General features: G+C 32.1%; 33 protein-coding genes, 17 tRNA genes, 1 rRNA gene and 1 pseudogene. 30 read left to right on the forward strand and 22 right to left on the reverse strand.

Features of this window, described 5'->3' with window-relative positions; translation table 11 throughout:
- Nucleotides 1–16: 16 nt before the first annotated feature.
- The 20 genes from rrf to ACOZIR_RS27350 all read left to right on the forward strand — a co-directional run bounded on the left by rrf (nucleotide 17) and on the right by ACOZIR_RS27350 (nucleotide 3,947).
- Nucleotides 17–132: ribosomal RNA gene (rrf, locus tag ACOZIR_RS27255) — 5S ribosomal RNA — on the forward strand.
- Between the two features lie 116 nt (nucleotides 133–248).
- Nucleotides 249–324 (forward strand) — tRNA-Val (locus ACOZIR_RS27260).
- A 4-nt stretch (nucleotides 325–328) separates the two neighbouring features.
- Nucleotides 329–401, forward strand: a tRNA-Thr gene (locus tag ACOZIR_RS27265).
- Nucleotides 402–412: 11 nt separating this feature from the next.
- Nucleotides 413–496, forward strand: a tRNA-Tyr gene (locus ACOZIR_RS27270).
- 7 nt (nucleotides 497–503) lie between these two features.
- Nucleotides 504–578 (forward strand) — tRNA-Gln (locus ACOZIR_RS27275).
- Nucleotides 579–582: 4 nt separating this feature from the next.
- A tRNA-Lys gene (locus tag ACOZIR_RS27280) sits at nucleotides 583–658 on the forward strand.
- A 13-nt stretch (nucleotides 659–671) separates the two neighbouring features.
- Nucleotides 672–753, forward strand: a tRNA-Leu gene (locus tag ACOZIR_RS27285).
- A gap of 19 nt (nucleotides 754–772) precedes the next feature.
- Nucleotides 773–847, forward strand: a tRNA-Gly gene (locus ACOZIR_RS27290).
- An 8-nt stretch (nucleotides 848–855) separates the two neighbouring features.
- Nucleotides 856–929 (forward strand) — tRNA-Cys (locus ACOZIR_RS27295).
- Between the two features lie 14 nt (nucleotides 930–943).
- A tRNA-Leu gene (locus ACOZIR_RS27300) sits at nucleotides 944–1,032 on the forward strand.
- Nucleotides 1,033–1,041: 9 nt separating this feature from the next.
- Nucleotides 1,042–1,118 (forward strand) — tRNA-Arg (locus ACOZIR_RS27305).
- A 4-nt stretch (nucleotides 1,119–1,122) separates the two neighbouring features.
- Nucleotides 1,123–1,199, forward strand: a tRNA-Pro gene (locus ACOZIR_RS27310).
- A 12-nt stretch (nucleotides 1,200–1,211) separates the two neighbouring features.
- Nucleotides 1,212–1,287, forward strand: a tRNA-Ala gene (locus tag ACOZIR_RS27315).
- Nucleotides 1,288–1,297: 10 nt separating this feature from the next.
- Nucleotides 1,298–1,390, forward strand: a tRNA-Ser gene (locus ACOZIR_RS27320).
- Nucleotides 1,391–1,403: 13 nt separating this feature from the next.
- A tRNA-Asp gene (locus ACOZIR_RS27325) sits at nucleotides 1,404–1,479 on the forward strand.
- 12 nt (nucleotides 1,480–1,491) lie between these two features.
- Nucleotides 1,492–1,565, forward strand: a tRNA-Gly gene (locus tag ACOZIR_RS27330).
- Between the two features lie 6 nt (nucleotides 1,566–1,571).
- Nucleotides 1,572–1,648 (forward strand) — tRNA-Ile (locus ACOZIR_RS27335).
- 39 nt (nucleotides 1,649–1,687) lie between these two features.
- A tRNA-Glu gene (locus ACOZIR_RS27340) sits at nucleotides 1,688–1,759 on the forward strand.
- 608 nt (nucleotides 1,760–2,367) lie between these two features.
- Entirely contained in the window at nucleotides 2,368–3,552 is a 1,185-nt protein-coding gene (locus ACOZIR_RS27345) for a hypothetical protein (RefSeq protein ID WP_421536059.1), read from the forward strand.
- Nucleotides 3,553–3,569: 17 nt separating this feature from the next.
- Complete coding sequence (locus ACOZIR_RS27350) at nucleotides 3,570–3,947, forward strand: hypothetical protein (RefSeq protein ID WP_421536060.1); 378 nt, start codon at nucleotides 3,570–3,572, stop codon at nucleotides 3,945–3,947.
- Between the two features lie 404 nt (nucleotides 3,948–4,351).
- On the opposite strand, the gene ACOZIR_RS27355 is transcribed toward ACOZIR_RS27350, so the two are convergent.
- Together ACOZIR_RS27355 and ACOZIR_RS27360 are read right to left on the reverse strand one after the other, a co-directional pair.
- Nucleotides 4,352–4,552 (reverse strand): cold-shock protein, encoded by a 201-nt coding sequence (locus ACOZIR_RS27355; protein WP_421536061.1) that lies wholly within the window; start codon nucleotides 4,550–4,552, stop codon nucleotides 4,352–4,354.
- Nucleotides 4,553–4,914: 362 nt separating this feature from the next.
- Nucleotides 4,915–5,514, reverse strand: a complete 600-nt coding sequence (locus tag ACOZIR_RS27360) for a nitroreductase family protein (RefSeq protein ID WP_421536062.1) — start codon at nucleotides 5,512–5,514, stop codon at nucleotides 4,915–4,917.
- Between the two features lie 2,241 nt (nucleotides 5,515–7,755).
- Between ACOZIR_RS27360 and ACOZIR_RS27365 the strand changes: the two genes are divergently transcribed.
- From ACOZIR_RS27365 to ACOZIR_RS27375, 3 genes are all read left to right on the forward strand, one after another.
- Nucleotides 7,756–8,118 carry a hypothetical protein gene (locus ACOZIR_RS27365; RefSeq protein WP_421536063.1) on the forward strand — a complete coding sequence of 121 codons (363 nt, stop codon included), beginning with the start codon at nucleotides 7,756–7,758 and terminating at the stop codon, nucleotides 8,116–8,118.
- Between the two features lie 204 nt (nucleotides 8,119–8,322).
- The gene (locus ACOZIR_RS27370) at nucleotides 8,323–8,610 is read left to right on the forward strand and encodes a hypothetical protein (protein ID WP_421536064.1); all 288 of its coding nucleotides are present in this window, start codon (nucleotides 8,323–8,325) and stop codon (nucleotides 8,608–8,610) included.
- Nucleotides 8,611–8,901: 291 nt separating this feature from the next.
- Nucleotides 8,902–9,372 carry a hypothetical protein gene (locus ACOZIR_RS27375; RefSeq protein WP_421536065.1) on the forward strand — a complete coding sequence of 157 codons (471 nt, stop codon included), beginning with the start codon at nucleotides 8,902–8,904 and terminating at the stop codon, nucleotides 9,370–9,372.
- A 670-nt stretch (nucleotides 9,373–10,042) separates the two neighbouring features.
- Here ACOZIR_RS27375 and ACOZIR_RS27380 read toward each other — a convergent pair.
- The 4 genes from ACOZIR_RS27380 to ACOZIR_RS27395 all read right to left on the reverse strand — a co-directional run bounded on the left by ACOZIR_RS27380 (nucleotide 10,043) and on the right by ACOZIR_RS27395 (nucleotide 11,955).
- The gene (locus ACOZIR_RS27380; protein ID WP_421536066.1) at nucleotides 10,043–10,765 is read right to left on the reverse strand and encodes a DUF3967 domain-containing protein; all 723 of its coding nucleotides are present in this window, start codon (nucleotides 10,763–10,765) and stop codon (nucleotides 10,043–10,045) included.
- 452 nt (nucleotides 10,766–11,217) lie between these two features.
- Nucleotides 11,218–11,367 carry an IS3 family transposase gene (locus ACOZIR_RS27385; protein ID WP_421536067.1) on the reverse strand — a complete coding sequence of 50 codons (150 nt, stop codon included), beginning with the start codon at nucleotides 11,365–11,367 and terminating at the stop codon, nucleotides 11,218–11,220.
- Between the two features lie 131 nt (nucleotides 11,368–11,498).
- Nucleotides 11,499–11,792: a transposase gene (locus tag ACOZIR_RS27390; protein WP_421536068.1), complete on the reverse strand. Its 294-nt coding sequence runs from the start codon at nucleotides 11,790–11,792 to the stop codon at nucleotides 11,499–11,501.
- On the reverse strand, nucleotides 11,785–11,955 hold the full coding sequence (locus ACOZIR_RS27395; RefSeq protein WP_421536069.1) for a hypothetical protein: 171 nt from the start codon (nucleotides 11,953–11,955) through the stop codon (nucleotides 11,785–11,787). The genes ACOZIR_RS27390 and ACOZIR_RS27395 overlap by 8 nt, the downstream gene beginning before the upstream one ends.
- 2,935 nt (nucleotides 11,956–14,890) lie before the next feature.
- Between ACOZIR_RS27395 and ACOZIR_RS27400 the strand changes: the two genes are divergently transcribed.
- Together ACOZIR_RS27400 and ACOZIR_RS27405 are read left to right on the forward strand one after the other, a co-directional pair.
- Nucleotides 14,891–15,631, forward strand: a complete 741-nt coding sequence (locus ACOZIR_RS27400) for a hypothetical protein (RefSeq protein ID WP_421536070.1) — start codon at nucleotides 14,891–14,893, stop codon at nucleotides 15,629–15,631.
- A 1,143-nt stretch (nucleotides 15,632–16,774) separates the two neighbouring features.
- On the forward strand, nucleotides 16,775–18,058 hold the full coding sequence (locus ACOZIR_RS27405) for a glycosyltransferase family 2 protein (RefSeq protein ID WP_421536071.1): 1,284 nt from the start codon (nucleotides 16,775–16,777) through the stop codon (nucleotides 18,056–18,058).
- Here the strand turns inward: ACOZIR_RS27405 and ACOZIR_RS27410 are convergent, their stop codons facing one another.
- From ACOZIR_RS27410 to ACOZIR_RS27430, 5 genes are all read right to left on the reverse strand, one after another.
- Nucleotides 18,059–18,268: a hypothetical protein gene (locus ACOZIR_RS27410; RefSeq protein ID WP_421536072.1), complete on the reverse strand. Its 210-nt coding sequence runs from the start codon at nucleotides 18,266–18,268 to the stop codon at nucleotides 18,059–18,061.
- 15 nt (nucleotides 18,269–18,283) lie between these two features.
- Nucleotides 18,284–18,526, reverse strand: coding sequence for a DUF2642 domain-containing protein (locus ACOZIR_RS27415; RefSeq protein ID WP_421536073.1), 243 nt, complete (start codon nucleotides 18,524–18,526; stop codon nucleotides 18,284–18,286).
- A 147-nt stretch (nucleotides 18,527–18,673) separates the two neighbouring features.
- Nucleotides 18,674–19,783 carry a DegT/DnrJ/EryC1/StrS family aminotransferase gene (locus ACOZIR_RS27420; protein ID WP_421536074.1) on the reverse strand — a complete coding sequence of 370 codons (1,110 nt, stop codon included), beginning with the start codon at nucleotides 19,781–19,783 and terminating at the stop codon, nucleotides 18,674–18,676.
- Nucleotides 19,784–19,817: 34 nt separating this feature from the next.
- Nucleotides 19,818–21,116, reverse strand: a complete 1,299-nt coding sequence (locus ACOZIR_RS27425) for a nucleotide sugar dehydrogenase (protein ID WP_421536075.1) — start codon at nucleotides 21,114–21,116, stop codon at nucleotides 19,818–19,820.
- A gap of 158 nt (nucleotides 21,117–21,274) precedes the next feature.
- On the reverse strand, nucleotides 21,275–22,480 hold the full coding sequence (locus ACOZIR_RS27430; RefSeq protein ID WP_421536076.1) for a glycosyltransferase: 1,206 nt from the start codon (nucleotides 22,478–22,480) through the stop codon (nucleotides 21,275–21,277).
- Between the two features lie 204 nt (nucleotides 22,481–22,684).
- Between ACOZIR_RS27430 and wecB the strand changes: the two genes are divergently transcribed.
- Nucleotides 22,685–23,764: a non-hydrolyzing UDP-N-acetylglucosamine 2-epimerase gene (gene wecB / locus ACOZIR_RS27435; protein ID WP_421536077.1), complete on the forward strand. Its 1,080-nt coding sequence runs from the start codon at nucleotides 22,685–22,687 to the stop codon at nucleotides 23,762–23,764.
- A gap of 78 nt (nucleotides 23,765–23,842) precedes the next feature.
- On the opposite strand, the gene ACOZIR_RS27440 is transcribed toward wecB, so the two are convergent.
- From ACOZIR_RS27440 to ACOZIR_RS27455, 4 genes are all read right to left on the reverse strand, one after another.
- Nucleotides 23,843–25,093, reverse strand: a complete 1,251-nt coding sequence (locus ACOZIR_RS27440; protein WP_421536078.1) for a glycosyltransferase — start codon at nucleotides 25,091–25,093, stop codon at nucleotides 23,843–23,845.
- 69 nt (nucleotides 25,094–25,162) lie between these two features.
- Nucleotides 25,163–26,461, reverse strand: a complete 1,299-nt coding sequence (locus tag ACOZIR_RS27445) for a D-glucuronyl C5-epimerase family protein (protein WP_421536079.1) — start codon at nucleotides 26,459–26,461, stop codon at nucleotides 25,163–25,165.
- A gap of 225 nt (nucleotides 26,462–26,686) precedes the next feature.
- Nucleotides 26,687–27,364 (reverse strand): DapH/DapD/GlmU-related protein, encoded by a 678-nt coding sequence (locus ACOZIR_RS27450; RefSeq protein ID WP_421536080.1) that lies wholly within the window; start codon nucleotides 27,362–27,364, stop codon nucleotides 26,687–26,689.
- A gap of 20 nt (nucleotides 27,365–27,384) precedes the next feature.
- Entirely contained in the window at nucleotides 27,385–28,305 is a 921-nt protein-coding gene (locus tag ACOZIR_RS27455; RefSeq protein ID WP_421536081.1) for a glycosyltransferase, read from the reverse strand.
- A gap of 157 nt (nucleotides 28,306–28,462) precedes the next feature.
- On the opposite strand from ACOZIR_RS27455, the gene ACOZIR_RS27460 reads away from it, so the two are divergent.
- On the forward strand, nucleotides 28,463–29,431 hold the full coding sequence (locus ACOZIR_RS27460) for a Gfo/Idh/MocA family protein (RefSeq protein WP_421536082.1): 969 nt from the start codon (nucleotides 28,463–28,465) through the stop codon (nucleotides 29,429–29,431).
- Between the two features lie 306 nt (nucleotides 29,432–29,737).
- Here the strand turns inward: ACOZIR_RS27460 and ACOZIR_RS27465 are convergent, their stop codons facing one another.
- The 3 genes from ACOZIR_RS27465 to ACOZIR_RS27475 all read right to left on the reverse strand — a co-directional run bounded on the left by ACOZIR_RS27465 (nucleotide 29,738) and on the right by ACOZIR_RS27475 (nucleotide 33,997).
- Nucleotides 29,738–30,313 carry a MerR family transcriptional regulator gene (locus ACOZIR_RS27465; protein WP_421536083.1) on the reverse strand — a complete coding sequence of 192 codons (576 nt, stop codon included), beginning with the start codon at nucleotides 30,311–30,313 and terminating at the stop codon, nucleotides 29,738–29,740.
- Between the two features lie 1,178 nt (nucleotides 30,314–31,491).
- Nucleotides 31,492–32,484 (reverse strand): tyrosine-type recombinase/integrase, encoded by a 993-nt coding sequence (locus tag ACOZIR_RS27470; protein ID WP_421536084.1) that lies wholly within the window; start codon nucleotides 32,482–32,484, stop codon nucleotides 31,492–31,494.
- 118 nt (nucleotides 32,485–32,602) lie between these two features.
- Nucleotides 32,603–33,997 carry a replication initiation protein gene (locus tag ACOZIR_RS27475; RefSeq protein ID WP_421536085.1) on the reverse strand — a complete coding sequence of 465 codons (1,395 nt, stop codon included), beginning with the start codon at nucleotides 33,995–33,997 and terminating at the stop codon, nucleotides 32,603–32,605.
- Between the two features lie 974 nt (nucleotides 33,998–34,971).
- On the opposite strand from ACOZIR_RS27475, the gene ACOZIR_RS27480 reads away from it, so the two are divergent.
- Together ACOZIR_RS27480 and ACOZIR_RS27485 are read left to right on the forward strand one after the other, a co-directional pair.
- A complete protein-coding gene (locus ACOZIR_RS27480) occupies nucleotides 34,972–35,871 on the forward strand; it encodes a transcriptional regulator (RefSeq protein ID WP_421536086.1) in 900 nt (299 codons plus the stop codon).
- Between the two features lie 310 nt (nucleotides 35,872–36,181).
- A pseudogene (locus ACOZIR_RS27485) lies at nucleotides 36,182–36,885 on the forward strand (IS6 family transposase).
- A gap of 62 nt (nucleotides 36,886–36,947) precedes the next feature.
- Here the strand turns inward: ACOZIR_RS27485 and ACOZIR_RS27490 are convergent.
- The 3 genes from ACOZIR_RS27490 to ACOZIR_RS27500 all read right to left on the reverse strand — a co-directional run bounded on the left by ACOZIR_RS27490 (nucleotide 36,948) and on the right by ACOZIR_RS27500 (nucleotide 37,962).
- A complete protein-coding gene (locus tag ACOZIR_RS27490) occupies nucleotides 36,948–37,232 on the reverse strand; it encodes a hypothetical protein (protein ID WP_421536087.1) in 285 nt (94 codons plus the stop codon).
- Between the two features lie 50 nt (nucleotides 37,233–37,282).
- Nucleotides 37,283–37,603, reverse strand: a complete 321-nt coding sequence (locus tag ACOZIR_RS27495) for a hypothetical protein (RefSeq protein ID WP_421536088.1) — start codon at nucleotides 37,601–37,603, stop codon at nucleotides 37,283–37,285.
- Between the two features lie 101 nt (nucleotides 37,604–37,704).
- Nucleotides 37,705–37,962, reverse strand: a complete 258-nt coding sequence (locus ACOZIR_RS27500; protein WP_074898697.1) for a hypothetical protein — start codon at nucleotides 37,960–37,962, stop codon at nucleotides 37,705–37,707.
- Nucleotides 37,963–39,941: 1,979 nt separating this feature from the next.
- Between ACOZIR_RS27500 and ACOZIR_RS27505 the strand changes: the two genes are divergently transcribed.
- Complete coding sequence (locus tag ACOZIR_RS27505) at nucleotides 39,942–40,142, forward strand: cold-shock protein (protein ID WP_074684490.1); 201 nt, start codon at nucleotides 39,942–39,944, stop codon at nucleotides 40,140–40,142.
- 174 nt (nucleotides 40,143–40,316) lie between these two features.
- Here ACOZIR_RS27505 and ACOZIR_RS27510 read toward each other — a convergent pair whose 3' ends face one another.
- Nucleotides 40,317–40,517: a cold-inducible protein YdjO-related protein gene (locus ACOZIR_RS27510; RefSeq protein WP_421536089.1), complete on the reverse strand. Its 201-nt coding sequence runs from the start codon at nucleotides 40,515–40,517 to the stop codon at nucleotides 40,317–40,319.
- Between the last annotated feature and the right edge of the window lie 411 nt (nucleotides 40,518–40,928).

Consider the following 40,928-nt stretch of genomic DNA (forward strand, 5'->3'; position numbering starts at 1 on the left):
AGAGAACAATCTCTTGTCTGGTGGCGATAGCGAAGAGGTCACACCCGTTCCCATACCGAACACGGAAGTTAAGCTCTTTAGCGCCAATGGTAGTTGGGACTTTGTCCCTGTGAGAGTCGGACGTTGCCAGGCAATAAATAAGACCCCTTATGAGTCTCTTGTAAAAGAGCATAGGGGTTTTTTATTTGAAATATTCTATCATAAATAATGAAAATAACGCTTATTAACAATCTTATATAGATTTTTTTGGAGGATTAGCTCAGCTGGGAGAGCACCTGCCTTACAAGCAGGGGGTCGGCGGTTCGATCCCGTCATCCTCCACCACCGTGCCGGTGTAGCTCAACTGGTAGAGCAACTGACTTGTAATCAGTAGGTTGGGGGTTCAAGTCCTCTTGCCGGCATCATTTGTATCGGAGGGGTAGCGAAGTGGCTAAACGCGGCGGACTGTAAATCCGCTCCTTCGGGTTCGGCAGTTCGACTCTGCCCCCCTCCACCATTTTTATTGGGCTATCGCCAAGCGGTAAGGCAACGGATTTTGATTCCGTCATGCGTTGGTTCGAATCCAGCTAGCCCAGCCATAGAGAGCCATTAGCTCAGTTGGTAGAGCATCTGACTTTTAATCAGAGGGTCGAAGGTTCGAGTCCTTCATGGCTCACCAGTTATATTCACACGCGGGTGTGGCGGAATTGGCAGACGCGCTAGACTTAGGATCTAGTGTCTTATGACGTGGGGGTTCAAGTCCCTTCACCCGCATCTTAAATTAAATAAATGTGCGGAAGTAGTTCAGTGGTAGAACACCACCTTGCCAAGGTGGGGGTCGCGAGTTCGAACCTCGTCTTCCGCTCCATATATATTGGCGGCATAGCCAAGTGGTAAGGCCAAGGTCTGCAAAACCTTTATCACCGGTTCAAATCCGGTTGCCGCCTCCACGTATAAAAGTCCTGCCGGGGTGGTGGAATTGGCAGACACACAGGACTTAAAATCCTGCGGTAGGTGACTACCGTGCCGGTTCAAGTCCGGCCCTCGGTACCATTTTAATAAGCGCCCGTAGCTCAATTGGATAGAGCGTTTGACTACGGATCAAAAGGTTAGGGGTTCGACTCCTCTCGGGCGCGCCATGAACGGGAAGTAGCTCAGCTTGGTAGAGCACTTGGTTTGGGACCAAGGGGTCGCAGGTTCGAATCCTGTCTTCCCGACCAGAGAAGTATCATGGGGCCTTAGCTCAGCTGGGAGAGCGCCTGCCTTGCACGCAGGAGGTCAGCGGTTCGATCCCGCTAGGCTCCACCATACAATATACGGAGGAATACCCAAGTCCGGCTGAAGGGATCGGTCTTGAAAACCGACAGGGGTGTTAAAGCTCGCGGGGGTTCGAATCCCTCTTCCTCCGCCATTATTTATATGCTGGTCCCGTGGTGTAGCGGTTAACATGCCTGCCTGTCACGCAGGAGATCGCGGGTTCGATTCCCGTCGGGACCGCCATTTTTAAAATAAGCGGGTGTAGTTTAATGGTAAAACCTCAGCCTTCCAAGCTGATGTCGTGAGTTCGATTCTCATCACCCGCTCCAAATAATGGGTCTATAGCTCAGCTGGTTAGAGCGCACGCCTGATAAGCGTGAGGTCGGTGGTTCGAGTCCACTTAGGCCCACCAGTATAACAAACAGTTAAGTTAAACTTAAAAAACAATCAAGGCCCGTTGGTCAAGCGGTTAAGACACCGCCCTTTCACGGCGGTAACACGGGTTCGAATCCCGTACGGGTCATCCAAAGAGCAGTTTGCATTTGCAAACTGCTCTTTTATTTATGATGGATAAATGAAGGGTTTTATAGAAGAGACAATTTTTAAAGAGACTAATAAGCTAAATCAAAAAAGACGTTTTAATCCATACATATGTGGTAAACAGATAGTACAGAGCCCAAATAAGATTTTTAGAGGCTACTGTGAAAGGTTAAATACTTAGATGAAGGGACTGATTCGATTTTTAAAGACGTAACAGCGACTTCAGCAAATGTATTACCCCAATTGACAAGTAGGTATTGTGATTTAATGAATGGTACTCTCGTTATGAACCGTTATACGTAACGAAAGGGCCTCACAAGGGCAAATGAACAAGAGAATTATTTTTAGTAAGAGAGGGGAGCCTACATCAAAAATGATGCAGGCTCTTCTTATGTTGATGATATAACTAAGATACATAAGGTGTTAAATTTCAATATTATTTGTGGGTTCATGTTCTACTTAGTGTGAATAATTGTTGATATATGTAAGGTTTTGTAGATGAATAAGTTGGCTAGAGATATTGAATTATCACCTCGTATAGAGTACAATGAGTTGAATATAAGTTCAACTTAAAAGATGAGGTGTTTACAAATGAAAATTTCACGTTTTAATAAAGATTGCGGTAACTCCGTTGATATGAACATTATGGATGGATATCTATTCGATTTTCCAACGAATGTAGTTGAACTTCAAAAAGAAGCTGCAGACTCGTTTTTCACAGATGCTGTTACAGCTCCAGAAGAATTTAAGAAGCGTATTTTACTTTCTACAACCATTCATGGGGAAGAGAAAGAGCGTTATTTCTTAGTAGGAGATATTGCTGCAAGTCAATTACTCGCCAACAATCACATTAATAAATTACATAATAAAATTACAAGTCATATTCCATATATCACCTTTTTAGCTGCTATTGCTTATTACCATGCGTTACATGCGAAAGATAAAAAAAACAAAAACATCGAAATTGGTTATTTTTCTACCATGCTACCAATCTGGCTCCTTAAGAAAGAGAGCACATTTGGGGCAGCTCAAAAAGCCATGGCAAATCGTTTCTTAGGCGACCATTCGTTTACTGTGCATACACCTGGCTTTGAAAATACGTTAAAAGTAGTAGTAGAAGAAAGTGCGTGCTTAAAAGAGGGAGAAAGTGCACGTTTTGCCTTGAAAAAAGACTTAACGCTTGAAGATCGTGAAGATGCGAATGAGTATGTGGAATGTGAAACAGTTATGGTGGACATTGGTGGTGGTTCCATTGATGTGGTTATTTTACCGGAAGGTTTGAAAGCTGCCAATAGCCGCGAATCGTTCCAGAGCATCGAAGGAATTCCGTATTTAGCCCATATTGATAAATTGCGCAAAGAAAAATTCCTAGAATTATTTACAGACTTACGTGCCTTTGATCAATTTATTCTTGATAAATACAGTAAGCAAAAGTTTGTATTAAAAAACGAAAATACAGGCGAATCCATTGATTTAACAAGTACAATCAAGTCTTCTCTTCGAGAATATGTAGAGATTTTATTGGCTAAATTAAATGATGTTGCACCACCACCAGCAAATAAAGTACGTAAATATGTGTACTGTGGTGGGGTAGCTCCTACTTTAGAAGTTGCTATCATGAATAGCATGCGTGACAAAATTGGAGAAGAACGTACTGAGAAGTATCATAAGGTTCCCCAAGATAGCCGCCATTTGAATTTATTTGGCTTAGAGATTCGTAGTATTGGTTACGTTCAAAAGAAGCAAGCAGCAGAGAAGAAAGCCGTTAAATCCTAACAACGTAGGTGATGGGGATGTCAGAGCGTCAAAATGCGTTTACGATTAAGACAAATCGTTTGAGTGATGAAGTGTATAATAAACTAGCTTCATATGCTAAATCGCGTAAGTTAGGGGATTATATTTCATCTTTAATTCTACGTGATTTAGATGGTTCATCTACTGAAAGAAAAGCAATTGAAGACACAAAAACCTATGAAATGCTTGAACATATAAAGAATGAATTAGCTGATTTAAAAACATTAGCAAAAACAACAGGTTTTGTAGGAAGTGTCCCTTTCAAAGAAGAAGAGCCTTTAAAGGTTCCCCAACTGAAAGAAGGAAAGATTGCAGATTTAGAAAATATATCTGGCTCATTAGACGATGACGACTTAGAAGAATATAGCGATTTTTAAACAGTAAAACCACTAGAAATACACTAGTGGTTTTTTCTGTTTTTATTAAAGAGACGGGTAAGAACAATATTCTTATTAAATAAGTTGGCGTTCTCGATGAGAACCAATAAAAGCAAGGAAACGAGTATTTATCTAAAGTACTGAAATTTGCATCGAATGGGCAATCATACGCAAAACCAAAGTTAATTTCGTCAGAGAGCGTTTCACTGGATATTAAAAGCGTCGCTTAACTAGGTTTTTATTTATAAATGATTGTGATGAAAAAGCATCTTTCTCATTGGAAGGTGCTTTTTTCGTTTCCTATAAAAATATAAAAAGTTACATTATGTGGAGTAGATCAGGGGAAAACAGAAAGACCTACTGATAGGGAATACAATACATCAGTAGGTCTTCACTATAGATTCTTACACTTTATTTACGTTTGTCGCCTGTGGACCACGTTGTCCTTGTTCAATATCGAAACTCACTTCTTGCCCCTCATCCAGGGACTTAAAGCCTTCCCCTTGGATAGCTGAGAAGTGAACAAACACATCTTCTCCATTTTCACGTTCGATAAACCCGAAACCTTTTTCAGCATTAAACCATTTCACTTTACCATGTTCCATTTTTACTTCCTCCTACGATATAGAAAATAAACTAGATGATGAATTAAATCTAGCTTATTTATTATATTATCTGAATAAAGATATTTTAAACTTGAATTATTACATTGATTAATTCTACAAAATTATTCTTTCTATTATACGGCTAAAGGATAGCGATGTTGATTCCTTGCTTCACCTTGTTCTCTATTAATTGACAATCGAACGTACGTTTGATAAAATGTAAGCAATCACTTGTATCAGACTATCTTTCGCTTTCATCATTTATATGTTGAAAGCTATTTTTTTGTTTCGTTTAATTAAAAAGAAAAACCTAGAGGTTTAATAGTTGCAACTAGGGTCTTCAAAAGTTCTTTGTTTCAATTTCAGTTGTAGAATTTTACACGATTTTCAATAGGCTGAAATTCTTTCTCACCTGGCTGTAAAGTTGGATTACCAAAGGGCATTTGGGCAATTAACTTCCAGTTAGAAGGAATATTCCACTCCTTTTTAACTTCCTCATCAATAAGTGGGTTATAGTGTTGTAGCGATGCCCCCAAACCTTCTGATTCTAATGCAGCCCATATTACTAATTGATGCATTCCAGATGCTTGGTTTGACCAGATTGGAAAGTTATCCGCGTATGAAGGAAACTGTTTTTGAAGACTTTTTACTCCTGCCTCATCTTCGAAAAATAATACAGTCCCGTAACCACTCTTAAATGAATCCATTTTTTGTTGAGTTCCAGTAAAATCTCTATCCCCCATTACTTTTCGCAAGGTATCCGTAGTAATATTCCATAACTCATCATGTGATTTACCTGTCAATACGACAAGACGTGCCGTTTGTGAGTTAAATGCAGATGGAGTGTATTTTACAGCAAACTCCACAATTTCCTTAATTTTTTCATCAGATACTTGTACATCCTTATTGATCCCATAATAAGAGCGTCTTTCTTTTAAAACGGAATAAAAATCTTTTGACATTATGATAATTCCCCCTGTAACGTAGTATGCCGGAATTAAAATTTTTAAGGAAACCTATACATTACTTCCTTGTAAAATTCCGTTCTTTCCCTACTTTTCATACTCTTTTATTACCTTCAAGTGATTCGCCGATATAATATGTAAAAATAACAATTTTTCAATCTGAATATCCCTAGATTGAAGTTCTTAGAAAGATCGGTTGATTGTACTTTTTTCTCATGATTTATAAAAGACGAATGCTCGGCTATTAATTCTACATATTGAGGAAAGATTCCTTTAAAAAAATGTAGTCTTTATTAGTTAGAGCTATTATTAAAAATCAACGTTCTTTTATACTAATTTGTCCTTTTCTATAAAGTGCTTTATGTTACCAAAAGTTATATAACCTAACATATCCAAAAAGCAGAAGAAACTACTGACCATGTTCCAGTAGTTTCTTCTGCGAATAGTGAGTAATTAGAAGTCGTTCTTGAAATCATAAATTGACTTCTAGATTAGTTTGCTTAATTTAATAAACTTTATTCCCCCACAACATAACCATCGTTTTTTCTAAAAGTAAAATTTCTTCTTCAATCATTATTTTCATAGTGACAACAAATAAACAGTTATTCTATTTGTGTATATAAATTATATAGTATTTTGATAAATGGTATATAATTAAAAGATATAAAAATCTTTAAGTAAATTTAATTTGTTGTTATTAACAAGAGTAATAGTTAACGTATTTTATTAAAAAAAGTTATACCTTTTACACATCTTGTAGAAAAACTGCGTATTTGTCGTCATCTGGAGTAAATAATATAACTTTAATTTTTATAAGTTAGTTTATTCATTTACTCCTTGTTATAAAATAAGTTTATATTGTATTTTTGGTATAGATTATATTATTTAAGATATATTAATATTAAATATTTTTTATTTGATTATTATAAATAAAACAATTTCTTAAAAGGTGAGCAGAAAACAGATTGATATATTAACAGCAGTAAAATTGACTATTTTCCGCAACTTGGATTGTAGTTAAAACTAATCAATTTAACAAGATGCTCTATTATTTACTTAAGAGAACTAAGGAACTATTTACAGTTATGTAACACGATCATTTTTCAGACAGCAACTAAGCAAAAAGGCTACTAAAGTATTAGTTTTCTGAAAATAAATTAAAAAAGAAGTCAAATGAATAATATATACAAAGTTAGTTAACATAATCAACATTTCTAGAAGTAAAAAAAGTCATGTTATCATTTAAAGAACATGACTAGGAAAGAGAGTAACATGCAGGTGTGCCATATATAATTTAAGAATGAATTGTACTAAATAAATACCCTATTTTTTATATAAATGAATAGAATTATATCTCTTGATCAAACTACCCATGAAGTCAGCAAACTTTTAGTGGAAACTATAAGAACAGAAAAAACAACCGACCATAATAAGGACTCAATAAATACAAAAACATTGGCTAAGATTTAGCCAATGTTTTTGTATTTAGATAGACACTCTGAAGAAGGTGTTTTCTCAAATAAAAACGGATAATTCTAAGAATACAAATTACATTATAGTCATTGATCTATTTCTAATTAATTGTCTATATAAATAAGAAATAAATATTTTAACTATTAGGACAAGCATACAAACACTTTTCTAACAAATTAATAAAATATATAGGGATGAAAAAGGGAGGTGACTAACATAGAAAAATATCATTGTTACTATAATGATGAAGATGATAAATATTATGTAGAAGAGTCTTATCCTTTGAAGAAAAAGAAAAAATCACATGACTCTTGTAAAGTTTATGTGAAAGTTAACTGCTGTTGCAATCATGAAAAGGACGATGACAAGAAGAAAGATTGTTGTTGCCATAAAAAACACCACCATAAAAAACACCATCACAAAAAACATTATTATGAGGAAGAATCTGATTACTAATTTTTTAATTATGAATTGGACTTCTCAATATTTATTGAACACTAAGTTAATTATTTTTTTATAATATCAACGCTTGTCTAAGCGCCTCTAATTAATTTGAATATCATAAATTATAATTTATAAATCATCCTATCGAAAAGAGTTACAAAAACTACTGGGCTTGAGAACTATACCCCAGTAGTTTTTTCTCTTTTTAAGCTGTATATATAGTATTTATTCTGTTCTATTTTAATCCTAATCTCATAAGACAAGCACACAAACACTTCTTCAACTAATGAATATATTAATAGAGAAAAAATACAAAGGTGAGTGATTACAATAAAAAAGTATTATTGGGACTATAACCCTGAAGATGATAGCTATTATGTAGATGAATCGTATCCTCAATACGGAAATAACAATGGTCGTAAAAAGAATAAAGAACATGAGAGGATTTGTTTTAACATTAACATTCACAATAATCTAGCAAATCAAGGTGGAAATGCTGGAGTTAGAGAAAATGCAGAAACAGGCGGACAAATTAGTGGAAATGCTGGACAAAATGCAAATCAAGGCGGGCAAATTGCTAAAAAAGGTGGACAAAACGCAAATCAGGAAGGCCAAGTCGCCAGCGAAGGTGGAAAAAACAAACTAAAAGAATTTAATTTAGAAGAGGAAATGGAAGACGAGTAATTCAAGAGCTCCAATAAGTATCCTTTTTTATAATTAGCATGGACTTATTGATAATTGGTAGAGGTAGTTAGAAAGTTTATATGCTTAGTAGATAAACTTTTCACCTTTTTTTAAAAGGTATTTTCTATACAAAGTTATTTGAAAATTAGTACAAGCAATCTCTTTTATTTTTATCTAACACAGAGAAGGAAGGAGGTGATTAACATGAGTGATTTTAGTAAAAGCAATTATATCAGCAGTGGTGGTGTATCTATCCCTCAATCTCCTGATATTGTAACTATTCTTTGGCAGCGAAATCCTTTAGATATACAAGCCCCACGTACAATTGTAGAAGCAACTATTATTGGAAGCGCTAGACCATGTCGACGCTTATTACAAACAGGTGATATTTATAGAAGTGCAGTAAATTGCTTACTTGATAACGGGTTTGAACAATTGTTTAGTGAAAGACTAGGTGTATTTGGGGTTTCTATATTTGTTCGTGAATGCTAATGAATCATTTTAGATGCAGGTTAGTGATAAAGCTAATGGGATCATAAACCTTAAATATTATTCAATAAGATATATGGCTTAAAAAGAGAAAAAACTACTGGTCCCTGATGACCCGGTAGTTTTTTCTCTTTTAGGCTGTATACGATATACAATTTTAATTAACATAATCAAAATCCTAGGAAGATATGACTTTTTCTCCCTGTAATCGTTCTTTATCTGTTAGGGAAATAATACAAACTTTTATATAAAGAATGAATACTATGTAGAAAATGTTATATAAAGGAGATAACAATGACTAGAATCCAAAACTTTCCTCAAACTTTCCTCAATGAACACGCTAGATGGCATAGTCAGCATATGAACATGGGGCAATTACGTTCGGGTGACGGAATAGAATTCCTCTCATTTCACCGGAATTTTATACAAGAAGCTTTAGAATGGTATAATAGCGAAGGGCTAGACCCTAGATTGGTAGAACCTTGGCGTTCAATTCCTTCCACCATAAAAAGACATCCTGAATGGACAAGAGAGCTTCAAAATGCTGAAAATCGAATTGTTAGAAACCTGTCATCCTTCAATTCGTCCGATGAGTTAGGACGCTTTTTACAAACTTCATCTCTACATGATGCTATTCATGTGATAGGGAGTGAAGTCTTTAACGAAAGTGATTTTGGTCGAATTTCAAGGGCTCCACGAAGTACCCTTTTTTATAATTGGCACGGACTTATTGATAATTGGTGGAGACAGTTAGATAGTTTATAAATTTAGCAGATAGTTTTTTACTTTATTCTAATGTATTTATTTGCTATACAGGATTATTTTCCATAATAAACCTTATCGAAAAGGCCCTTAGAATAAATTATTTTAAGGGCCTTTTAACTATGCAAATCAAGAAGGCTAAAAAGATACGGATTCAGTACTAAACTCATTTTAACTACACTATATGTCTTCATTCTCTATTAAGTGACTTGCCTAAATTGAATATTTTTTAATCAGTTGAGTAAACTATTCAAGACGCCGGAAGGCATCAAAGTATGTATAGCACATATTGATAACCAGAAAAATCACTGACGGAAACAGTGATTTTTCGCTTTTTTAGGCTGTATACCGTATACATTGCTAGTTAACATAATCACTCTTTCCGGAACACATCCAAAAAGAGAACCCCTATTGGGAAAAGGGTTCTGATGAGGTCCTTGTTTCTGCTTTATGCAGCTTTTTATACATCCTTGATATAACGGTGATCTCCAGGTGTATGTTTAAAGAAAGAATGAATAAAAAGCGCACCTTTTATTCATATGCAGAACGGTTCAAATAGTTGATTCTGTATACAAATACGATATATTAAAAGTCAGCCTATTTTTTACAAATTTCAACGTAACCCTATTTTGAGCAACCTCCCGTCCACTGCAGAGGTTGTTCTTTTATTTTGCTACTTTTTTACCTCGACAAAGCATGGATTTATGGGGTATTTTATATTTGCACATGTTTCATCTTTTATCAGAGATAAATAAAACCAGGCATAAGAAAAGCTCTCAATATTGAGAGCTTTTCTTATGCCTTCATTCCCAAAACTCCCACCACTTTTTTCTTGAGATGCTGCTATCATTTTTTTAGTATTTTGAACTTCGCGAATTAAAAATAAGAGATTTTCATCTCTTTTATTTGAACTTGTTTCAACATTTGTTTTTAATTCTTCACTTTGATTCTGCAAAATCTTATTTTGAGATTTAATATCTTTAAGCTCTTTTTCCATTGAATTTAATCTATCAGATATTTCCTCAATATATTCTAATTTATCCATGAGAACAGAAAGTCGATTATTCTCTTCTTGTTCTTTAGATTGCTGTTCTTGAGTAATTACCTTGTTCTCCTCAAGAACAGCACCTGTTCTCTCCTCTTCTGGAAGCATTGATAACCCCACATTTACAGCTGTTTCCATAGTCATACTTTTATCTTGAACTAGATCTTTCATTCTTTGGAGTAAAAGAATATCTTTACTTCTAAATGCTCTAGAATTATTAGATCCTCGGATGAATTTATAATCCTTATTTTCTAATGCAATACAATATTTTGTAAGAGAACTACGAGCTATTCCTAATAATTTTGCTACCTCTCCACCCAAATAAACTACTTCATTTATTTGTTCAGACATATATTTACCACCTATTCTTAATACATATAACTATTTATTATATAGGCTATTCTAACAATGTTTTCGATTTAGAATAGTATTCCCCTCTTTATTCTCTAATCAATATATAAAGTTAAAAATAAGAGTTCTATTAAACATTATGCTTATACAGGTATTTATAGGGTTGTTCTTATGAAGAATAGTAGTTGTTCTCCTGTTCATTAAAAAGTTTCACACACCTATAATGCTGGCTTTCTTAAGACGGCTTTCTTAGTCTGTAAGCTTTTATTCTTTTAACGAAAAAATTATAAAAAGACCTTTGCAATTCTAGAAGCGAATTGCTATTTAAATAGAGTGAGAAGGGACATATACAAAAAGTGAGTATTACCAAGGGTTTGAAGCATCTATAGTGTAACCATATGGTTACACCTAATAAGTGGAATTAAAATAAAAAACCTCAAAAAAATTGAGGTTTAAAATAAATAAACGGGCAAGTTATATTTTTTAAAGGAACCCCCTACAACGAAGTTCTTTAAAGACTTTTCAAGAACCTTTGTAATTCTTAGGGATCCATATCGCCCCTTATGTTCCTTAAATATCTCCTGTATTTCCGCACGTAACATTTCATTCTCTAAAGCCCTTTTAAAAGGTTTTCTCTGTAAATATTCATAGTAACCTGATCGTGAGATATTTAATGTTCTACAAGCCTTCTTGATGTTATATTTGTGTTTATTGTCTTTTAAAAATTGAAATCTTACACACTCTTTTTCTTCAAGAAGACCCGGAACTTTTTTAATAAATCAAGCTCTTTTCTAAGTTCTTCATTCTCACGTTGGAGCGTTTTCATTTCATACTGGGAATTATAAAGTGAACTCCCACACCATGGAAACGCATTTTCCCCATATTCTTCATATTCACTTATCCAACGATATAGCGTATTAGGATGAATAGATAATTCTTTCGCAACCTCTTTTACAAATAGGTTCTCTTCCAGCACCAACTGAACTGCAGCCATTTTAAATTGACGATTATAAATTTTTCTACTCACAAACCGAATCACCTTTTTCTCTTAATTTAGTGTCCAGTTTATCGTACCATCTCCAAATAAACATATATCCTAAAGATATATACCATTTTCTTGCTGTAATTTCTAATACGTCTAACAAAGAATTAACTTCTTTAGGAGTATAAGCCTTATCAGTTTTATCCACGCTTTACCTCTCCGTGATCACGGCGTCATAGTTACCGGTGTCTACTTTAATGTAAGTGAAACCACAAGAGTTGTTTTGCGTAATATTCCAACTGGAATTGTTTCTTCCCTTGATACTTTAGCCACAGTTCACGAAAAACGCATCATTATAGTAACAAAAAAACACATTTTGCATAGATTGTAATATGCTTAAGTATTAATTAAATGACATAATCGCCTCCGAGAACGATTAATGGAATTTAAATAAATCAGAAAAGCATAAAAGAGAGAACTCTGTATTTCAGAGTTCTTTCTTTATTAGCATTAAAAAATACATTTTTTCCATGACTAATATATTAAAAGTGGATTAATTAGGATAGTACTAAGGATAAACAGCCTACTTTCATTTACATAACCTATTGTATAAAAATTTACAAATTATGTTTCCAGAAATAGCAATAAAAACAAGAGGGATTATAATCTCCACTTTAAGAATAACAATTACCTCATTGGAAAATAATTGTTACTCTTGATTTTTTAACATCAACAATCATAATTCTAAATTCCCAAGCCAGCTAGAATATAATATACTATAAGAAAAAGCCCTATAAAAAATTCTATAGGGCTTTCTGTGTATGATTAAAAAGATTGAAATGATTGATAAACCAGTATGGTTTATCAATCATATTATATGTATCAATACATTTATTAGAAGCTTGTCTTTTTCAAAAATTATTAATAACTCCAAGATCTTTAGGTAACACAATGTGATTTATCGGTGATCAAACTAATCAATCTTTTTTAAATTCCTAAGAGGATAAGACCTGTCGATTAAGCAACTCTACGGGTCTTATTATATATCCCTTAAATAAAAAAGCCCTTTATTTCTCCATCGATTCTTAATTACTTCAAAAGCTATTTTTTAGTCTTTCAATACTCTAAATACTTTCCTCACATTTCTTTAAAAAGAATTTACAGGGTATTAAAGATATATATAAAACACACCTTAACAGCTTAGGACAAGAAAAAACAACTGAATATGTTCAGTTGTTTTTTCTTTTAGTTTATTCATATTCCACAATAAAGGGTTGAGAATGAACATCTCTTCGTCTTTTCAATAGTGTACTCAATTAGGATATAAATCATTTACATATATGTTTCATTGGACGATGAATATTTGGTATTTTTTGAAAAATGTTTTATTTTAACTAATATAGTTTATAAAAGCGATTCTAAAAACCAGAAAAAATCTATCTCTTTTCGGTCAAAAACAGGGAGTTTTTTGTTTTCAGACTTTGTACGGTATGAAAAATTAGTTAATATAATGTGTATTATAGGAAAAATACACAAAGACAGTGTCTAACTAATTAGGCGCTGTCTTTGTGTAAAAAAGTCTTTTCAAATCTTCAAACAACTATCCTTATACTACTAAAAATCGATATAGACAAACTATAAATTTGTTATGGCTTCTAACATAAATAATTGAATATTATTTTCTCTTAAAAAATACAAAAGGGTATTTCTTCTATGCTCTGTCTCAACATACCAGCATCGCCTATGCTAAATATTATGATAGTCATTCATGCCATCCAACCCCTAATTATGACTCTATCTTAAACGTTTAGTTGATGAATATAAAAATGAGTTTTCATCACAAAGGAAAGAAGCAATTTTTATACATAATATAAGTAGGATACATACTTTATAACTACAATTTGTATTTAGTATGTAAGCAGGAGTTCACCTATGAAGTATTGAATCTGTATACAAACTAAAAATGGGATGGGAAATAATGCGAAGATTAGATAAATACGCTCGTTAATCCAAGCGAAAAGGACCTAGTAAAGTATCACCAATCCGATTGCCAAAAAGTAGCTATACTCAATTTCAACAACGATGTGAAGATCTTGGGTTATCTATGTCGGAAGCAGGTTATCTCCTAATTAAAGAGGAAATGGAAGATGCTCTATACAGTAGTATGCAAATGAAGTAGCTGCGAACATAGAACCACTACAGGCACCTATACAAAAAGGAGATTCTTCACCTACAAAAGTAGTTACGCGTAAACCCTTCGTACCTTCAACACGTTGGACTTCCACACCTTACGAAGTAGAGAATGAATTGCCCTGTCTATTATGTGATCAATGATATAGTAAGGCTAATTTTTCTCATCATACGAAAAATCATAATATAACTATAAGAGCACTTTTAGGGAATGATAAAAAGCGCGTTTTCCAGATGGTTAAAGAAGGCGAAAAGAATTTTCATCATATATAAATATATTTTTAGGAAGCACGATTTACCATTATAAATAAGGAGGAAAACTGAACCCAAAAGTGTACTTTCAACGGTTGTAGATAAAAAATGTGAAGAGTAAAATTTTATTCGGAGATTTCAGGAAGAAATGATAGTATAAGACTATTTATGACTTTTAGAGAAAAAATGATTTTTTTATGTGTGATAAGACAAGGTATTATAGCCTCCATATAGTTTAGTTAATTCTAGTTCTGAATTTTAATTAACCACTCAATCTTAGACATACGGCCACTCTTTTAAAAGAAATCTGTATACGAAAAAGAAAAGGTTATTTGAATGGAAATATTATGAATCTGAAGAAATTAATAATAATTGATAATATTTTATACCCCCCTAATAATTTTTTATTTATAAAAAACAATAATAAACTATTCACATAAACTTTACATACAATACATTATTTAAGGTTATCTCAGAAACATAATCACCTCCAAAAATGATAATGAGTATCAGAAAGCCTAAAGTATAAAGAAGGTAGAGGATTAATCCTCTACCTTCTTTAATTTTATTTGTAATTCACCTTATGTAACCAAGTATAATATATTTTTTAAACTCTATAGACGTTTGTCCGTTGCATTTATGTGATTATTTTCATCTTATATAAAGAGTGTATGCACTCATTATTACTAGGAGGTGACAACATGTCAGATTATTATAAAAAGGTTATTAAAGATAGTAGTGATAATAAATTTAAAGAAAAACAAAAATATGAAAATGATAAGGAGGAATTTGAGTTGAAGAAGCATGACCACAAATGTGACAAGTGTCATGATGATCATAAGTGCCACGAGTGTCATGATGATAAAAAAGAAAAGAATATATTTACTGAATTTGACGTAAGCGAGAATACAAGCGTGATTTTCCCTCCAACTACTGGTTCCGGTACTGCTACTCCATTAAATACACGCGCTCAAGTAAAAATCGATGTAGACGATAATGATGATGCAGTGTTACTCCAAGGAACGGTAGAATGGACACCAGGTAGTCTAACTCTATTAGAAGAGTTAGTAGCAATACTCTTAACGCTTAGTGTACCTTTAGGAATAGAAGGAACTTTTAGAATCTGGAGAAGTTGCGATCACGGTCCATTTGTTCCGATTTTTCAAACACGTGATACTTCAATAATTTCCGATGTTAATATCGCTGCCCTTTCAGTTGATTTCAGTACAGTAACTACTAGCTTTCATTGGGTAGACAAAAACCCTTGTTGCGGAGACAATCGCTATTACTTGACTCTAGATGTTGCTTTGACAAGTGATCCTCTGATTCCTGCAGTAGGAACAATAGTTGGAGGCCTACTTTCAACTCTAATTCCACCTATAACTGTCTCTACAGGTACTGTAGTCTTCACAGCTACAGAAGTTGAAAATCAAGACTGCTAATAGCTGAAAACAAGTACTTATCTGCTAAAAACAGATAGGTACCTGTTTATTTGTTTTTAAATTCTATATCTAACTTTAGTTCTTTAATGATAGAAGCAAAGGCCTATAAAAGGAATAAGAAAAATTCCATGGTCTTTGCTAATTATTTAATTTTTACTTTATTACATAAAACTCTTTCATTGAATAATAGATCACTTATTTCGATACCGTACCTTCTTTCAAAACAATATTTAGTACCTAAATAAACCCATGCATAACGTGTTCTTCATTGAATGAACAATCCCAGCTTTCCTTATATCGCTTGGAACACATGACTGACAAAGACTTAAAGAGTATCAGTAGCCTGTTTATAAGGAGTCACATTTTGTTACTTAACGTCATGCCATTATGATTACGAGGGATAACGAGGTGGGGTTCTAAAAACTTTGTATTCAGCATCCGTTCATAAGAAATATTATTTAAATCCCCTTGTATTAAATCCAATACGATCATGATTTTTTTAGTCTAAGAAAGGCGTCAATTCGCTCGCTAAGAGCGTATTAACCGAATGTACTATGCGAGAGTGGGAAATTTTCTCCGCATCTTCTTTTTAGACTAAAGCTTAAATGAATTTTTTGTGAAATGATTCAAATAAATGTATCTTTTTCTTAAAATGATTGGGTTGAGGTAGTTTTAACTGAAAAGGCTTTATATTTTGTATTTATACAAAATACTTTGAACTACAAAATTTCATAATGTTTAGAAAAAAAACATAAGGTCTATTCAAGTTAAATTAAGATATTAGAACTAGATGCTCTGATTGGGTTATTGCCAGTACAATCACTTTATGGGTATAAGCTCTAATTTTATTTAGGTAAAATTAGAAGTGATTTCTCCTAAATTGACAATGAAATGTGAATATATCTACTAACTCATTACCTTAATTTAGTTTTTATAGACTCTCTAGAGGTTATGGAGTTGGAAGGTGAGTGTTTAGTTAATATAATCCCATATTAAGAAATTGTTTATTGTCTATTTTCTATTAGATATTAGCAATATATAAACATATTCCGTTTTTTATACGAAAGTATACGACTAATTCTTTAAAAATATGATTAAAAATATGTAAGGGCACTTAATTATTTTTACAATGGAGGAAAGTCAATGAAAAATATTCATGTTCTTCTGCTTAACTATTCTAATTCCACTATTTTAAATAAAGCCTTGAATTCATTGGATTTTATTCATCAGCGTGTGAGGAATATCACTGTTCTAGAAGAAAAAAATTCACCTTCCAAACTCGATATTTTCTCTGTTAACCAAGAAAATAAGTATGTAACATTTCTTCAAAATGACTTAGGGGAGACCTTAAGTAATTATATTGTAAAATCACCTGATGAATATATTTTATTTCTTTATAATCAAGAGTACCTTAATCCAAATATAAAAGATATAAACTTACAATTATATAATCATCAGTATGTAATGACCTATCCCTATACGTTTAGGGATAAAGTAATCCAACGTCCTTTTTTAGTGAAGACTTCTTTTCTAAAACAAACTGATTTTTTCTTAAATTATCAGGTTCCATTTAAGGAAGCTATATTATCAGCATGGCTTTCAACTCTAGATAAATCGCATATTGTAAATGAAAAGGAGTATTTTATAAGTCAAACAATCAAAGATGGTGCTACAAACAACCTCCAAAAATTAAATTTTATAGAAAAATATCAATTTGATTTAGAAAAAAGGAAAAATACTCCTTCTCTTTCTGTTGTTATTTCTAATTATAATATGGTTCAATATGTAAATACAGCTATTAGTTCTTGTCTTCTGCAAAGTAAACCACCAGAACAAATTTTAGTAATTGATGACGGTTCCACTGATAGTTCTTGTAAGGAAATGGATAAATGGGGAGTAATTCCCACCTTTAAACTCTTTAAAAAAGAAAATAGAGGAAAAGCTAAGTCATTAAATGATCTATTACCATATATAGAGACAGACTTTGTTATTGAATTAGATGCCGATGATTGGTTTGATCCCGATGCTTTTTCAATTATTAAGAACCATTTGAAAGGTATATCAGGTAATGTTGCTGTACTTTATGGAAACTTAAGAATTTGGAAACAAACGAGTTTAGGAACTGTGAAATATAAAGGAATAAAAAAGGGGAGAATAGTCAGTAATAAAAGCGAATTACTTTCTTATCCATTTCCTTTAGGCCCGCGAATTTATCGGACTTCTTCTTTGAAACAGAACAATGGCTTTCCAATAACTAAGTTTGAGAATGGAAGAATGTATGAAGACGTTAGCATATTAAATGAATTATTAAAAGAAAGCCGATTGTTGTATAAAGATTTTACTGTTTATAACGTTAGGGAACACGAATTAAGCATTACAAAAAAAAATCAACTTAATTGGAACGATTTCATAAAATATCTTGATTAATTAAACTAGTTGAATAAATCTTACAGAATTGATAAATTCTGTGTTTATATTCACTTCAACACCTGGGTTGTATCCAGAACTATCGGATACTACAACAAGGTCAAGTGAAGCTGATAAGAGAATGCCCTCAATCAAACGATCATCAAGAGCGATTTCAACTTGGGAACCAATATGTCTTGCTAATTCTGTTGTCAAAGTAATTCTAAACATTTAATAACCTCCCTCTTAAAGTCCTATAACCGTTTCAATCTTAGCAATTCTTATAAAAACTATAGATCCGTCACTCTCCGTCAAAACAACATAATCTAACTGAACAGCAGTTAAGTTTCCTCTATATGTCTCAAAAGGTGTTGAAACTTCAACTTGTTTATTTCTTAGACTAGTCAACAGAAATCTATATCCCAATCTTGAAAGTCGTGAAGGAACATTAATAGATGTAATTTGATTTGTGAAACTTTTAGATTCCAACAGTACCATCCTTTCTAAAATATCATTTTTTTCCTGTCTATGATTTAAAATATGTTTATCCAGCCTTTGAGGTACTTGGCATTTTAATCATTTTGTCTATAAATCCGCAGTTGACTTATCTTAACCTAGAGAAAAAAGATCAAAAAACTATTTTTGATCTTTTCTCTCTATAAATTTTTTTATCATAGAAATGATCTTATCTTGTTTTTCAAAAGTCATGGTTGGATAAATAGGCAAAGCTAAAATTTTAGATGCCGCGATTTCTGCAATTGGAAAATCGCCTTTGTGGTAGTTTAAATAATTGAAGGCTTCTTGGAGGTGAAGAGGGATTGGGTAATAAATCGCAGAGGAAATATCATTTTTTTGTAAAAAGGTTGCTAACTGATCACGCTCGTCTAATTCAATACAATATTGATGAAAGGTGTGTTCTCTATTTTCTATGATAGAAGGAGCTTTTAATAAACTATTCAATTCTAGTGTATACTTTTTAGCAATTTCTTTTCTCTTGTGCAAGAAAACATCTAAATATTTAAGCTTGATGAGCAAAATGGCGGCTTGAAATTCATCGAGCCTACTATTCACTCCGATAGTTGAATGTATATACTTTATTTGACTTCCATGATTTCTTAATGTGCTAACTTTTTCGTAGAGGCTTTTATCATTTGTAACTACCATGCCGGCATCTCCATAGGCCCCTAGGTTTTTAGAAGGAAAGAAAGAAAAACAGCCAATATCTCCAATCGTTCCTACTCTTTTACCATCGTATTCCGTACCAATGGCTTGACATGCATCTTCAATCACTTTTAAGTTAAATTCTTTTGCAACTTTCATGATTTCTTTCATTTTTGCAGATTGACCATATAAATGTACAACAATAATTGCTTTGGTATTATCTGTGATTTTTTCTTTTATTTTTAAGGGATCCATGTTATAGGTTTCTTTTTCTATGTCTACAAAGACGGGTGTCGCTCCTACTTGAGCAATTACTTCAGCTGTTGCAAAAAAGGTGAAAGGGGTTGTAATTATCTCATCACCTGGTCCTATATCTAATGCTCTAAGAGCTAGATAGAGTGCATCTGTTCCATTTCCTACTCCAATACCATAGGTAGCTCCTACGTAAGAAGCTATTTGTTTTTCAAGCTCTTTTCCTTTACTTCCTAAAATATATTGCCCACTTTCTAACACTTCTTTCAATGCATTAAAAATAGGTTCTTTCAATAATTCTAATTCAGCCTTTAAATCGACCATAGGAATCATATTGAAACTATTCCTCCTTTTTAAAATTTGTTCTCTAGCTACCTATCCCTTCATATTTAATCCCTAACTGATTTATTTCTTCTTTATTTAATGAATTTCTTCCATCTAAAATCACTTTACAATTACTAAATCCTTCAAAATTTAAGCTCTCATATTGTTTATGAAAAGCTTGTAGAATAATGACATCAATCTTTGATACCATTTTATCATCTAAGGATAAGGGAGTACCTCCATAATTTACAATTTCACTATCCGTAAATAGTGGATCATTTAAAAATATATTTGCATTCTTTTGTTTTAAAAGGTTTATTAATAAAAGAGTAGATGATTTTGTAGTTTCTTTCACATTCTCTCTAAAAGCTAATCCTAAGATAAGAATATTTTTATTTTGAAGAGCTCCGAGATTAGTCTCAATTTTTTCAATTGCGTAGTCCGCCATTGTATCATTAACTTTTCTAGCTAAATTGGTTAATCCATTTTCTAAGCCTCTATTTATAAAGAAGTAGGGGTAAATTGGAATACAATGTCCCCCTACACCTATTCCAGGATAGTGTATATTTGAGTAAGGTTGACTATTACTGGCTGCTATAACCTCAGACATACTGACGCCTTTCTGATCAGCAAACTTTGCGAGTTCATTTGCTAAAGCGATATTTACATCTCTATATACACATTCTGCAACTTTGGAAAATTCCGCCGTTTCTAAAGAGCTTACTTTTATTAATTCACAATTTAAGGCTTTGTGGTAAAATTCGGAGGACAATTTAAGACTTTCTTCATTTAAAGCTCCTAAAACCTTAGGATAGTTTCTTAAATCCTCTATAATACGGTTAGAATAAACTCTTTCTGGACTATAAGCTAAATAAAAATCATCTCCCATTTTTAGTCCTGAAGTTTCTTCAATTTTTTTTCCGAATCTATTTCTTGTATCACCTGTAGGAAGTGTTGTTTCAAAAATGACCAATGTACCTTTCTTTATACTCTTAGCAATATTCTCAACTGCTAAATCAATAAAGGTATAATCAACTTCATTTTGGTTATTAATTAATACTGGGACAATTACCATAATTATTTCTGAGTTATTAACAGCTTCAGAAGTGTCTAAAGTGGCTACTAGTGTTTTGTTTTTGTAAGCATCTTGCACCAATTGCTCTAAACCTGGCTCATTTTTCACATGAGATATACCTTTATTTACTGAATCAACTACTTTTTTATTAATATCTACCCCAAAAACATTAAAACCGTTATTTGCAAAAACTGCTGCTAAAGTTAGTCCAATTTTACCTAAACCAACGACTGTAACATTTTTTAGGTTTTTATTTTCATGATTCATTTCTTACAACTCCATTGTATTTAATTTGTAAAAAAGTTCTCCTTCATAATCTATGTTTTAAATGAGGCGAATGATTGGGTTATGGGAGGAAAAATAAAGTTAACTGAGCTTCTAAAAAATAGATAGATACTTTTTAATGCGGTGTGTTTTATAAAAGACTAGAGATTATTGTATATGTTGAACAGTTTCTTCTCCATTTCTTCCCATTTGTATACATCTTTCATTATTTTCCGAGCGTTAATACCCATTTCTTTTAATGTACTTTTATTTCTATATAATGAAATAATTGCCTCTGCATAGTCTTCTGAAGTTGCTTTCATTTTATTTATTACATGACCACATTGATAAGATTCAATAAATTTTTTCATGTCATTACACCTATTAACTAGCACTGGAATTCCGTTATTTAAATAACTAAAAAATTTATTTGGCATAGCAAAACGATGATTTAATGACTGCTCAGGCTCTAAATCGATCCAACCTAAATCTACATTAGAAAGAGCAAGAGGAAGTTTAGCGTAATCAATCCAACCTAAAAGTTCAATCTTATCTTTCAAATGAGAGGGAACTAATAGCTGATCTCTTTTAATTTCCTTAGTGCCTCCAATGATTCTAAATTTGAAATCTATTTCTTTATTACATATTTCTGTGATTTCAATTAATTTATTGAAATTTCCTTTCGTTTTATGGATAAGACCTTCATAAACAGCTAAAAATGTATCATTATTCCTTTTTTGGAAAGGTAAATTGCGCGAGAGAGGGGGTGAATTATAGATTATTTCAATAGGTAAATTAGGTGAAAGATTCTGATACCAATCTTTTATGGATTCTGATACTGTAATTAGATAATTAACTTCTTTTAACATAAATTGAAGCATATCTATCATAATTTTTGTAGTTTGATTATTTGTAGTATGAGGGTCTGGATCTAATTCATGACTATCGTAAATTAATTTTATATCTTTTACTTTAGTGGCATGTAAAGCCCTTTTAATTCCAATACCTGAATACAGGGAGAAGAATTCATGAGCGTGATAAATATCTGCTTCTTGTTCTATTCCGATCTTTGTTAACGGATCATTAAATCTATGATATGATCCTGATTTAATATTGTAATTTAAATTCTTTAAATTCTTATGTGGATAAAATTGTTCATAAGTAATAATTTTAATTCCTTCATAAGTGAAAATATCTGATTTAAAAGAATCTACGAATATTTTTCCACTTATATCAAATAAACATCCTTTGACTCTAGGTACAATCATAGTAACCTCATATCCTTGTTTTAGAAGACCCTTTGCTTCTTTTTGGAAAATCCTTGCGTCTAAAAAGGGGTGTTCCTGAACTAAAAAACAAACCTTCATAATTTCATCCTCCTCTATAATAAATGGGATAAATATAACCTAATGATTTTATTATCTTTTGATGAAGTTTTTAAATGAAAAATATAAGGATGTCTTCATAAATAGCAAGAGTAAAAGAATTCAACAATTATTATAAACATTAATACTATGTAAGAGCTAAAAAATAAAGAATAAAAATTTAAACAAGTGAAAGGAGAAGTGTCAATGAAGGTTATGACAGTTATAGGTGCAAGACCGCAATTTATCAAGGCCTGTATGTTGTCAAAGTTATTTCATAATGATTCAAAAATAAAGGAAATATTAGTACACACAGGTCAACACTATGATTCCAACATGTCTGATATTTTTTTTAAACAGTTACAAATTCCTAAACCAAATTATCACCTTGGAGTAGGATCTGATTCACATGGAAAGCAAACAGGTAAAATGCTTATAGAAATTGAAAATATTATTTTAACTGAAAAACCTGATATTGTTCTTGTGTATGGGGATACAAACTCTACACTTGCAGGAAGTTTAGCAGCTTCAAAACTTAATATTCCTATCGCACATGTTGAGTCTGGACTACGAAGTTTTAATAAAAAAATGCCTGAGGAATTAAATCGTTTGTTAACAGATCACCTTTCTACTTGGCTATTCTGCCCTACGGAAGAGGCTATAAAAAACTTGAAATGTGAAGGTATAGAAAAAGGTGTGTATCTCACAGGGGATATTATGTATGATGCTACATTACATTATAGAGATATTGCGCTTAATCATTCAGACATCCTTTCACAATTAAAACTTAGTCCAGGAGATTATTACCTCGCTACTATTCATAGAGCTGAGAACACAGATAACCTCAACAAACTACAAGCATTACTTATGGCGTTAGGTGAACTAGATAAGAGTGTGGTACTTCCTTTACATCCTCGAACGAAGAATAAAATTGAGTTTTGGAATTTAAAAAAATTCCTTTCTCCTTCTAACATTAAAGTTATTGAACCCCTAGATTATTTTGACATGCTAGCCTTAGAAAGCACGGCAGAAATTATTTTAACAGATTCAGGTGGAGTGCAAAAAGAGGCGTATATGCTTGAAGTTCCCTGTATTACACTTAGAGACGAAACGGAATGGACAGAAACTGTTCAAGCCGGTTGGAATACTCTGGTCAATAGCTTGGATTATAATACTATCTTAAAGAGTGTATCAGATGTAAGAGTACCTAGTACTCATCCTTCTCTTTTTGGAGATGGAGAAACTGCCAAGAAAATATATAATATTTTGTTAACTTATAAATCCTAAGACAAAAGTATATATAGAAAGTTTTAAGATAAAGAAGAAATTTTCTCTTTAAAGAAACCTTAAAGAGAAAATTTTTTCTTAAAAAGTGAACTTATTTTGTCTTCCATCTAATAATGAATTATAAATATTCAATAACTCTTTCTCCATTCTATCCCAGCTATACAATTTTTCCATAACTTTTCGTGCGTTAATACTCATTGTTTTTAGTTTATTTCTATTTTTATTTAAATAAAGAAAGGCTTCGGCGTAATCCTCTGCAGTGGCTTTAACTGTATTAATTACAAGTCCACAGTTATGTGTTTTTATAAACTTTTCCATTTCATGACATTTGTTAACAACAACAGGAATCCCATTATTTAAATAACTAAAAAATTTATTTGGAAGAGCATAAGAACGATTCAAAGAATTTTGTAAATCATCAAAGTCAATCCAACCTATGTCTACATCCTTCATATGGTTCGAAATAGCGTGATAATCAACCCATCCCGTTAATTGAATATTTTCTTTTATGTTATCTGGGATGGAGAGTGTGTGCCCATGTAAGACACCCCCTATTATTTTAAAACTGAAATCAATTTCTTTTGAACAATCTTCTGTTAGTTTGAATATTTTATCTCTACTGCCTTTTCTATCGTCTGCAATATGTCCTTCATAGCAGACAGTTAATCTAGGCTGATCGTAGTTTCTTTGTATATAGTTTTGCTCCAATGGGGGAGAATTATAAATTATTTCTATAGGGAGTAGGGGCTTTTTTGCAATATACCAGGATTTTATAGAATGAGAAACTGTAATAAGTTGATCAATTTCTTCAATCATGGTATCTAATAGTTTTAGCATCTCTGTTTTTTTCGTTTGCGTTAAAATTCTGTTGTCTAAAGGGTCAGGTATGAGGTCATGACTATCGAAAATTAATTTTATATTTTTACTCTCTATGTTTTTCGTCATTCTTTTAATCCCAATTCCTGCGTATAAAGAAGCTAACTCATGAGCATGATAAATATCTGCTTTTTCTTCAAGTCCAAGCTTAGTAAGAGGATTATTAAATAGTGAATGATTATTCTTTTCGAGGTTTTTATTCATTTCTGAAGCAGACGGTTTAAAGTCTTCTAAGTTGTAAGTTACAATTTTAATTCCCTCATGTATAAAGGTCTTTTCAAGAAACTTTTTATCGAATGGTTTCTTGTCAACATCAAACAAAGTTCCTTTAATTTTTGGAACAATCATGGTGACGTCATAGCCATTTCTCTGTAAAGACTTAGCTTCCTTTTTAAAAATTCTTGAGTCTAAAAAAGAATGGGTATGAACTAACATACATATTTTTTTGTTCATTTTGCACCTCCATTTAAATTATATGCCTTTAATCAAAACTTGATTTTTTGACTTTTAGTAGATAAAATTTTAGCTCCCTTGATAAGGCGATTTTTCTAATCCATCGTATAAAGGGTCATTGATCCATGATTCTGTATATTTTTTCCATTTAGTTGCGTAATCCAGTAGTTGTTTGTTGTTAGTAATCTTATAGAAATAATTCAGTTTATCAATGTGTATAAAATGATACACATTATGCCATTTTGCACCGAACTGTTTAAATGTAGTAGGAATTCCAATTGCATCTAATGGCTCCCATGGAAGACTGACTTTAATATTATTTAAACCTTTTTGAAGGGATACTTCTTTAATAAAATGATATGAAGCACTCTTTTGTGGTTCTACAATTTTAGTGGGGAAATATTGTGGTTGTGCAATAAATATTTGAATTTTAGCTGTGCTAGGACTAAATAATTTAATAGAAAGTTCATTTTCTTTAGGATATGAGAATCTACTCAATAATACTTTTAGTAAAGCCGTATTTTTTCTAGTTAATATTTTTCCGTTTTTTTGAAGTACAGAAGAACCTTCAATAAAATTCTCATATCTCTTCTTAGAATCAACTTTTAATTCATAACTATCCTCATCAGGGACATTGAGATCTACTCTTTGTAATTCAAATTGGGTAGAAGGAGAGAATAACTTAATTGTTGTCATTCCATTTAATGTATATCTCGAATTAGCAAAAGATGGAGCATCATATAGAGGAAGTAACTTGCTTAGAGTTAATAAATTATCTTTCCAAAAACTCTCTGCTTCAGCGTCTTGTAATATATCTGTATAATTTTTAATTGAAGATATGGTTGAAAGCCATCCATTTAATACATACCCATTTGGAGACATAGGATATTCTTGAATACTGGGACCTTTTGAAGAATTATGAAATACTCCTCCTAATGAAACCGGGATTTTTAAACTTGCATATACCTTTTTTGCAGCATCTTTATAAATCGAATTGTTAGTTGATTTGTAGACTTGAGCAAAAACTTCTGCATAATAACTTTGGGTTAAACCTGAATAGTATTCCTTACTTGTAGAATTAAAGGGACTCCCCTTTTTATACCAAAATACAAGGGTGTTTCTAAATGTATCCATTCTATGAATGGCAGCATTAGCTACTTTAATAGCAGCATCCTGATACTTAGTTTCTTTTGTTTTGTTGTATTGAAATAAGTAATCTCTTATTACGTAAATACCGTAAATTGGATGGTGATGTGTTTCATTCCCTATTTCTTTTCCCGGATATCCATCATCTAAAAAGTTAATTTTATATCTATCTTTGCTTATAGCTGATAAACGAGGTGTAAATTTTGGCATTTTATCGTTCATTTTTATCCTCCTAAAAGGTTAATAAGGTTTAATTTCACCATACCTACCTATTGGTATGTGAAAATATGTTATTTTATCATATCAATAAAAGTGGTTCTTGGAAAAGTTAAGTACCAAAGTAATTTATAAAAGCTCACATATAATTAAAAAATTTATATTGATTTCTAGTTTGTATGTATAATAAATATTTGCATCTAGTTGTTATATTTAGGAATGTGGCTTTTTTTACTTTATTTTTCTGGCTGCTACTCCAACAAATACCTCATAGTCATTTATATTTTTTGTCACTACAGATCCCGCGCCCACCAAGCTTTCAGATCCGATTACTACATTGGGTAAAAGTGAAGCATTATTTCCTATTTTAGCTCCCTTTTTTATATAAGGACCTTTTAATTTATATTCTTTCTTTCCCATATATTTATCATTAGACATAGAAACACAGGGACCAATAAAAACATCATCTTCTAGAACTGTATCACCTGTGATATAGGCAAGAGTTTGAATAGTGCAACTTTTTCCTATAGTTGAGTTAAGTTCTATGATTGCTGCTCTTCCTATAATTGTTCCATTATTAATTGAGACATTTTCCCTTATACTTGCATGATCTCCAATAAATACATCTTTGGAAATAATACTACCGAGATATATAGAAACTAAATTTCCAATTTTTACATTATCTCCAATAACTAAATTCTTATGGCTATCAGTAACTTTACGCATTTTATAATTACTCTTTGCTTGTATTCCTAATACACTATTTGCTCCAATTTCTACACTATTTCCTATTTGGGTACCCTCTAAGATAACTGTATTGTGACCAATAATTACATTTTCACCAATCTTTACATTGTTCTCAATAACAACGTTATTCCCTATTTTTGCGCTTTTAGGTATATGAGACATCCAAGAACCTCCCTGAACTTTTATGAAAGAATAGCTTCAATTCTCTCTACAAGCTGTTGAGCTCTAAATTGAAGTGAATGATTTTGATGTACAAATTGGTAGCCCTGTTCAGTAATCTGCTCTCGGTCGTTTACATTAGTTAAATAATACGCTGCTTTATCTTTAAAATTATTTTCATTAATTGCAACAAAATGGATTCCAGGTATAAAACCAAGGTCTTCTAGCTCTTTAAAAGTTGGGGCAAGAAGTAGAGATTTACAGGCTAATGCTTGAAAATATTTTTTTACGGGATATTCAAACACCGAGGGACAAGTAAAGAAAATTTTCGACTTATTAATCTCTTTTGCATATTTCTTTCCAATGTATAGTTGTTTTTCTTCCTCTTTACTAAATTCTCGGTAACCAGGATGACTATGATAGATAAAATCCGTACTTTCCTTATAATCCTGAAGTATTTTTTGTCTTAGTGGATAAAAGTCATTGACTGCCCCCATCATTAATAAATTTATCGTTTTCTTAAGCCCATAGTCCTTACACACCTCTGTATTCACAAAATGAGGAAACCATTCCACTTTGTTTGTATATTCCGGATAAATCTCACAGAATTTTTTTCTTGTTACTGAAAAAAGATAAGGGATACTACTTTTTCTTATATAATGTCTCCTTGTTTCTTTAAATCTGTGCACATCATTAATTAGTAATCCAATAGGTATATCTACTGAAGAAAGTCCTTTAATAAGTGGAAACATCTGATCACCAATATCGTTTAATAATAAAATAAAATCAGGTTTAGTTTTAATTTTATTTAATATCTCATTTATTCTTCCTGAATTTCTGAACAAAGTTAAATTAGTAATTTTTTTTAATTCATTTTCTAAAAAGTAATAATTTTTATCTAATAAACTAGAAGTTTTGGGAGCTATAAATAATAAATTTATCAACTTTATGTTTCTTCCTTTCTTTCCATCCATATTATTTATAAATTAGATTTTGAATAAATAGTAACTGAATTTTAGATTATCTAGTATAAAAGTCCAGTCCTTTTCTCACAGCTTACATAAAATATGTTAGCAAGTTATGTAGAGTGGAGGATTTTTCATGAAAGTTGGTGTAATTGGGACGGGCAGTATGGGAGAAAAACATGTTCGGACATACATTGCTCTATCGGACTATTGTAACTTAACTGGCATTTATGACAATGATAAAGCAAGAACCAAAGAAATTGCAGATAAGTATGAGGTAACCCCGTTTGAATCAATTACAGAATTGTTGCAAGTAGTGGATATAGTAAGTATAGCTGTACCAACAGAATATCATTATGAAATTGGTTTATTATGTATTCAACACAAGGTTCATATGCTTATAGAAAAGCCCATCACACATACTGTTAATCAAGCAAAAGAATTGATTCAGAATGCAAAAGAAAAAGGATTAAAAATTCAAGTTGGTCATATTGAATTATATAATCCTCTAATTAATATACTCAAACATATGCTGATTAATGAGAAAGTTATTGCCTTTGATGTTCATCGGATGAGCTCAGATGATCAAAGGTTAAAAAAGGTAGATGTGGTGCAGGATTTAATGATTCATGACATTTACATTTTAAAAGAATTATTAAATTCCGAAATTTCAAGCTTACATGCTGTGGGACAAATGATAAATAATACTCCAAAACATGCATCTGCAATTATCAAATTTATGGGTGGAACTGTAGCTCATCTTACAGCAAGTTTTAAATCTGTAGAAAAAATTCGAACTATTCGTGTGTTTACAGACAAAAGTATTATTAGCGTAAATTTATTAAATGGAAAAATTGAGAGAATAAAAACTCCGAGTTATTATAAGAGTGTTAAAAAAGATGACACAGACATAAAAATAGTAGAAACAATTGAAGTTCCTTATAGCGATCCATTAAAATTACAATTGATAGATTTTATTAATTCTGTGAAGAATGATACTCCTCTTACAGTAAAAGGAGAAGATGGCGTAAATGCATTAGCTATATGTAATAGAATAAGTTCATGTATAAAAAATTCAGGGGAATTCAGTAAAGATGGAGATTAGATAATAAATAAAAATCACTTAATGTAGAGCTATAATGCTGGCAATTATCCTTTCAGAACTGAGAAAAAAAAGCACAGATAATCCTAGTGATGAGGACCTGTGCTTTTTAACGAGTTTAGTTCAATTATTTTTTATGTTTGAAAGACAATTAAACTTTCCCGCAATCAATCAGATTATAGAATTTATTTGTAATCTAGTAGTATTATAAGCAGAAAAGTTTTCTTCTTTCATAATGATGAAAATAAACTGGCTTTCATTCCACATCCAAATGTAAAATAAATAATTTAATATTTACATATGCACATATTAACGACTAAAAAGCTTATTCCAAAACCCCTTTGGTTTTGAATCTAGATTCTCTTGTGCGGCCGCTATAAGTTTTTTTGTATCGCTAATTTCACGTATTGCACTAGTCAATTTCTCATCTCGTTTTTCTAGGTTGTTTTCAATGTATTTGTCTTGATGATTGAGCTTCTCTGTAAGTTGCTTTATAAGCCTTCCTTGTTCATCTAATCGTTGTATAAGTGCAAGCTGAAATTGCTCATCTTTTTCAGAGCGATTAAGCAATTCTTGAACTTTTTCTTCAAGTGATTCTACTTTTTTCTCAAAGTTTGATTGAACCTCAACTGCTTCTGGTACAATTTCTCCTTGAAGCCACTGGTTTATCATCTTATAGCTCCAGTTTTGTTCTTGAATTCGTTTCTTAATTTCAATTAATAAATCGATGTTTTGTTTATTGTATCTTCGATGGCCACCTTCAGTTCGCTGAATCTGGAGATTAAATTCTTTCTCATATAAGCGAATTAAGTCAACACTTAAGCCAGTTAGCTTCACTGTATCTTTTAAGGTGTAAACAATTTCATCATCTAAGTTTTTAGACATTTTTCTAGGATTCTCCTTTCTATATAAAAAATCTAGAGGGTATATGACGTTGCTATAAAAGGATTAGTGGTGATTCTAGAACATAGTTACACCAGATATTAATCAAGCTTTTTGTTTCTAGTTAGATTCTAGTAATAAATGAATATTCCTTTTAACATTTTAAGTTTTTAATTTTCCCTGAAGTGTTTTTTAGATCCTCTTCTTTTCAATTCTAGATAAAATTATGAACTTTTCAAGGGGTGAAATATTTATGTAGCGCTTCAATAAGTTATATATTTAACTTGAAAACTCTTTTCTGGAATTTTTATATTTTATAAATACTATGGTTATAAGTCTAGTCTTGTTAATTAATCCTTTAGTCTGTTTGATTGTATGCAAGCGAATATAAGTTACATAAGAAGTGGTGAACTCATCGTACATAGTATTCATGAAGAAAATCTAGAGTTTCTATAACTCTTGAAACAAAAAGACATTTAGTAATTCTAGAAGGCACTTATACTAGTTTTAATTCCAGTTTCATAATCAATAAATTATTCTTATTTATTTTAGCGTAGAGATTAATCACTTTAAACTATCTAGAAAGTAATTCCATAAAAAATAAGTCCATCATGTTCTTATAGAAACATAGCACATTATAAGACATAAGAAATAAAATATTTTGTATCACTTAACTACTAGCTTTTTTGGAGAGCTTCATTTTGATACAAAAGCGAACTTACACGTTTTAAAGAACTCTATATTCTAATTAATTCATTAGATTTTCTTCAAATTTTTCTGATTCCAGTAAATAAATCTAGGTTAGTCTAAATCTCTGATAATAAAGGGATGGACCTAATTCTAGAACGTACTTTATCGAGCTTTAACTCAAGAATAGGAATTCTATTTAAATTCTAGGATAATGATTATTTAGATTGCGTTTTTATATATGTTATATTGCTAATAGTCCTTCGAGTTATACAATTCCATTGGACTCATAACATACTATTTTACTCTTTAATAAAATGATGGCCACTATTTAAAAACAACAAATTAAACTTAAGTTTAACTTGTTGTTTTTTCTATAATTAATTAAAATTCAAAAATATTATAAGTTAAACTTATTGATTTTAAATATTGATATAATGCAATTTCATGCAAAAATAAGTTCAACTTATTAAAGGATAACAAGATACCTATGCTTATTTTGATTTTAGGTATCTCTTATAACGATACAAAGCATGACGGCTAGATAAACCAAAGTAGTAAATAATGTTTTCATTTGAATGGCCTTCACAAATCTTTTTTAATATACAACTGTTCCTGAAATGGGTAGATCTCACCCTAGCTTTTATGCCTGAGCGTTTAACTTCTTTTTCAATCATACGTTTTACACCAATTAAACTAATCCTTTTAGGCTTATTTAAGTTGTAATCGTACCAATAAACCATCTTTTGAGGGTGAAAAGAAATAAATAAAGGATCGTCTGTATAATCTTTAGGCCTAAATAGTGGGGGGAGTGCTAAAAAGTAATTATATATGATTTTTTTATCTTCTTTAGAAAGCTCTAAAAGGCGGCTTCCTTTACTAGTTAGAATAGTTAATGTATTTTGACTAAAGTTAATATCCTTTATATTTAAGGATACAACCTCATTAATCGTAAGACCGTAATGAAGCATAAGAATTAATATTGAATAATTACGAGAAGCTATATATTCATGTATCTGTATTTGTGTATCTGTTAGATTTTTATGACTTATAACAGACTTCAAAAGCGCAAGGGCATCACTTTCATTAATAAAATCGCTGTCAGTTAAATCCCTCTGCTTTTTAGTTGTAGCTTTGAGTATCCCAATTTGTTCCGTGAGGTTGTAATATCTTAACAAACCATTTAAGTGTGAGGCTATACGCTTCAAATTTGCCTCAGAGGAGTTTTTTTCTTTCAGATAGGTAAAGTATTCTTTATACACTTCTTTGCCCTCTGGCAAGGTTTCTGGTGCTATATTAGAATGACGAAGATTTAACCATTCAAAAAACTTCTTCAAATCGTGAGTATACATAGAAATTGTGGAACTCTTTTTTTCAGATTCATGCAAATGTACAAGAAAACTCTGAACAATAATAGGAATCTCCAAATAGAACACATCCATTCTAGGTAAATTTAATATATCATTAGAAAATATAAAAACAAACAACACAATCCCCTAAGTCCTATCTTTCTAAAAATATTGTATATTAAATTCACCTAACAGACAAAAGTATTACACATAAAAAACACACCATAGAAGGCGTGTTAATAAAAAAGTATTATATTTAAACCTCGCTTGAAGTTTGACTCTGTAAGAAGCTTTTATAAATCTTTTGTAGTTCTTTATTTTCAAAGTCATTTACTAATCTCGGCTCAAGACCTACCTCTTGACGCTTTTTTAAGTCCTTTTTCATATTTTGCAGTACTTCTTTCATTGCTAATTCATGGGCTTTTTCTACTTCTTCTTTGGTTGGTTCTTTTGAATTTAAAACTAGCTTCTTTTTTAATTCTCGAATCCGAATAAGTATTTCTTCAAAATCCTTTTGGGTTCCATTTTCTCCAAGAAATAATTTCTGCTTTTCCTGTAATGTAGAATTCTCAAAAATCTGTTGGTTGTTATCGGCATTTTTTATAAAATCTGGGACTAGTTCTTTTCTTATAGGCTTTTTAGGTTTAATAATCTTTGATTCTTGTGATGCTTTCGCATAGTCTTTTTGAATGGACTTTATTACGTAAGAATGCGGATGAGTGATATCCCCCGTAATCAAACGATCTTGCGTGTATTTGATATTTCGTTCTACCTGCTCTTTCGTAAATTCAGATAAAACCCACTCAATTTTTTCAGGCTTAACTCCTAAGCTCACCAATTCATACTGCAACCTATTTTCTTTTTCGTTGTCTGTTAACTCTAATGGTGGCTGATTTAATTTGGGCTCTTTCTCTTTAACAGAGCTAACACCGTTCAATGTAGGCGAACTATCAATAATAAATTCTATGGATGTTACTTTTCTACCTGTTTTTATTTCGACGAATTCAAAGCGGATATCCGTTTTATTGTTAATTTCCTTTTGAGCCACTGCTAGTACTTTACTTTTAAAATGGCCGTACTGTTTATACTTAGTAGGTTCAATAGCTAAAAAATGACGTAGCTCTTCCAGAGTTAGCTCTCTTTTTCGCAGACGTTCATATTGCTTAAGCAACTCATAAATACGAATTGAATAGACCGAATTGAGTCTCACTACATTTTCTAATTGATACGATGTAAATTTTTCTTTAAGCTCTAAAAACAGATACTTTAAGCTAGGATGAAATTGTAATGTTATATAGCCTTCATTTTCTTCGTAGATAGACGTAATTACCCAGTTGTAATTTCTTTGTCTGCCTTTTTCTTTTATCGTAAGAACTTTTGTTTGAAGACCATTCACGATTTCTTTTAAGTATGAGTAAAAACCTGTACCTTTCCTGTTTCCTACGATTTCAATAAAATCTTTAGCTCGAAATCTATATGTCTTTAAAGTTTCATCATTAGGTTGAACTTTAGATGCCATAATTAAAAGGATTCTTTGTTCCTGTAAAGACAGTTTATATGTACTCTCAATGAGGATGTTTGATTTTGTTACCCAATTTTTTATATTTATACTTTCCAGGTCATATGGTTGAACTACATTTGATCTCTTCATAAAATCCCCCATATTTTTCTAAACTATCACTAAAATATCATAAAAGTGATACTGTGTAAATTTCCATCTCGAGCGTAGCCTGTCCTTGTAATTTAAATATCACGCAAAATAGGTGATACTTTATAAGGCCTTTTATTCTTAGAAAGATTAATTAATCTTGATTTATTGCCTTAAATCATACAATTCATGCGCAAAATTGGTGATACTTAAGGTATGTCTACGTTTCTTACGCAAAATTGGTGATAGTTAAGAAATGTCTACATTCCTCGCGCAAAATTAGTGATACTTATAACCATATATAGGGGGAATACGCAAAATTAGTGATAGTTCGCGCAAAATTAGTGATAGTTTCACGCAAAATTAGTGATAGTTTCACGCAAAATTAGTGATAGTTCGCGCAAAATTAGTGATAGTTCGCGCAAAATTAGTGATAGTTTAGGTTGATAAAAGCTGTAACATCAATGCCTATAGAGTCTCTAAAACAATAAAACAATAAAACAAATATATAAAACAATATGTAAAACAGAAAAACAACTGTAGGGGTTATGCTATAATTTATAGATTTTAAAATTAGTTAAGGAAAAAACATGGGAATATAAATTCTTACGTTAGCAGTATAGCCAAATGAAGTAACTTTTAATCATAGGTAGAATACAAAGATTTTATGAGGAGATCATGGATTCTTATTGAATTATAAGATTAATAGACGGTATAATAGAATCAACAAAACAGTGCGGAATATAAAAAGACTCCAACGTGTGCAAGTGGTGCGCCAACACCCTTACACCGTTAACCCTAAACACACTAGGGAAAACACCTGTCGAAGCCTTATTACTTAAATTTAGTTACGCCTTCATTTTATAGGATAATTAGATTTATTTCAAGGGCTTAGTCTATACAAAAAGACGACATCGTTTTCCTTTTTTATGGGATGCGATGTCTTTTTTTGTTCCTAAAAAGGAGAGGTTAGACTAATGCCTATTACACGTATGCTTACGGCAGAAGAATTTGACTATATGAAAAACTATCAAAGTTACATAGAGGATCTTTCCCAACATCAATCTATGAAACGAAACTTACTGAAAGAAATTATAAATCTTTACGGAGAAAAGTATTATCGTCTCCACGAAGGAACTAGGAAAGCTTTGGACAGGCTTTGTTGGTTTGCTGCAGAAAAAGGGTTTTGCTTTCCTGGCAGTACATATTTGGGTCACACATATGAAAAGTCAAAAGGAACAATCGATCGTCATTTAAGAGAACTACGAAAACAAGGACAAATTGTTACTGTTTATCGTCGCTGTCCACGTAACAACGGGAAGGGGAATCCAGTACACTTATTTGTCAACCATCCTTATTTTGATCACTGGGTTAATTATTTACAGCTTAATTTAGAGTCTGATGTTGACGCAGATGTTGACGCAGAAAATGAGAAAAGTGTTTGGGAGAGTAAGGATAGAGATACAAAAAAATGTTCTACCTATAATTTATCTCTAAAAGATTTTAATAAATACATACGTAATAATGTCAATGTTAATCTTTCATCTGATTATGTCCCATCTTGTATTCCAGCTTCGTTTAAGGAAGCTGTCCAGCCGTTTTTTAACTATGCAGATGATATTTATCATCTATGGGGGAAGGTTCGGTTAGCACACAAAATAAGCCATCTAGAGTGGCCTGTTGAGGATTTAGTGTCAATTGCTGTTCAATCATTTAAAGAAACCGTGTTTGCTTATAAAAGAAACCGGATAAAGACAACCTTTGAAGCCTATTTTTTTGGGACTTTAAGAGGTTTATTCACTGCTGAACGAAGAAGAGAAGTTCAAAGGAATAAAGCTAATCCCTTACTCTATAACTTTTTAGACTTAGATGCTTAATTTAGTTATCATGTATGCTATTTTTCTCTATAGACTGTAGATTATTAGGGGAGTAGCTTGTCATAATTGGATAGATTAATAGTGATTTGATTCCACCTATTGTAGACAAAATAATCCCTTTAAAAGCCTGTTATACAAGCATTTAATAAATAGAATAAAATTTAAATTGTTATCGTCTGACTATCAAATAAATTATTTGATGGTAGAGGTTACTTGTTTGGTTCTGGTGCAAGAATTTCAAAATATCTGCAAGTAATCTCTTAAACTTGAACATACTGATACTAGTACCATGAAGAAGGACGTAATCAGTATGGAAAAGGAAAGCTTGTTCAAATGGAAACATTATCAACCAGATCTTATTTTATTAACCGTGTGATAATACCTGCGGTATGACCTCAGTTTTCGTGATTTAGTCGAAATGTTGGAAGAACATGGATTATCCATTACTCATACAACCATCATGCGCTTGGTTCATTAGTATGGTTTTGACATTAGATGAGCAGGTTCGTTGTTATCTTAAGACAACCAATGATTCTTGGTAAGTGGATGAGACATATGTGTAGATTAAAGGACAATGGATGTACCTCTATCGGGCCATTGATCCGAAGGAAAATACGATTGATCTTTATTTGAGTAAAACAAGAAATCACAAGGCTGCAAAGCGCTGTTTATAGAAAGCTTTGTGTTCTTTCATGTTTCAAAGTCTCGTATCATAACCGTCGATAAGAATCCAGCTTCTCCTGTGGCTATTGAGGAGCTGAAGAAAAAAAAGATGCCTGTAGGCATTCAAATAAGGAAAGTCAAATATCTGAATAACATCGTAGAACAAGATCATCAGTTTATTAAAAAGCGAGTTCGTTCAATGTTAGGAATGAAATCCTTTCGTACAGCCAAATCTATTCTTTCTAGAATAGAAACGATGCATATCATTAAAAAAAGACAACTTGTTTACAGGACAAGTGTGTCCAAAATCAAGAGAAGTTCATTCATCAACTGTTTGGATTAGCTGCATGAGTACAAATTCCACTAGTAATCTATATACCTGTTTTAGTCGAATGTAATGTTTGCACCAGAACCTATTGCTCTTCTCGATAGTTTACCATTGCTTGGTCAATTTGAGGGCTCTCACCAGCTTTTTTAAACGTTAGCATTAAATCATAAACCTTTGTTCGTGCCTTACGTACCAAACGCAGCAAAACCAATAAATCATACGTATGAAAGCATGCAAGTTCATTAACAGGTTTTTCAACGTCCTCTAAGACCACAAATTCTTTTAGTTTCGGTCTTTTTATATTTAAACTAGCCCCACAAAAAGAGCAGCTATCTTCTAATCCTTCTGTCTCACAATAACTATGTATCAAGCTATATTCACCTCGGTTACTAAAAGGAAAAGGTAGGCTTAAAGGCTATTTTAGCTTTTAGGGTATTCCTTATCCAGCCGTTTTTGTTGTTGATTCAAAATACGTTCCCCTACAACTTTTTTAGCAAGTTTAGTTGCTTCTAGTTCTAGAAGATCCGTTGTCATAATCGCATCATAGCCATGGTGAAAATACAATCCATTCATGAACTCGATAAGAATTTGTGTATTCTTATCTGCGCTATTTGTTCCTAATCGAATCTCTTTCAGTTCACTTTTTAATACATCATGAAGATTTTCACTAACCGTTTCCGTAATGTAATCTAACAACCATTCTTTCTTTTTTTCTTCTCGATACTTTTTACAGATATCCATAATCGCTTCTCCTGGAAAACGAAGCTTTTGCTAAGCCATATAATCTTGGATGTATTGATCTGTTTCTTTATCAAGTGTAATCATACGTCGTTGTGTTTCCATTACTCCTCTACATCTCCCATCAGTTCATATATGATGTCGTTCATCTTTTCAATTGATATCGCACATTGTTTCATCATTTCGATGTTCTGATCAATGATCGCTTCTAATCTTTTTTCTCTTGCTACTTGCTCATCAAAAAAAGCTAATACTTCGAATTGTTCTTTCAAAAACTTTTGGCGAGACATCCCATTTTCTTTCGCTAGCTCATCAACTTTTTGCATAGCAACCGGATCAATATTTCGTAAAAAGATATCCATGAAATCATTCCTTTTCTATCAAATTGCAAAATTTCCAGTACAAGTGGAGAAGAGCATAAGGGGTTTTTGCTACCACAGAGTGTGATAGGCTAGGCAGAGCCTAGCAAAACCATGATATCATGCAAAATCTTCAAGGAACCCCCTCAGCGTACCCTCAAATTGAAGAATAGTCTCTTCAGAGACCCCTCAGTAGTCACAACATTTGTGCCAGAAACCCCCTCGCCGCACCCTCATATTTGATGAATGTCCCCTCAAGGGTCACTTCATTTTGAAGTAGTTTTTAAAAAAATAAGACAGAAGCAAACGATCTCTTTTTATTTTTTTCGCACGTTCATGGTCAAAAAGTCCATTTCCTTTTGCTTACTCTACAAGGGATTTACGCATGTTTTTTTATGAGTTATAAAACCATTTTTATTCTATAAAAGATTACCGTTCTAAAAAAATAAACATTCACAAGAAATTGATATTTATTTTTTTATGTTCACATGATTTAGAAAAAGATTTTATAAAAAAGAAAATGAAAAGCTATGGAAAAGTCGAGAAAGAACCAAAAATTGAATGAAAAGCAACAAGATTTAGCCATGAAGTGAAAAAACACATGGGGACGCAAAGGGGACATGGCCCCAAAACAGGGGGACATAAAGGGGACATTGAGGTTTTAAGGGGGGACGTAAAAGGGACGTACACCAAAAAAGGGGACGTAAAGGGGACATTAAGCGACTTTCTTTGATATCACGGTTTTGCTAGGCTCTGCCTAGCCTATCACACCCTGTGATAGCAAAAACCCCTTATGCTCTTCTTCTCTCTTTTGTAGTGGGGAACCACAATTTACAGGAAAAGAACGAATATTATGGATCTGTTTTTACGAAATATTGATCCAGTTGCAGTTAAAAAAATAGACGAAAGAGAAAAAGGAAAAAAAGGGTTTCTTGCCAAGGTTTCTTTAAAAGTCATTCTAAAAAGGAGGAGGTACTGTGAAGGATAAAGGATTATGACAAAGTGGAAAAATAGAAATCATAAATTAGATTTTCGAAACTTTTTGCACGGAATAGTGGAGCACATTCTAAAAAAACGGAGTACAACACAGGAAATGGAACGTTAAAAAAAGCAAAAGTTTGAGAGCAAGGGAAGGAGTGAAAGGTCCTCTTTTTCCATACTACGATGGTAGAAGGGGGGGAGAAGAAGCAAGCAATCGAAAGCTGTTTTATGATTCCTCTTTTTTATAATTAGTTGAAATATCCCATATAACACAAACGGGATGTAAACGATTATACACCCCGCCATGTGAAGAAGGAAAATCAGCTTTTAATGCAGTATATGATCTTTAAGAAACACCGCATTTACGTAATTGCATTGCCTAATGAAACAGTAACTTGAAAAAGTATATTCTCTTTAACAAACACCTCATTTAAGCATTGAGCTAAAAAATATAATATGAACGAAATCGTTCTTGGTCTGGGACAAACACCTCATTTGTGTAGTTATAAATGAACATTATTGTCTACCCATTATATATATTCTTACTACGTTCATGACTACCATCCCCTTATGAATCAAACATACATCGATTTACAATAAGGTTTTCTGAAATATGTCTGCTGTAGACATCTCATCCCAAATGTAAGAAGCTTTGCAATGATTAGTTGTAATCAATCACTTGTTTTCCTTCTTCGCTATATAGAATATCCCAAGGACTTATTTGTAATTCAGCAAAGTAAAAGGTTTTTTTGGATTGAATGTACCCTTATTTATAAAGCAGGTTAAACAATGAAGTCTTATGGTGAATAGATGAAATTTGTTAAAATTGGTATTTTTTTATTTACTATTAATCTTACTATATGGTACACTCCACATAACTTATTTTTGTTCGGTGTATTGAGAAGAGAAAAGGTTAATAAGAAGTTTTTTCTCTTTAAAGAGTATGTTTGGCGAGAATGGTAATACACTTGTGGAGCATTCCACAGCAGGAGGCAACAATTATGACAGAAGGTACAGTAAAATGGTTTAATGCAGAAAAAGGTTTCGGTTTCATCGAAGTTGAAGGCGGAGACGATGTATTCGTACATTTCAGCGCAATCCAAGGTGAAGGTTTCAAATCATTAGAAGAAGGCCAAAAGGTTACTTTTGATGTTGAGCAAGGTCAACGTGGAGCGCAAGCTGCTAACGTTCACAAAGCATAATTGAAAGTAATCACAAAAAAAGACTCCTGCAAAGGAGTCTTTTTTTACGGTCTTGTAAGTGGAAAATATGATTTACCTACTATCTATTACTTCAAATAGAAAGTAAATATGGATATATAAATGAAATTTTTACGTATAAGTAATGTTTAATCTGTTTAAAACCGTAGGCGTACATTATTTTTTATGAAGATTACGGGAGACTTTATCAATAAGGCGTTTTTTATTTTTCATCTGACTTTTACACAAGGGGCATTTCTGATGGCTATCGTAAGAGAAATCTTTTCTCATCCAGCCTTTACATTCTTCTTTCGTACATTCCCAAATTTCTGTTTCTTCTTGAACCGGAGGCTCTTGATTTTTTCTACTATAATACATATTGATCACTATTCCTCTCTTTATAAGTATGCCTGATAAAGAGGATATAAATACTTTATATCTTTTACGCCGTTCATATTTTAGTAGGATCAATTTCATAGTTGAAAATAAGAGTGAAAAAGTGAAACATGGATAGTAAGGTATAACAATCAATGTTTGATGAATAGTTGTTATTGTAATGTGTAAAATACAACGGAAATAAAAAATGATTTTTTAGAAAAACTATTGACGTTTCATTTAATATGTTTTATTATTATAAAGCGTCGTTGAAACGACAACTTATTCTACGGAATATTGAACTTTGAAAACTGAACAAAGCGACAAACGTCAACGTTAATTTTTATTTTTTAAATTGAGCAAGTCAAACATTTCTTCGGAGAGTTTGATCCTGGCTCAGGATGAACGCTGGCG

Source organism: Priestia sp. D3YE.R1, from assembly GCF_049199565.1.
GTDB classification, from domain to species: Bacteria; Bacillota; Bacilli; order Bacillales; family Bacillaceae_H; genus Priestia; species Priestia aryabhattai.

What these genes read in the sequence shown, in the direction of transcription:
- ACOZIR_RS27360 (WP_421536062.1), bottom strand. Translation starts at nt 5,514, where the DNA reads ATGTCAAAAGATTTTTATTCCGTTTTAAAAGAAAGACGCTCTTATTAT.
- ACOZIR_RS27405 (WP_421536071.1), top strand. Translation starts at nt 16,775, where the DNA reads ATGAAAAATATTCATGTTCTTCTGCTTAACTATTCTAATTCCACTATT.
- ACOZIR_RS27420 (WP_421536074.1), bottom strand. Translation starts at nt 19,783, where the DNA reads ATGATTCCTATGGTCGATTTAAAGGCTGAATTAGAATTATTGAAAGAA.
- ACOZIR_RS27450 (WP_421536080.1), bottom strand. Translation starts at nt 27,364, where the DNA reads ATGTCTCATATACCTAAAAGCGCAAAAATAGGGAATAACGTTGTTATT.
- ACOZIR_RS27500 (WP_074898697.1), bottom strand. Translation starts at nt 37,962, where the DNA reads ATGGATATCTTTTTACGAAATATTGATCCGGTTGCTATGCAAAAAGTT.
- ACOZIR_RS27350 (WP_421536060.1), top strand. Translation starts at nt 3,570, where the DNA reads ATGTCAGAGCGTCAAAATGCGTTTACGATTAAGACAAATCGTTTGAGT.
- ACOZIR_RS27345 (WP_421536059.1), top strand. Translation starts at nt 2,368, where the DNA reads ATGAAAATTTCACGTTTTAATAAAGATTGCGGTAACTCCGTTGATATG.
- ACOZIR_RS27475 (WP_421536085.1), bottom strand. Translation starts at nt 33,997, where the DNA reads ATGAAGAGATCAAATGTAGTTCAACCATATGACCTGGAAAGTATAAAT.
- ACOZIR_RS27370 (WP_421536064.1), top strand. Translation starts at nt 8,323, where the DNA reads ATGAGTGATTTTAGTAAAAGCAATTATATCAGCAGTGGTGGTGTATCT.
- ACOZIR_RS27385 (WP_421536067.1), bottom strand. Translation starts at nt 11,367, where the DNA reads ATGTTACGTGCGGAAATACAGGAGATATTTAAGGAACATAAGGGGCGA.
- ACOZIR_RS27380 (WP_421536066.1), bottom strand. Translation starts at nt 10,765, where the DNA reads ATGTCTGAACAAATAAATGAAGTAGTTTATTTGGGTGGAGAGGTAGCA.
- ACOZIR_RS27495 (WP_421536088.1), bottom strand. Translation starts at nt 37,603, where the DNA reads ATGGATATCTGTAAAAAGTATCGAGAAGAAAAAAAGAAAGAATGGTTG.
- ACOZIR_RS27355 (WP_421536061.1), bottom strand. Translation starts at nt 4,552, where the DNA reads ATGGAACATGGTAAAGTGAAATGGTTTAATGCTGAAAAAGGTTTCGGG.
- ACOZIR_RS27440 (WP_421536078.1), bottom strand. Translation starts at nt 25,093, where the DNA reads ATGAACAAAAAAATATGTATGTTAGTTCATACCCATTCTTTTTTAGAC.
- ACOZIR_RS27460 (WP_421536082.1), top strand. Translation starts at nt 28,463, where the DNA reads ATGAAAGTTGGTGTAATTGGGACGGGCAGTATGGGAGAAAAACATGTT.
- ACOZIR_RS27505 (WP_074684490.1), top strand. Translation starts at nt 39,942, where the DNA reads ATGACAGAAGGTACAGTAAAATGGTTTAATGCAGAAAAAGGTTTCGGT.
- wecB (WP_421536077.1), top strand. Translation starts at nt 22,685, where the DNA reads ATGAAGGTTATGACAGTTATAGGTGCAAGACCGCAATTTATCAAGGCC.
- ACOZIR_RS27425 (WP_421536075.1), bottom strand. Translation starts at nt 21,116, where the DNA reads ATGAATCATGAAAATAAAAACCTAAAAAATGTTACAGTCGTTGGTTTA.
- ACOZIR_RS27480 (WP_421536086.1), top strand. Translation starts at nt 34,972, where the DNA reads ATGCCTATTACACGTATGCTTACGGCAGAAGAATTTGACTATATGAAA.
- ACOZIR_RS27430 (WP_421536076.1), bottom strand. Translation starts at nt 22,480, where the DNA reads ATGAAGGTTTGTTTTTTAGTTCAGGAACACCCCTTTTTAGACGCAAGG.
- ACOZIR_RS27445 (WP_421536079.1), bottom strand. Translation starts at nt 26,461, where the DNA reads ATGAACGATAAAATGCCAAAATTTACACCTCGTTTATCAGCTATAAGC.
- ACOZIR_RS27510 (WP_421536089.1), bottom strand. Translation starts at nt 40,517, where the DNA reads ATGTATTATAGTAGAAAAAATCAAGAGCCTCCGGTTCAAGAAGAAACA.
- ACOZIR_RS27465 (WP_421536083.1), bottom strand. Translation starts at nt 30,313, where the DNA reads ATGTCTAAAAACTTAGATGATGAAATTGTTTACACCTTAAAAGATACA.
- ACOZIR_RS27375 (WP_421536065.1), top strand. Translation starts at nt 8,902, where the DNA reads ATGACTAGAATCCAAAACTTTCCTCAAACTTTCCTCAATGAACACGCT.
- ACOZIR_RS27410 (WP_421536072.1), bottom strand. Translation starts at nt 18,268, where the DNA reads ATGTTTAGAATTACTTTGACAACAGAATTAGCAAGACATATTGGTTCC.
- ACOZIR_RS27400 (WP_421536070.1), top strand. Translation starts at nt 14,891, where the DNA reads ATGTCAGATTATTATAAAAAGGTTATTAAAGATAGTAGTGATAATAAA.